Consider the following 57671-nt stretch of genomic DNA (forward strand, 5'->3'; position numbering starts at 1 on the left):
TCGTTCCTCGAACGGTCCCGCGCCGAACCCTCCCTCTACGCCATACAAACGGCCAAACAGACATAACCCGGAGTGTCTGCGGAGTTAGCGGTCCGGCGCTGTGCATCGTGTTCCACGTGAAACGTCGCTCGCTGCTACCAGGAGTCCTCAGCCGCGGCCGAGCCGCGGCCGAGGCACACGCCAACAAGCCCTCCAAGACGCCCCAGTCGGTGGATAGATCTACGGCTTCATCCACAGGCAGCCAAGTCTCGCTGGTTCATCACCCCTCCGGCATGGCAGGCTCTTCTCATAGCGAGCCTGAAGTCGAGGAGTGTGAGTCCTTGCGGTCCGACGCCAACATCGCGGGACCGATGGCCGATCCGGTCCCCGGTCCCCGCACAGCAGAGTTTGCCGGGGGCCCGATTGCCGTGCCCCCGGGGTTCGGAGACGGTGTTTCACGTGAAACATTGCCTCCCATGGATGACACCCCGATCGGCCGCGCCGCGCAGTTGGCCGTCGAGGCACTGGGACGCGCCGGGGAAGGACTTCCCCGGCCGGCCCAGACCCGGGTGATGGTGGTCGCCAATCAGAAGGGCGGGGTCGGCAAGACCACGACCACGGTGAATCTGGCGGCCTCCCTGGCGCTGCACGGCGCCCGGGTGCTCGTGGTCGACCTGGACCCGCAGGGCAACGCCTCCACGGCGCTGGGCATCGACCACCACGCCGAGGTCCCCTCGATCTACGACGTCCTGGTGGAGAGCAAGCCCCTGTCCGACGTCGTGATGCCGGTCCCCGATGTGGAGGGCCTGTTCTGCGCGCCCGCCACCATCGACCTGGCGGGCGCCGAGATCGAACTGGTCTCCCTGGTCGCCCGCGAGAGCCGGCTCCAGCGGGCGATCGAGGCGTACGAGCAGCCGCTGGACTACGTCCTGATCGACTGCCCGCCCTCGCTCGGCCTGCTGACCGTCAACGCGTTGGTGGCCGGGGCCGAGGTCGTCATCCCGATCCAGTGCGAGTACTACGCGCTGGAGGGGCTGGGCCAGCTCCTGAAGAACGTGGAACTGGTCCGCGCGCACCTCAACCCGAAGCTGCATGTGTCGACGATCCTGCTGACCATGTACGACGGACGGACGCGCCTCGCCTCCCAGGTCGCGGAGGAGGTGCGCACGCACTTCGGCAAGGAGGTGCTGCGGACCAGCATCCCGCGGTCCGTCCGGATCTCCGAGGCGCCCAGCTACGGCCAGACCGTACTGACCTATGACCCGGGCTCCAGCGGCGCGCTGTCGTATCTGGAAGCCGCCCGGGAGATGGCCCTGCGCGGAGTCGAGGCGTCAGTCGCCGTCGAGTACGACCCGCAGGGTGACTACACCCAGCACGATGAGCAGAACCCGCACAGCATGTCGGAGGGGATCCAGTGAGTGATCGACGCAGAGGGCTCGGCCGTGGTCTCGGCGCGCTGATCCCGGCCGCGCCGCAGTCGACGGGCGGCGCCCAGGGCGCCGCACCGGTACTGACGCAGGAACGCGGCGTCGCCGCGGCCAAGGTGGCCGGACTGGTGGACCGCAGAGTCCCCGAGGCCGCGCCGCCGCCCGTGGTGGACATCCCTGTTTCACGTGAAACAGAGCCGGACCTCTCCGACGCGAAGAACCCCGTACCGGGTGCCTACTTCGCGGAGCTGGACCTGGACTTCATCACGCCGAACCCGCGCCAGCCGCGTGAGGTCTTCGACGAGGACGCCCTCAACGAACTGATCACCTCCATCAAGGAGGTCGGTCTGCTCCAGCCGGTCGTCGTGCGTGAGATCGGCAAGGACCGCTTCGAGCTGATCATGGGCGAGCGCCGCTGGCGGGCGTGCCGCGAGGCCGGCCTGGAGCGGATTCCGGCGATCGTCCGGGCGACCGACGACGAGAAGCTCCTCCTGGACGCCCTCCTGGAGAACCTGCACCGGGCCCAGCTCAACCCCCTGGAGGAGGCGGCGGCGTACGACCAGTTGCTCCGCGACTTCTCCTGCACCCACGAGCAGTTGGCGGACCGGATCGGGCGCTCCCGCTCGCAGGTCTCCAACACGCTCCGGCTGCTGAAGCTGTCCGCCCCGGTGCAGCGCCGGGTCGCGGCCGGGGTGATCTCCTTCGGCCACGCGCGGGCGCTGCTCTCGCTGGACGACCCCGAGGAGCAGGACAAGCTGGCCCACCGGATCGTCGCCGAAGGGCTGTCGGTGCGCGCGATCGAAGAGATCGTGACGCTGATGAACAGCGACCCGAAGCCCACCAGGAAGAGTGCGGCGCCCCGGGCCGGGCGTCGGGTCTCCCCGGCGCTCACCCACCTCGCCTCCCGACTCTCCGACCGCTTCGACACCCGGGTGAAGGTCGACCTGGGGCAGAAGCGCGGAAAGATCGTCGTGGAATTCGCGTCGATAGAGGATCTGGAGCGCATCCTCGGGGCGATGGCCCCGGGCGAGGGCAATGTGCTGGAGAACCGGCTCGAAGAGGAAACCGAGGACGAAGACGGCGAGTGACGCGGGCGCACCCCGGCGTTCGCGCCGGGGTGTACGTGGGCAGTTCGGTTCACGGCAGAGATGGGGTTCAGGCCACATGGGACGTCGGCTGGCACCACTGACACTCGACAATCTCCCGGACCTCCCCAAGCCCTGCCGCAGTTGCGTCTTCTGGGAACTGGACCCGGTCAGTGGCGAAGCGGCCGTCCAGGCGGGCAAGCCCGAGCTGGAGAAGGAGGCGTGGATCTCCGCCGTTCTGCTGGAGTGGGGTTCCTGCGGACGGGTCGTCTACGTCGACGAGGTGCCCGCGGGCTTCGTGCTCTACGCGCCCGCCGCGTATGTGCCGCGCTCCCTGGCCTTCCCGACCAGCCCGGTGTCGGCGGACGCCGTCCAGCTCATGACCGCGCGCATCCTGCCCGGCTTCCAGGGGCAGGGCCTCGGCCGGGTCCTGGTGCAGACCGTCGCCAAGGACGTCATCCGGCGGGGCTTCAAGGCGATCGAGGCGTTCGGCGACGCGAAGTGGACCGCCCCCTCGTGCGTCCTGCCCGCGGACCATCTGCTCGCGGTCGGCTTCAAGACGGTCCGCCCCCACCCGCGCTATCCCCGGCTGCGGCTGGAGCTGCGCTCCACGATCTCCTGGAAGGAGGACGTCGAGATGGCCATCGACCGCCTCCTGGGCGCCGTCCAGAAGGAGCCTGCCCTCCGGCCCCTGTGAGCCGCTGTCACTCCTCACGGCCGCGCCGGGCATCCGGCCCGGACATGCGAGAGGGCCGACCCCCGGATCGGGGGTCGGCCCTCTCGTGTTCCACGTGGAACAGCGTCCGCCGGTGAAGACGTCCGCCGGTGAAAGCGTCAGCCGGTGAGCGTCAGCCGATGAAGTCGGACAGGTCGCGCACGATGGCGGCCTTCGGCTTGGCGCCGACGATGGTCTTCACGACCTCGCCGCCCTTGTAGACGTTGAGCGTCGGGATGGACATCACGCCGTACTTCGCCGCGGTGACCGGGTTCTCGTCGATGTTCAGCTTGACGATGGTGATGTTCTCCGCGTGCTCCTCCGCGATGGCCTCCAGCGAGGGGGCGATCTGGCGGCACGGGCCGCACCACTCCGCCCAGAAGTCCACCAGCACGGGCTTGTCGCTGGCGAGCACCTCCTCGGCGAACGTCTCGTCGGTCACGTGCTTGGTGTTGCCGGCCACGGCGGTCTCCTCAGGTCGTGATGTGTGCGTGTCGGGGTGAGGGATGGAAGCGGGTCAGACGGCGGCCTTGTCGGCCGACGCGTCGGCCGTCTCGGCCTTCTCGGCGTCGGCGAGGGCGGCCAGGTAGCGCTCGGCGTCCAGCGCGGCGGAACAGCCGGTGCCGGCCGCGGTGATCGCCTGACGGTAGGTGTGGTCCACGACGTCTCCCGCGGCGAAGACACCGGGGACGTTGGTCCGGGTGCTCGGCGCCTGGACGGTGAGGTAGCCCTCGCCGTCGACGTCGAGGACGCCCTTGAACAGCTCGCTGCGCGGGTCGTGGCCGATCGCGATGAACAGCCCGGTGACGGGCAGCTCCGAGGTCTCGCCGGTCTTCGTGTTGCGCAGGGTCAGACCGGAGAGCTTGCCGTCGCCGTGGATCTCGGCGACCTCGCTGTCCCAGACGAAGGAGATCTTCGGGTCGGCGAAGGCGCGGTCCTGCATCGCCTTGGACGCCCGCAGGCTGTCCCGGCGGTGCACGATCTTCACGGACTTGGCGAAGCGGGAGAGGAAGGTCGCCTCCTCCATCGCGGTGTCGCCGCCGCCGATCACGGCGATGTCCTGCTCGCGGAAGAAGAAGCCGTCACAGGTGGCACACCAGGAGACGCCGCGGCCGGAGAGCTGGTCCTCGTTGGGGAGGTTCAGCTTGCGGTGCTGCGAGCCGGTGGTGACGATGACGGTCTTGGCGCGGTGCACGGTGCCCGCCGAGTCCGTGACGGTCTTGATGTCGCCGCCGAGGTCGACCGCGACCACGTCGTCCGGGACCAGCTCGGCGCCGAAGCGCTCGGCCTGGGCGCGCATGTTGTCCATGAGGTCCGGGCCCACGATGCCGTCGCGGAAGCCGGGGAAGTTCTCCACCTCGGTGGTGTTCATCAACGCGCCGCCGGCGGTGACCGACCCCTCGAAGACCAGCGGGTTGAGGGATGCGCGCGCCGTGTAGAGCGCCGCGGTGTACCCCGCGGGCCCCGAGCCGATGATGATCACGTTACGGACGTCGCTCACGGGTGTCTTCCTCGTCTCTGCGGACAACTGCGGGGGCCCTGGCTGGACTCTCGTCCTGCCTAACGGATCCTACGGGTCCAGCATTCCCCGGACGGCGCGGCGCACGCCGTACGCCACGCCCCCCGGACGAACGGCTCAGCGCTGGTAGGTGCTCCGGAAGAGAACCGCGCCGGGACTGGTCGCCGTACAGGCGGCGCTGACCACGAACGCGTCGACCGCCGAGGCGTCACTCGGGTGCGGCAGCACCACAAGGTAGGAGTCCGTCCCGTGGAAGGACTCGCGCTCGGCGGCCAGCGCCGGGCCGGTGCGCTGGGTGGCCTTGAGCACACACGGGGGGACGGTGGGCACCGCCTTGTCCGGGCTCATGGTGGCGCCCTCGCTGCTGACGCCGGGACCGCTGAGCATCGGGGAGTCGGACTCCCCGGCCGCGTGGTTCGGCGCCGCCTCATCGAGCAGCTCCCGCACCTGGACCGCGATCGGGTCGGCGGCGGTGTCCGCCTTCTTGCTGCTGGCGGTCGCGTCGCTCTGCGAGGTGGTGTCGTCGCCGACGTGATAGATCGTGACGCCCAGGCCGACGACGACCACGGCGGAGGCGGCGACGAGCAGTCCGCGCCGCCACCGCCGACCGGTGCGGCCGGGACCGGCGGACCCGGAGGCATGTCCGTCGGGACCGGTCGATGTTCCACGTGGAACATGCGTCGGTGTCGGTGCCGGTTTCGGTGACGGCCGCGATGTTCCACGTGGAACATCGGGCGTGGTGGCGTCGAGGAGCGCTTCGGCGGCGAGCGCCGCGTCGATCCGTCCGGCGATGTCAGCGGGCATCCGCTGCGGTCCCGGCAGGGTGCCGAGCAGTCCCCTGATCTCCTCCAGGGAGTCCCGGACGTCGGCGCACAGCGAACAGCCCGCGATGTGCTCGGTGACCTCCGTGGCGCGCTCGGGGCGGAGCAGCCCCTCGGCCAGGTCGGAGATCTCGGCGACCTCGGGATGCGCGTCGTGGTCCGCTGTCGATGTCACCGCTGTTCACCTCCGCCCTGTTCCGGTCCCGTCTCTGGGACGGATGTCCCCTCCGCCCGGTTCCTTCCCCCGCCGCGATCGGCGCTATCCACGCCCTGCGCGCGCAGATGGGTGACGAGGGGAAGCAGTTTCGCCCGGCCTCTGGCGCACCGGCTCTTGACCGTACCGGTGGGCACATCGAGCACCGCGGCGGCTTCGGCGACCGAGTAGCCCTGCATGTCGACCAAGACCAGTGCGGCGCGCTGGTCGGGCGGCAGCGTGGTGAGGGCGGCTATCAGCTCGCGGTGGAGTTCCCCGCGCTCGGCCGGGACCTCGGCCGACTCGTGGGGTTCGAGCAACGCCTCGAAGTTCTCCTCGTCGGCCACCGGGGCCGTCCTGCGGGAGGCGGCCTTACGGGCCCGGTCGAGGCAGGCGTTGACCGTGATGCGGTGCAGCCAGGTGGTGACGGCCGACTGGCCGCGGAAGGTATGGGCGGCCCGGAAGGCGGACACCAGCGCGTCCTGGACGGCGTCAGCGGCTTCCTCGCGGTCCCCCAGGGTGCGCAGGGCCACCGCCCACAGCCGGTCCCGGTGGCGGCGCACCAGCTCGCCGAAGGTGTCGGGATCGCCCGCGACATGACGGGCCAGGAGATCGGCGTCGGCGACATCGCCGAGCGGGTTTGCCTCCAAGGCCGTTCTCCCCCGTCCCCTGCCCCTGTGGGTGTCGCCGTGGGTGTCCCCGCGGCCGTCGCCGCGGGGTCAGCCCGTCTCCGGGATCAGCCCGTCACGCTGATCTCGGAGATCCTGCCACGGAAGTGACCGGTCTCGGCAGGCGCCAGACGCGTCATCCACACCAGCACGTAGCGCGAGGTGAGATCGGCGCTCGGCTTGAACGTCACCGAACTGCCCGAGCCCTGGGCCACCTTGGTGAAGGCGTCGAAGGTGGTCGGCATCGCGGAGGTGCCCTTGGGCGCGGCCAGGAGCTGCGCGGTGACGTCGCCCACGAAGTCGACCTTCACCGTGCTCACGTGCTTGGCGCTGCCCAGGTCGACGATGACGCCGACACCCGGCTTGAGATTGCCCAGATCGGCGCCCAGGTAGTAGTTCGTCTCCCAGTACGTGGAGGGGTCGCCGTCGAACGCCTTGGGGAGATCCTTCGGATTCTCGCTGCCGTCGCCGAGCGGGTCGAAGTCCTTGAGCCCGGCGATCTTGATCGGGACCGGGGCCTTGCGTGTCGGGTCCTGGCTCGCCTTCTGGCCGGTCGTCGGGTGACTGGTCGGCCGGTCCTCACGCGACTTGAGGGTGTCCGCGAGCTGCCAGCTCCCCAGGCCGATCGCCACGATCACCAGTGCCGAGACCGCCCATTTCAGTGCCCGGCCGGTACGGCCGGGCAGAGCGGGCGGCGGAGCGGGGGCCGCGACCGCGGGCGGCTGCGGCGTACCCGGTGGCGCGGGCGGCTGGCGGAAGGCGGCGACCGGGTAGACCGGCGGTGCCTGCTCCGGCGGCCGGATGCGCGGGATGCCCGCGACGGCCTTGGCCAGCTCCTCGGGAGTGGTGCAGGGCGGGTCCTGCCGGGAGGCGGTCGCGCCGTCGTTGACGAGCGCGCGCATGGCCAGCTCGGACAGCCCGCGGTGGACGCCCGCGCGGACCTGGTCGGGTGCGACCAGGCCGACGCCCTTGGGCAGCCCCGCCAGACCGTGCGCGTCCTCCTCGTACGGCCAGCGCTGCGTGAGCGAGGCGTAGAGCAGCGCGCCGATCGCCTCGGTGTCCTGCCGCTGCGGACGCTCGGAGTTGAGCCCGCGCAGTGCGGCGGCGACCGCGAGGCCGCGGATGCGGTACTGCCCGGAGACCGTACGCAGCACGGCGCCGGGGTCGAGACGCAGGTGCGCCAGGCCCTCGCGGTGGGCGGCGGCCATGCCCTGGGAGACCTGGCTGACCATCTGGTACGCCTCGTGCGGCTCCATCGCGCCCGCGGCGAGCAGCTCGGCCAGCGAGGAGGCGTCGGGCAGCCACTCGTGGATGACGTACACCAGGTCGTTCTCCTCGACGGCGTCGAGGACCTGGACGAAGCGCGGGTCGCCGAGGAGCGCGGCCGACCGGGCGGCGGCCAGTACCTGGCGGGCCCGCCGGTGGTCGGCGGGCAGGATGTGGATGCCGACCGCCCTGCGCAGCTTCTCGTCGACCGCGCGCCAACTGCTGAAGCCGTCGATCCGGGTGACGCACTCGGCGAGCTGGTAGCGCCGGGCGAGCTTGTGACCGCTGTGCAGCTCGGGCTGCGCGCTGCGGACGGGCCTGGGCGCCGTGGTGGCGCTGCCGCCGCCCTTGGCGGGGCCGGCGGGCCGCCGGCCGTCGGCGGGCGCTGTGGAGGCGGCTGTGGGGCTTCCTGGGGCGGCCTCGGTCGCCGGGCGGTCCCCGTCCCCGGTCTTCTCGTCGGGGGCGAGCGTGGCGGTGCCCCCGGAGCCGGACGACGAGGGTGCGGGGGACGGTGCGGACGGGGCCTTCACGGAGGCGACCGGCGTGCCCTTGGCGGGCGTCCCCTTGGCCGGGGCGCCCTTCGCCGAAGTGCCCATCGAGGAGGTGCCCTTGGCGGGTGTCCCCTTGGCCGACGTGCCCTTGGCCGGTGTCCCCTTCGCCGGGGTGCCCTTGGCGGGAGTGCCCGTCCCGACGGGCGCGGTCGCGGAAGCCGCCTTGGCGCCGTTCGTCGAAGCGGACGCCTTGGGGCTTCGGCCGTCCTTGACGGTCTGCTTGGCGGCCCTCTTGGCCGGGGCCTTGGCCGCCGACGTCGTCGCGGGCTTGGCCGCGGTCGGTGCGGCGGCGTTGGCGGAGGAGGTGCCCGAGGAGGTGCCCGAGGAGGTGCCCGAGGGCGCGGGGGAGGTCGTGGTGGAGGCTCGGGCGGCGGTGGGGGTCTCCTCCGGTGACGGGGGCACCGCGGGCAGCACGGCGGTCGTCAGTTTCGTCGTCGCCGTGGGCGAGGACGCGGGGGCCGTCACGGGCACGGGCGCGGTCAGTTCGGCGGTCGCGGCCACCGCGGTGTCGACCACCACGGTCTCGCTGGTCGCGCTGTCGCCGTCGACCGCGGCCGACATCGAGGTTTCGGCGGTGGTCTGCGTGCCGTCCGACCCGTCCTGGGATCGTGTGCCGGAGTCGGCGCTGCTGCTGGTCTGGTCGTCCGTCGTCGTCCCGTCGGATGTGGCGCCGTCCTGCTGGGCGGCGAGCGGGGGCTCGCCACCCTCATTGGCCACTCCGACGGCGGCCGTGCTCCGATCCGCCACCGTCGTTCCTGCCTCCCCATCCATTGCGCGATCCCACATCGAGCCGATGACAATTGTGCCCACAGTCCGGCTCTATGCACGACACACAGCGAACCGTGATGGTTGCCCGCCGCTTCGCGACGGGTTCGTTCAGCGCCCGAGCCGTCCTCGCACCATGCCGATCATGGCGGTCATCTCCTCGATCCTCATCCGCTTGGCCGCGAAGAGGAAGATTCCGAGCAGCAGGCCGCCGCCCACCACGAGTGCGGCGAGCGAGCCCACGGCGCCGCTGCCCAGCGCCCCGAGCACGGCGTAGACGGCCAGCCCCGCGATCAGCGCGGCGGGCACGCAGGCGCCGGTCAGCCGGGCGTAGGTGCGTACCACCCGCTTGCCGTCCAGGTCGCCGTCGAGCCGCGAGCGCAGCCGCTTGGCGGCCACCCCGACGCCCACGGCGTACGCGAGGCCGTACGCGGCGGCCATGCCGACCACGGCCCAGCGGGCGGGCAGCACCACGAAGCAGATGGCCGCCGCCGCCGCGTTGACCGCGGCCACGATGACCGTGTTGTAGAAGGGCGTGCGCGTGTCCTCGAAGGCGTAGAACCCGCGGAGGATCACGTACTGCACGGAGAAGGGGATCAGTCCGGCGCCGAAGGCCATCAGGATGAATCCGATGTTGCGCGCGGAACCGGTGCCGGTGCTCGCGTAGAGCAGGCTGCACATCGGGACGCCCAGGGCCAGGAAGGCGAAGGCGGCGGGCACGATGGCCACCGCCGAGGTGCGCAGACCGTAGGAGATGTCGTCGCGCACCGCGGAGACGTCGTTGTCCGCCGCGGCCCGCGAGATCCTCGGCAGCACCGCGGCCATCACCGAGACGGTGATGATCGCCTGGGGCATCTGCCAGATCAGCAGCGCGTTGTTGTACGCCGTGATGCCGGTGCCCTGGTTGCCGCTCTTGTCGGCGTTGGCGCCCGCCCAGGTGGCGAGCTGGGTGACGACGATCAGGCCCGCCTGGTTCGCCAGCACGAAGAAGAACGTCCACTTGGCGAGCTTGGCGGCCTTGCCGAGGCCGTGGCCGCGCCAGTCGAAGCGCGGCCGGAACTTGAAGCCCGCGTCCCGCAGGTACGGCAGCATCGCCAGCGACTGCACGGTCAGACCGAGCAGCGTGCCGATGCCGAGCAGCCGCGCGCCCTCGGGAGTGATGGTCGTCGCGTCCATCCGGGTGGTGCTGTAGGCGCCGTACACCCAGATGAACATGCCGAAGCTGAAGATCACCACGATGTTGTTGAGGACCGGCGTCCACATCATCGCGCCGAATTTGCCGCGCGCGTTGAGCACCTGGCCCATCACCACGTGCACGCCCATGAAGAAGATGGTCGGCAGGCAGTAGCGGGCGAAGGTGATGGCGATGTCGTACGTGTCGGGGTTGTCGGCGATCTTCGCGGACATCAGCCGGATCAGCAGCGGGGCCGCGATCACGGTGACGGCCACGATGCCGCCGAGCACCACCATCACGACCGTCAGCAGCCGGTTCGCGTACGCCGTACCGCCGTCGTCGTCGTCCTTCATCGCGCGGACGAGCTGCGGGACGAAGACGGAGTTCAGACCGCCGCCGATGGTGAGGATGTAGATCATCGTCGGCAGCGTGTTGGCGACGGCGTACGAGTCGCCGAGGGTCGCCACGCCGATCGCGGCGGCGATCACCAGGGTGCGGACGAAGCCGGTGAGGCGGGACACCAGGGTGCCCGCCGCCATCAGCGCGCTGGACTTGAGGATGTTGCCCGCGCGCGTGTTGGAGGTGGCCTCCGCCGCGCGCGGCGGCCTGGCGGCCATCGGCGGCGCGGCCGGGATGATCGGGATCTGCCCGGTGGCGTCCAGCGCGGACACCGGCTCGCCGATGTACGAGGGCGTGTACGCGTACTGCACGGGCTGCTGTTGCTGGTTCGGGTACGGCAGATTCGCGTAGCCGTACCGCGGGTCGGCGTACCGCTGGTCCTGGTAGGCGGCCTGCCCGTACGCCGGATTCTCGTACGCGGGCTCGGCGTACCCCGTCTCGGCGTTGTCCGCGGGCGCGGGCGCCTGCCCGTACGCCGCCGGGTAACCGGGCGGCTGCTGCTGGTGCTGCGGCGGATAGCCATAACCCTGCTGCGGCTGCTGCTGCGGGTACGCGTACCCCTGCTGGGGGTGCTGCGGCTGCTGGTACTGGGCGGGGCCCGGCTGCTGGTACGGCTGCTGCTGTTGCCTGGGGTCCTGCGGCGGCGCGTACCCCTGCTGCGGCTGCGGGGCCTGCTGCTGGGGCTGCTGGGCCTGGGGTGCCTGCGGGGCCTGGGGCTGTTGCGGCTGCTGCGCAGGCGCGCCGCCGCCGCGCTGGTCGCGGAAGAGGTGATCGAACGCGTCGTACCCCGGGTCCTGCCGGCCCTGACCGCCCTGCTGCCCCTGGGGCGACCCGCCGACCAGGTCGTCCACGCCGACGTACTGGGTCGCGGAGTTGTCGCCGTACGGCATCTGGGGGTACGCCGAAGGCTGCTGCTGCGGATACTCCTGCCCGTACGGTGGCGGCGGGTGCGCGGCGCGGTCGTACAGCGCCTCGCCCACCGGGTCCTGCGCGGTGGGGTCCTGCTGCTGGTACGGGTCGTAGGCGTAGGTGTTCTGCAGATACGGGTCAGGGGGTGAGGGACGCTGCTCGGGCGATGGAGGCATCTGGCCCGCAGAGTCGCGATCACCGTCATACGGCGCGTTCATCAGTGCCCCACCTTATTGTCCGCCGGCTATCCCTCCACCTTCTCACCCGTCGGGGACAGCTCAACGCTTTCCCGACCGGTGTCCTCGGTGTCAGTGCCAGGGTCACCCGGCTGCCCCGGATCACCGTCCTCCTGCCCGCCGCCGTTGTCCCCGTCCTCACCGTCCCCGCCGTCTCCGCCGCTGTCCGCGGCTGCCTGCCGCTTCCGCTGACGGTAGATGCGAACGCCCGCGAGCACCAGAAGGAGCAGACCGGCGGCGATGATCAGCATCACCAGATCGGTGACCTTGGTGATCTTGACGTCGAACTCGACGGCGTTGCTGTTGCGGTAGAGCACGCCCTGCGCGGTGAAGAGTGCCGCGGTGACCCTGACCTTGCCGTTCGCGCTCGCCGACGTCTGGAACTTCAGGGTACGGGTGTGGCCGCCGTCGATCGCGATCGGCTGCTGCGGGTCCTTGATCTCCAGCCGGATGTCGGTGTTCGACGTGAGACGCAGCACAAGGTTGGTGATCGGCTGGTTCAGCTCGTTCTTCACCGTCACCGGAATGGTCCCGCTGCGGCCGGAGAGGGTGAGGGTGGTCTTGGGCAGGATGCGGACCGCGTTGATCAGGTCCTGGAGGTAGCCGCCGATCGAACTGCGGAACTCGGTCGCGTCGGCGGGGTCGCCGCGCCAGCCGGCCGACATGGCGCGCAGCACCGAGTTGCCGAAGGGCACCGTCACCTTGTCCTTGCGGGTGAGGATGGTGACGAAGTCGTTGAGATGGGTCTGTGTCTCGCTGAGCTGCTGGAAGGCGCCCACGGACAGCTCGTGCCTGCGCAGCGCCTTGGGGTACTTCTTCGCCGACGGCACCTTGCGGTTCGCGTCCGGGTCGGCCTTGGCCTTGGCGGCGGTGTCGAAGCCGACCGTGGCGGCCCACGGGCTCGTGCCGACCGTGCCGATCGCCTCGGCCATCGCCTGTGCCTGCGAGACCGTGGGCATGCGCTGCGGGGCGACCAGGATGGTGCGCTGCCTCTCCGGCGCCTGCATGGTGATCATCAGGGTCTGCGCGACGAAGTCCTGCACGGCGAGATCGGCGGGCTCCGCGCGCAGCATGTCGCCCGCGAACGCGGTGGACAGCGAGGCGTCGGCGACCACCGCGGTCACCCCGTGGCCGATCGGTCGGGCCGCGTTGGGCGTGTAGCTGAGCGCATCGCTCTCGCCGACGCTGTCGCTGCGGGCCACGATCCGCTTCGCGCCGCCGGTACGGGCCACCGAGACGATGGCGGGGTCGACGGCCCCGTCCACCGGCCAGGCCACGTCGGAGGTGGCCTGGACGCCGAGGACGGTGTCGAGGGTGCTCACGCCCAGTTCGGACGCGGTCTTGAGGTGGTTGAGGGTGCCGGGCACGCGCAGGCCGTTGTGCGCGACGGAGGCCAGGTCGGTGTCGGCGAACGGCAGCGCGATCACCTGGTCGCCCGCGACAGCGCTCTTGAGCGAGTTCAGCCACGCCTTGGCGACCGCGCCGCCGGTGCCCTCGGTGGTGTGGGTGACGTCGCCGCCGGGGCCGGCGACCCGGTACGGCTTGGTCATGAAGTCGATCGAGGCGAGCAGGTCGGGGTCGATGATCCAGGTCACCGGCAGCGACTTGGCCAGGTCGACCATCACCTGGAGCCGCCCGCCGGGGGACAGCTCCTTGGCGAGGTCGTCGTCGAGGAAGATCGGGCTCTGCTGGGAGTCGGTGTCGCCGCGGGCGGCCACGTGCGGCCGGTCGGTGAGCGGCCACAGGTAGGTGATCTGCGTGGCCTTCGCGGTGGTGGTGTTGGTGTCGTACCAGGGCAGGAAGGTGCGCTTGATGCCCAGGACGTGCTCGCCGGGCTCCGCGGACGTCTCGCCGTCCAGCGCCACGCCGAGCTGGTAGACGCCCGAGGCGTCGAAGCCCAGGGACTTCACCGGGACCTTGAGGGAGAAGGGCTGGCTCTGCCCGGCCGGGATCTTCGGGAGGTCGACCGTGTGGCCGTCGATCTCCGAGCCGTCCAGGTAGCTGGTGTAACCGGTACGGTCCTGGGCGCTCTTCATCGCGCTGAGGGACGTCAGGGGGCCGTCCGGGGCGACCCTGACGCCCATCCGGGCGCCGGTGATCGTCGTCTTGCCGTTGTTGGTCACCGTGCCGGACACGGTGACGGAGCCGTCCTTGGCGGGGACGCGGGGGTCGACCTTGTTCAGCGCCACCGCGGCGGTGCGCGAGCCGCTGCCGACGGCGGCCTGCGCGCCCGGCGCCTGGAGCGTCTGGACGACCTGGAGCAGCCCGGTGAGCAGCGTGCCCGCGGCGATCAGGGCGACCGCCCGCAGCAGACGCGGCGAGCGCGCCGACGGGGGTCTTCCGGGTGCCTGTGCCGCCTCGCCCACGCGTTCGCCCGTCCCTCGTGTCGGATGTCGACGGGCGGGCGACGGTGGTCGTCGGTCCGCGCCCATCTGATGTGCGTGCTGGCATGTTAACGATCGGCGCTGTGCCAAAGTGCTGCGGAGTCCGGGGAAGAGGCCCGATGCGGCCCAGTCGAGATCTGGCCGGGGTCCGGCCGATGCCCCGCCGGGGTCCGCCGAGGTCCGGAACCGGGCGGTATGCCCTCGGGACGCGCGCCATATGCGCCCGCGACGCGGTCCCGCGGGGAAACCCGGCAGCCGTGGGCTCCGCGGACCCGTACCCTTTTACGTTGTGCCGAATGCCAACAATGCCGCTCAGACCCCGCGGGCCCGCCACCAGGTCGCGCCCGTCGCCGAGGAACTCGGCCACCGATTCCGCGACGCCGGATTCCGGCTCGCCCTCGTCGGCGGCTCCGTCCGGGACACCCTGCTGGGCAGGCTCGGCAACGACCTCGACTTCACCACCGACGCCCGCCCCGAGCAGGTGCTGAAGATCCTGCGGTCGTGGGCGGACTCGGTGTGGGAGGTCGGCATCGCCTTCGGCACGGTCGGCGCGATGAAGGACAGCTTCCAGATCGAGGTGACGACGTACCGCTCCGAGGCGTACGACCGGACCTCGCGCAAGCCGGAGGTGTCCTACGGCGACACCATCGAGGACGACCTGGTCCGCCGGGACTTCACGGTGAACGCGATGGCGGTCGCGCTCCCCGAGGGCGACTTCGTCGATCCGTACGGCGGCCTGGACGATCTGGCGGCGCGGCGGCTGCGTACGCCCGGCACCCCGGAGTCGTCGTTCTCCGACGACCCGCTGCGGATGCTGCGGGTCGCCCGCTTCGCCGCGCAGCTCGACTTCGAGGTCGCGCCCGAGGTGGTCGCCGCGATGTCGGCGATGGCCGACCGGATCGGCATCGTCTCCGCCGAGCGGATCAGGGACGAGCTGAACAAGCTGATCCTGTCCGACCACCCGCGCAAGGGGCTGCGGCTGCTGGTCGACACCGGGCTGGCCGATCTGGTGCTGCCCGAGCTGTCCGCGCTGCGTCTGGAGCGCGACGAGCACTTCCGGCACAAGGACGTCTACGAGCACTCGCTGACCGTGCTGGAGCAGGCGATCGACCTGGAGACCGACGGGCCGGACCTCGTCCTGCGGCTGGCCGCGCTGCTCCACGACATCGGCAAGCCGAAGACGCGCCGCTTCGAGACCGACGGCCGGGTCTCCTTCCACCACCACGAGATGGTGGGCGCGAAGCTGACCAAGGCCCGGCTGACCCAGCTCAAGTACCCCAACGATCTGGTGAAGGACGTCTCCCGGCTGGTCGAGCTGCACCTGCGCTTCCACGGATACGGCAGCGGCGAGTGGACCGACTCGGCCGTACGCCGCTACGTCCGCGACGCGGGCCCGCAGCTCTCCCGGCTGCACAAGCTGACCCGTTCGGACTGCACGACCCGCAACAAGCGCAAGGCAGCCGCCCTGTCCCGCACCTACGACGCCCTGGAAGCGCGCATCGCCGAACTCCAGGAGCGCGAGGAGCTGGACGCGATCCGGCCCGACCTCGACGGCAACCAGATCATGTCGATCCTGGGCGTCCCCCCCGGCCCCCTGGTCGGCAAGGCGTACCAGTACATGCTGGAACTCCGGCTGGAGAACGGCCCGATGACCGAGGACGAGGCGATCGCCGCGCTCAAGACGTGGTGGTCCGAGCAGCAGTGAGAACGGCGGCGTGAAACGGCGGAGGGGCGATGTTCCACGTGGAACATCGCCCCTCCGCCGTCTCGCCGAACGCGATGTTCCACGTGGAACATCGGCGTCAGCTCAAAGGCATCGGCATGGCGCCATCAGCTCAAGGACGTCAGCTCAAGGACGTCAGCTCAAGGACGTCAGCCCACGCGCGTCAGGCAGAGCGCGTAGTCGCCGCCGCGCCCCGAGTGGTCGTACTCGGCGTCGCCGTTGGAGCAGGCGTCTCTGTAGTGCTTGCCGCCGTGCCGCTCCACGACGCGGTACGCGGCCGAGCCCGACGTGCAGTCGACGACCTTCAGGGTCGGGTCGGAGTCGGAGCCGCTCTTGCTGACGCAGTCACCGGCGGACGCCGAATTCGCGTCGTTGCCGCCCATCGCGACTCCCGCGACGATGAGGGCGAGCACCAGCAGCGGCGCCAGCATGACGTACGCGCCGCCGCGCAGGAAGATCGGCTTGCCCGGGTTCATGGGCGGTCCGAAGCCGCCGCTGGGCGCGGGCAGCTTGTTGAACTTGCCGCGCGGCCCGAGGTTGATCAGCACCGTGATCGGCGTGATGACGAACGAGGCGATGCTCCACCAGCCCTGCCACAGCGTCTTGGTGGTCATCTCCCGGTGCGTGGCTATCCCGCAGGTGCGGCAGTAGTTCGCCCGTCGCTTCAGGAAGCGCATGATGATCAGGAAGCCCTGGTGGCCGCGGACGGTGGCCTGCACGGCCGGGAAGCCCCCGCAGAAGGTGCACGCCGGGCCGCCGTCCGGCGCCGTCTGCGGCCCGGTCTGCGGGTAGCCGAACGGCTGCTGCCCCTGGCCCTGCGGCGGCCCGTACGGGTTCTGGCCCGGCTGGCCCTGCCCGTACGGATGCTGCCCGTACGGATTCTGGCCGTAGGGGTTCTGGCCGTACGGGTTCTGTCCCTGCTGCGGAGGCGCGGGCGGAGGCGGTGCTGTCTGCTGTGCGTACGGCTGGCCGTAGGGATTGCGGCCAGGAGGTGGCGGAGTAGCCACGGTTTCCCCCATGTGTGGTGTGCGTCCCGGCGCGACGCCGGGGTCAGGAGCGGAGTCGGGTCATCGTGGCGGCCACCCCGGCGTAGAGCAGGGCGAGGACGGTGATCAGCGCTGGGGAACGGCCGTCGGGCGGCAGCATCAGGGCGGAGACCGCCGCGGCGCCTACGAAGGCGACGTTGAAGGCGACATCGTAGAGGGAGAAGACGCGCCCGCGGTAGGAGTCCTGGACGTCGGTCTGCACCACGGTGTCGGTGGCGATCTTCGCGCCCTGCATGGTGAAGCCCAGTACGAAGGCCGCGACCATCATCGGTCCGACGGCGAACGGGAGCGCCAGCGGGAGCAGCAGCACGGCGGACGCGGCGGCGCACACGGTGATCCAGCCGCCGGTGCCGAAGCGGCCGGTGGCCCACGGGGTGAAGACCGCCGCGGTGAAGAATCCGGCCGCGGACAGGCCGACCGCCAGGCCGAGCAGGGCAAGACCGGCGTCGGTGTCCGAGGGGTCGGACCAGGTGTAGCGGCTGAGCATCAGCAAGGTGACGGTCAGGGCGCCGTAGCAGAAGCGCATCGCCGTCACCGCGCCCATCGCCCGTCGCGCCGCGGGCCGTTGGCGCAGATGCCGCCACCCGTCGGCCAGGCCCTGCGCGGTGCCCGCGAGCGCCGTGCGCAGCCGCTGCCGCACCTCGGAGGGATCGGGCCCGAGCCGGTCGCGGCCCAGCGTCAGCGCGGACAGCCCCGCCACCAGATAGACGCCCGCGCCGAGCAGCACGGTCGCCGCGTTGGCCCCGGCGCCCTCGGGCAGGAAGAGGTGCACGACGAAGGCGACGCCGCCGCCCGCGGTCGCCGCGAGCGTCCCGGCCGTCGGGGACAGGGAGTTGGCGATCACCAGCCGCTCGGCGTCCACGACCCGCGGCAGCGCGGCGGACAGCCCCGCGAGCACGAAGCGGTTGACGGCGGTGACCGACAGGGCGGAGAGATAGAACAGCCAGTCCGGCACGTGCAGCAGGATCAGCGCGGCCGTCCCGCAGGACAGCACCGCCCGCAGCAGATTGCAGGAGAGCAGCACCTGCCTGCGCCGCCAGCGGTCGAGCAGCACGCCGGTGAACGGGCCGAGCAGCGAGTACGGCAGCAGCAGTACGGCCATGGCGGAGGCGATGGCGCCGGGCGAGGTCTGTTTCTCGGGCGAGAAGACGACATAGGCGGCCAGCGCGACCTGGAAGACGCCGTCGGAGAATTGGGACAGCAGGCGCACCGCGAGCAGCCGCCGGAAGCCCGACAGCCGCAGCAGCACGCGAAGATCGCGCACAACAGCCATGGTCACAGCCTCACATGACGCGGAAGGCCCCGGGCACGCGACCCGGGGCCTTTCCTTGGTACTGCGGTGGTGCCGTCCTGCGGCGGTGCGGTCCCGCGGTGACGCTGTGGCACCGTGCCGCCGGACGCGGCGTTGTCCGGCTCAGCCGGTCAGCGCTCGACCTCGCCGCGGATGAACTTCTCCACGTTGTCGCGGGCCTCGTCGTCGAAGTACTGCACCGGCGGGGACTTCATGAAGTACGAGGACGCCGACAGGATCGGGCCGCCGATACCGCGGTCCTTGGCGATCTTCGCCGCGCGCAGCGCGTCGATGATGACACCGGCGGAGTTCGGGGAGTCCCAGACCTCCAGCTTGTACTCCAGGTTCAGCGGGACGTCGCCGAAGGCGCGGCCCTCGAGGCGGACGTACGCCCACTTGCGGTCGTCCAGCCACTGCACGTAGTCCGACGGGCCGATGTGGACGTTCTTGGCGCCCAGCTCACGGTCCACGATCTGCGAGGTGACGGCCTGCGTCTTGGAGATCTTCTTGGACTCCAGGCGCTCGCGCTCGAGCATGTTCTTGAAGTCCATGTTGCCGCCCACGTTGAGCTGCATGGTGCGCTCCAGCAGGACACCGCGGTCCTCGAAGAGCTTCGCCATCACGCGGTGCGTGATGGTGGCGCCCACCTGGGACTTGATGTCGTCACCGACGATCGGCACACCGGCCTCGGTGAACTTGTCCGCCCACTCCTTGGTGCCGGCGATGAAGACCGGGAGGGCGTTGACGAAGGCGACCTTCGCGTCGATGGCGCACTGCGCGTAGTACTTGGCCGCGACCTCGGAGCCGACGGGCAGGTAGCAGACGAGGACGTCGACCTGGCGGTCCTTGAGGACCTGGACGATGTCGACCGGGGCCTCGGTGGACTCCTCGATCGTCTCCCGGTAGTACTTGCCGAGACCGTCGTTGGTGTGGCCGCGCTGGACGGTCACACCGCTCTGCGGGACGTCGCAGATCTTGATCGTGTTGTTCTCGCTGGCCCCGATGGCGTCCGCGAGGTCGAGGCCGACCTTCTTCGCGTCGACATCGAAGGCGGCCACGAACTCGACGTCACGTACGTGGTAGTCGCCGAACTGCACGTGCATGAGACCAGGCACCTTGCTGTCCGGGTCGGCGTCCTTGTAGTACTCGACACCCTGCACCAGCGACGCGGCGCAGTTGCCTACGCCAACGATGGCTACGCGAACCGAACCCATACCGGTTGCTCCCTGTGTAATCGTCACGCGGTTCCCCGGTTTTCGGGTCGGCCGCCGTTCTCTTGGTTGTTGTCGTGTGTGTCCTGCTCGGAGTCCGGGCGCGTGGTGCTGCGTCCGGCCCGCTCGGTCTCGATCAGCTCATTGAGCCAGCGGACCTCGCGCTCCACCGATTCCATGCCGTGCCGCTGAAGCTCGAGCGTGTAGTCGTCGAGCCGTTCGCGGGTGCGCACGAGTGAGGCGCGCATCTTCTCCAGCCGTTCCTCGAGGCGGCTGCGCCGCCCCTCGAGGACCCGCATCCTGACGTCCTTCGACGTCTGCCCGAAGAAGGCGAAGCGAGCGGCGAAGTGCTCGTCCTCCCAGGCGTCCGGGCCGGAGTGGGCGAGCAGCTCCTCGAAGTGCTCCTTGCCCGCGGCCGTCAGCCGGTAGACGATCTTCGCCCGGCGGCCGGCGAGGGGTGTCGCGGGCGGATCGCTGTCCACCACCGACTCCTCGATCAGCCACCCCTGAGTGACCAGCGTCTTCAGGCAGGGATAAAGACTGCCGTAGCTGAAGGCGCGGAACACCCCGAGCGAGGTGTTGAGCCGCTTGCGCAGCTCGTAGCCGTGCATAGGGGACTCGCGCAGCAGACCGAGAACCGCGAATTCGAGGATTCCGGAGCGCTTGCTCAATCCCTCGTCCCCTCGTTCCGGCCGGTCGCCGCTGTCCCGTACTGTGTGCCGACCCGATGCCTCCGCACGATGCATCGGAGCGATGTGTCGGTGCGATGTATCGAGTCGATACATCGGGACGATAGAACGGTTCGACACATCATGCAAGGCGGTCCGCGGTGACCGCCGTCACAGCGGGTGTCACAACATGAAACCTGTGAGGCGTCAACCGTCCGTTATGTGATGAACGCTCGCATCGTGCGTCTTTTGACCGTGCGTACTCTGTTCGCCATGCAGAGCACCGGGAACCCTGGGACGTCGGCGTGCGTCTTGGTCCTGGGTGCAGTGCGGCCTGACACAGCCGCACTCAGGGGGACAGACCGGAATGTCATCGATGCCTGCAGGCGATCCCGCCTGTCGAGGAGTAGCTGTTCATGAGCGAGCACCGTCGCAAGCCGCCGCAGTCGCCCTCCGGCGGCCGTGCTGCCGCCAGGCGCGGGGGACAGCAGCCGACGCCCCCTGCGTCAGGCGGCCGACGCGCGGCCGGCGGCCCCCCCGCCGGGTCCCCTAGCGGTATGCCCAGTGGCGGTACGCCGCCCGGCGGTACCCCGGGCGCCGTACCCGGCCGTCCCCCCGGCCCTCCCGGCGGCGTGCCCAGCGGTTCCCCTTCCGGCACCGGCGGCCCCGGTGTCCCCTATGAAGGACGCGCCGCGGCCCGCCGCGCCGCCCAGGGACGCGGCGGTGGCGGCAACGGCAACGGCGGCGGTCGCCGCAGAGGCACCGGCGGCCCCGGTGAACCCGGCGGCCCCGCGGGCCGGGGAGGCCGCAGGCCCGCCAAGAAGCGCTTCATCGACTACCCGCGCTTCGGCAAGCAGGGCTGGCGGCACTGGGTGCCCTCCTGGCGCCAGGTCACCGCGCTGTGCATCGGCTTCGTCGGCACCCTGGTCGGCATCGCGGGCATCGCGTACGCCATGGTCGACATCCCCGACGAGAACAAGGCGGCCGTCGCCCAGAACAATGTCTACTACTGGGCCGACGGCACCCGCATGGTCGCCACCGGCGGTGACTTCAACCGGCAGAACATCACATACGACCAGATCCCCAAGGCCATGCGCTACGCGGTGATCTCGGCCGAGAACAAGACCTTCGAGACCGACTCCGGTGTCGACCCGATGGGCATCACCCGCGCGCTGTTCAACATGGCCAAGGGCGGCGAGACGCAGGGCGGCTCGACCATCACCCAGCAGTACGTGAAGAACTCGATGCTCGACCAGTCGCAGACGGTCAGCCGGAAGTTCAAAGAGCTGTTCATCTCCATAAAGGTCGGCGCGAAGGTCGGCAAGAACGACATCATCACCGGCTACCTGAACACCTCGTACTTCGGCCGCGGCGCCTACGGTCTCCAGGCCGCCGCGCAGACGTACTACGGCGTGGACGCGGTCAAGCTCGACCCCAGCCAGTGCGCCTTCCTGGCGGCGTTGCTCAAGGGCCCGACGTACTACGACCCGATAGGCGCCACCAACATCGACACGTCGGCCACCGCCGAGGCCAACACCAAGCGCTCCACGCAGCGCTGGGCCTGGATCCTCGACCAGGAGGTCAAGTACGGCCACATGACGGCGACCGAGCGCGCCAAGTACACCAAGTACCCGATGCCCCAGGGGTTGAAGGTGCAGGCGGGCATGAGCGGTCAGATCAGCTACCTGGTCGACACGGTGAACAACTACGTCACCACGCACTCCTCGCCGAAGATCACCCAGAAGGACCTTGACCTGGGCGGATACCAGATCTACACGACCTTCGACAAGGCCAAGGTCAACGCCCTGAAGAAGTCCGTCGAGGCGGTCCGCAAGGCGAACATCAAGCCCGGCGGCTCGCACAAGTACCTGGGCGACGACCCCGACTACAAGGGCACGGACGCGGACAGCAATGTGCAGTTCGGCGCCGCCTCCGTGGTGCCGGGCGACGGCAAGATCGTGGCCATCTACGGCGGCGAGGGCTACGAGCACAACGAGTTCAACAACAACGCCAACACCGCCGGTGTGCCGGTCGGCTCGACCTTCAAGCCGTTCGTGCTCTCCGCGGCCATGATGTACGGCACCAACCACAGCGACGGCAAGCCCATCACGCCGGACAGCAAGTACAACGCCAACGACCTGCTGGTGATCAAGGACCACGACGGCAATGTGGTCCTCGACAAGGAGAACAAGCCGTTCCGGCAGAAGAACGAGGACTCGATCAAGCACGGCTACGTCACGCTGACCAAGGCCATGCAGAACTCGATCAACACCCCGTTCGTCCAGCTCGGCGAGGACGTCGGCCTGCCCAAGGTCAAGGCGACGGCGGAGAGCGTGGGCCTGCTCGACGAGAGCATGGCCACCATGGTGCCGTCGTTCTCGATCGGTACGTCCACGCCCAGCGCGATCCGGATGGCCGACGCGTACGCCACCTTCGCCAAATCCGGCGTGCAGGTGGACCCGTACTCGGTCACCAAGGTGATCCACAACGGTGACCAGATCGACGGCTTCTCGCGGCCCAAGCCCAAGCAGGCGCTGCCGGACAACATCGCCAACAACGTCACCAAGGTCCTCCAGAACGTGGTCGAGAACGGCACCGGCACCAAGGCCAAGGCCCTGGGCCGTACCGCGGCGGGCAAGACCGGTACCACCGACAGCCCCGGCGGCACCCGGTCCGCGTGGTTCGTCGGCTACACCCAGCAGCTCTCCACGTCCGTGGTGATGTTCCGCCAGGACACCAAGGCCAAGAAGCTGCTGCCGATGTCCGGCACCGGCGGCAACTCCTCCATCCACGGTGGTGACCTGCCGGCCACCATCTGGACCGACTACATGAAGGCCGCCCTCGGCAACTCCGAGGACCCCGGCTTCCCGGACGCCAGCAAGATCGGCGAACCGCAGAACGAGCCCGGCGCCCCGTCGCCGACGCCGTCCATGACGACGCCGCCGCCGAGCCCGACCGACACCGCGACCACCCCGCCGCCCACCACGACGACGCCGCCGACCACCCCGCCGACGACGCCGCCCACCACGCCGCCCACCACGCCGAGCGGCCCGTGCCTGCCGTGGGACCAGACCTGCAACACGCCGACGCCGAGCGACACCCCGACCACGTCGGGCAGCACCGGAGGACCGGGCGGCGGCGGAGGCAACAGCGGCGGAACGTCCACCCGCAAACCCGGCGACGGAGGATGACGGACGGCGGCTGACGGGGGACACCAACCGTCGCTGACAGCAGACAGCGACGGTTGGTGTCCCCGGGGACTCTCGCTCACACAGACCGGTACGGCAGGATGTTCGCCATGACGAGCGTGCGCGACCGCGAAGAGGCCGACCGGCGAGAGCTCCCCGTGCGACCCTCCGACGAGGACCCGGTCGCCGCGGCCGGCAGTGAGTTCCTGGGCGGGCCCACCGGGCGGTGGGCCCGCTCCGGCGGTTACCGCTGGTGGAACCCGGTCCGCGTGATGGTGCTCGTCGTCATCGGGATGTTCGCCCTCGGCATGGCGCAGAAAGCGTCCTGCTACTCCGGCGGCTGGTTCCAGGGCGGCTCCCCGCAGTACATCCACGCCTGCTACTCCGACATCCCGCACCTGTACTCGCAGCGCGGCTTCGCCACCGACCTGGTCCCGTACTTCGACCGCATCCCGGACTCGGTCTCCGGCAGCGGCTTCCACTACCTCGAGTACCCGGTGCTCACCGGCCTGTTCATGGAGGTCGCCTCCTGGTTGACCCCGCACGGCGGCGACCTCCAGCACCGCGCGCAGATCTACTGGATCGTGAACTCCGCGATGCTGATGATCTGCGCGGTCGTCCTCGTCACGTGCGTGGCGCGCACCCAGCGGCGGCGCCCCTGGGACGGCCTGCTCATCGCCCTGTCCCCCGCGCTCGCGCTCACCGCGACCATCAACTGGGACCTGTTCGCCGTCGCCCTGACCGCCGTCGGCATGCTGCTGTGGGCCCGCAGCCGACCGCTGGCCGCGGGCATCCTGATCGGCCTGGCCACCGCGGCCAAGCTCTACCCCGTCCTGCTGCTGCTCGCGCTGTTCCTGCTGTGCCTGCGCGCCGGGCGGCTACGGGCCTTCGGCACGGCGCTCGGCGGCGCCGTCCTGTCCTGGCTGGTGGTCAACGGCCCGGTGATCCTGCTCGCCCGGCACGGCTGGTCGGAGTTCTACAGCTTCAGCCGCACCCGCGGCGTCGACTACGGCTCGCTGTGGCTGATCGTCATGCAGCGCACCGGCAACCCGCTGACCGGCGTGAGCGCGTACGTGGCCGCCCTGATGCTGCTGCTGTGCGCCGGGATCGCCGCCCTCGCGCTGTACGCCCCGCGCCGCCCGCGCTTCGCACAGCTCGCCTTCCTGCTGGTGGCGGCGCTGGTGATCAGCAACAAGGTCTACTCGCCGCAGTACGTGCTGTGGCTGCTCCCGCTCGCCGTGCTCGCCCGCCCGCGCTGGCGCGACCTGCTGATCTGGCAGGGCGCCGAGGTGCTGTACTTCATCGGCATCTGGATGCAGCTCGCGTACGTCACCGGCGGCACCAAGCACCACGGTCTGTCCGCCGACGGCTACCACCTCGCCATCGCCGTGCACCTGCTCGGCACGCTCTACCTGTGCGGCATGGTCATCCGCGACATCCTCCTGCCGCAGCACGACGTACTGCGGCAGGACGGCGACGACGACCCCTCGGGCGGAATCCTGGACGGCGCGGAGGACGTGTTCGTGCTCGGCGCCGTCCACCACGAGCCGCGGCACGCGGCGCCCTTCGCCGGACAGCGGGTCGAGTGGGGTACCACGATGCCGACGGACACCGCGCCCACGACGCCTTCGCCCACGGCAACTTCGCCCGCGGTGGACGAGAAGGACTAGACGACTGGAGAAGCCAGCCCAGCAGAGAAGGGCGCGACAGGCGTCCTACGACGGGTGGCGGTCCACGACCCGGTCGAACTGGGTCGTGGTGTGCCGCAGGTGCGCCACCAGCTCGTCGCCCACCGCGGGCGGCGCCACGTCACCCGGCAGGAACAGGATCGACACCTGCATGTGCGGCGGCTCCGCGAACCAGCGCTGCTTGCCCGCCCACACGAACGGCGACAGATTGCGGTTGACGGTCGCCAGGCCCGCCCGCGCGACCCCCTTGGCCCGCGGCATCAGACCGTGCAGCGCCTTCGGCGCCTCCAGGCCCACACCGTGCGAGGTGCCGCCCGCCACGACCACCAGATGGCCGTCGGCGGCCGACTTCTCCTGCCGGTAGCCGTATCGGTCGCCCTTGACGATCCGCGTGACGTCGAGCACCGCGCCGCGGTACTCCGTCGCGTCGTGGTCGCCGAGCCACATCAGGGTGCCGATCCGCGCCCGGAACCTGGTCTGCGGGAACTGCTGCCTGAGCTGCGCCAGTTCGGCCGCCTTGAGGTGGCTGACGAACATCGTGTGCAGCGGCAGCCGGGCCGCCCGCAGCCGCTCCATCCAGGCGAAGACCTCCTCGACCGCGTCCGTACCGTCGGTGCGGTCCAGCGGCAGGTGGATCGCGAAACCCTCCAGGCGTACGTCGTCTATCGCCGTGTGCAGCTTGACCAGGTCGTCCTCGGCCACGCCGTGCCGGCGCATGCTGCTCATCACCTCGATGACCACCCGCGCGCCGACCAGACCGCGCACACCCTCCACCGAGGACACCGAGCGGATCGCCCGGTCCGGCAGCGGCACCGGCTCCTCGCCCAGCCGGTACGGGGTCAGCACCAGCAGGTCGCCGCTGAAGTAGTCCTTGATCCGGGCGGCCTCGTACGTCGTGCCGACGGCGAGCATGTCGGCGCGCAGCCGGGTCGCCTCGTCGGCGAGGCGCTCATGGCCGAAGCCGTACCCGTTCCCCTTGCATACCGGCACGATGCCGGGGAACTGGTCCACCACGGACTGGTGGTGTGCACGCCAGCGTGCGGTGTCGACGTACAGGGTGAGGGCCATGGCCTGGTCGGGACCTTTCCTTGAGCGAGCCTTCGGCGGGCCGCGCGCGGGCCTTGTCGTGGCCCATGCGCGGGCCCGGGGTCAGCGACGCGACATGTAGATGTCGAGCGCCTTGTGGAGCAGCTTGTTGAGCGGGAAATCCCACTCGCCCAAGTATTCGGCAGCCTGCCCGCCCGTGCCCACCTTGAACTGAATCAGACCGAACAAATGGTCGTTCTCGTCCAGGGAATCGCTGATTCCGCGCAGATCGTAGACGCTGGCGCCCATCGCGTACGCGTCCCGCAGCATCCGCCACTGCATCGCGTTGGACGGGCGCACCTCACGCTTGTGGTTCGCCGAGGCGCCGTAGGAGTACCAGACGTGCCGGCCGACGGTCAGCATCGTCGCCGCGGCGACCGCCTCGCCCTCGTGCACCGCCAGGTAGAGCCGCATGCGGTTGGGGTCCTCGGCGTTCAGCGAGGTCCACATCCGCTGGAAGTACGACAGCGGGCGCGGCCTGAAGTGGTCGCGCTCGGCCGTCACCTCGTAGAGCTTCTGCCAGGTCGGCAGGTCGTCGTAGCCGGCCTGGACCACCTCGACACCGGCCTTCTCGGCCTTCTTGATGTTGCGCCGCCAGAGCTGGTTGAAGCCCTTGAGGATGTCGTCCAGCGAACGGTTCTCCAGCGGGACCTGGTACACGTAGCGCGGCTGTACGTCGCCGAAGCCCGCGCCGCCGTCCTCGCCCTGCTGCCAGCCCATCCGGCGCAGCTTGTCCGCGACCTCGAAGGCACGCGGTTCGATGAAGTCGGCCTCCACGTCGCGCAGCCGCTTGACGTCCTGGTCGGCGATGCCGGTCTTGATGGTGTTCGCCTCCCACCGGCGGATGATCACCGGCGGGCCCATCTTCACGGTGAAGGCGCCCTGCTGCTTGAGGTGGGCGAGCATCGGCTTCAGCCACTCGTCCAGGTTGGGCGCGTACCAGTTGATGACCGGGCCCTCGGGCAGATACGCCAGGTACCGCTTGACCTTCGGGATCTGCCGGTAGAGCACCAGACCGGCGCCGACGATCTGGCCGGTCCTGTCGTCGATCCAGCCGAGATTCTCCGACCGCCACTCCGACTTCACATCAGCCCATGCCGGGACCTGGCAGTGGCTTGCCGAGGGCAGGCTCTGGATGTACGCCAGATGCTGCTCGCGGCTGATGGTCCTCAGGGTCAGGCTCATGCGGGGCGCTCCCCAAACTCACGACGAACTCACGACTGCGGGCTGGAATGCTCACTACTTGCTTGTGGTGGGTTTCCGGTGCTGTTTTCTGGCCCGAAGCCTACTGCGCGGGGGAAGCGCCCTCGCTACTGCTCGCCGGTGCTGTCGGCGACTGCCGGCCGCCGCTACCAGAGCCCGCCGAACAGGCCGCCGTGCGCGACACCGATGTAGAAGCCGACCGCCGCCATGCCGAGGCCGATGACGAGAGCGAACCGCTCCGCCGTGGTCGCCGAGATGAACTGGCCGTAGCCGCCGGTGAGGATGCCGACCAGACCGGTCCAGGAACTGAGCAGATGCAGGCTGTTGAAGGCCGAGGAGATGATCGCGATCGCGCCGAGGACGACGGTCACCGCGACCAGCGTGTTCTCCAGCGGGTGCGGTCGGCCGTCGGTGTTGAAGGTGAGGTGGTGGGTCCGTTCCGCGTGCTGTGCCATGGGGCACCTCCGTGACGGAGTAGATGTGTCCAGATTGGGGGCAAAAGGGGGCGGATTTCAACCCGGGGGACCTGTGCGGGTAGTCTGTACGGTCTGCACCGGTGTCTGTGCGTGGGCCGGGCCTCGCCCGACTCGGCGGAACGCTCCTCGGACCGATCCGCCGCTCGACTGTCTGTCACTCGACTGTCAGTGCCCCGCGCTACCGTTGCGACGCAGATACAAACCCTCCTGCCACGGAAACGCCGTGGCCGCCTGAGTCCAAAGGAGGTGGGTTCCCCTATGCGTCACTACGAGCTCATGCTCATTCTCGACCCCGATCTTGAGGAGCGCGCTGTCTCCCCGCTGATCGAGTCCTTCCTCGCCGTCGTCCGCAATGGTGGCGGCAGCGTGGAGAAGGTCGACACCTGGGGCCGTCGTCGCCTCTCCTACGAGATCAACAAGAAGCCCGAGGGCATCTACTCGGTCGTCGACCTCAAGGCCACGCCTGAGGTCGTCAAGGAGCTCGACCGTCAGCTCAACCTGAACGAGTCGGTTCTGCGGACCAAGGTCCTCCGCCCCGAACTGCACTGAGCTCTCCGCTCAGCGCACCGGGGCAGTAACCGAGTAGTAGCCAGCAGTAGTCAGTAGCAGCAGCCAGAAGCAGTCAGCACACCGCCGAGAGGTCATCCCATGGCAGGCGAGACCGTCATCACGGTTGTCGGCAATCTTGTCGACGACCCCGAGCTGCGCTTCACCCCGTCGGGTGCGGCGGTCGCGAAGTTCCGAGTCGCGTCCACTCCGCGCACCTTCGACCGGCAGACCAACGAGTGGAAGGACGGCGAGAGCCTGTTCCTCACCTGCTCGGTCTGGCGGCAGGCGGCCGAGAACGTCGCCGAGTCGCTCCAGCGAGGCATGCGCGTCATCGTGCAGGGCCGGCTGAAGCAGCGGTCGTACGAGGACCGTGAGGGCGTCAAGCGGACGGTCTACGAACTGGACGTCGAAGAAGTCGGCGCCAGCCTGAAGAGCGCGACGGCCAAGGTCACCAAGACCAGCGGTGGCGGTCGTGGCGGTCAGCAGGGCGGCGGGTTCGGCGGAGGCGGCGGCCAGGGCGGCGGCGGCAACTGGGGCGGAAGCTCCGGTGGCGGCCAGCCCCAGGGCGGCGGCGGTGCTCCCGCCGACGACCCGTGGGCGACCAGCGCGCCGGCCGGCGGCGGCCAGGGCGGCGGTGGCGGTAACTGGGGCGGCGGCTCCGGTGCCGCTTCTTCCGGCGGCGGCTACTCGGACGAGCCGCCCTTCTAGGGCGGGCATCCTCACTTCTTGATCGCAAGATCGCATTAGGAGAATCACCATGGCGAAGCCGCCCCCGCGCAAGCCGAAGAAGAAGGTCTGCGCGTTCTGCAAGGACAAGACCGTGTACGTGGACTACAAGGACACGAACATGCTGCGGAAGTTCATTTCCGACCGCGGCAAGATCCGTGCCCGCCGCGTCACCGGCAACTGCACGCAGCACCAGCGTGACGTCGCCACGGCCGTGAAGAACAGCCGTGAGATGGCGCTGCTGCCCTACACGTCGACCGCTCGATAAGGAAAGGGTGACCTGAAGCATGTCGAAGATCATCCTTACCAACGAGGTCAGCGGCCTGGGTGCCGCGGGCGACATCGTCGACGTCAAGCCGGGCTACGCCCGCAACTACCTGATCCCGCGTGGCTTCGCCATCGCGTGGACCAAGGGTGGCGAGAAGGACGTCGAGCAGATCCGCCGCGCCCGCCGCATCCGCGAGATCCACTCGCTGGACGACGCGAACGCGGTCAAGGCGCAGCTCCAGGGCGTCAAGGTCCAGCTCAGCACCCGCGCCGGTGACACCGGCCGGCTGTTCGGCTCGATCACCCCGGCCGACATCGCCGCGGCGATCAAGACCGCCGGTGGTCCGGCCGTCGACAAGCGTCGTCTCGAGGTCGGTTCGCCGATCAAGACGCTGGGCGCGCACAAGGTGACGGTGCGGCTGCACCCCGAGGTCGAGGCCGTCCTCGACCTGGAGGTCGTGGCCGCGTAATCGCGACCGCTGTGTTCCACGTGGAACAGGGAGGGCCGGGCACCCCGATTGCGGGGGTGCCCGGCCCTTCGTCGTTGCGGGGTTCCGGGTGCGGCGGGCGCTGTGAGGTCTGGCCGCTCGCTGTGAGGTGTGTCGGCGGGCGGCTCGGGCTCTCGGCGAGTGCCTTGGGCTCCTCGGCGGGCGGCTCGGGCTCTCGGCGAGTGCCTTGGGCTCCTCAGCGGGCGGCTCGGGGGGCGGCTCGCGGTCTCAGCGGGCGGCGCCCGTGACGATCCAGCGGCCGGAGCGGGCCCGGAGCCACAGGGCGGCGAGCCGGGTCAGCATCATCAGGGTCATCGCCCACCAGAGCGCGGTCAGCCCCCAGCCCAGGGCGGGCACGGCCAGCGCGGCGGGCGCGAAGACGGCCAGCGTCCCCAGCATCGACCAGGCGAGATACGGCCCGTCGCCCGCGCCCATCAGCACGCCGTCCAGGACGAAGACGATGCCGCAGACCGGCTGCGCCAGCGCGACCACCAGCAGCGCGGACGCCAGCGCGTCCCGTACGGCCGGGTCCGAGGTGAACATCGGCCCGATCAGCGGCCGGGCCAGCGTCACCAGCAGCCCCAGGACGACCCCGCAGGCCACTCCCCACTCGATCATGCGGCGGCAGGCGGCGCGGGCGCCCTCGGGGTCGTCCGCGCCCAGGTAGCGGCCGATGATCGCCTGTCCCGCGATGGCGATGGCGTCCAGGGCGAAGGCGAGCAGGGACCAGACGGTGAGGGTGATCTGGTGGGCGGCGATCTCGGCGTCGCCGAGCCCCGCGGCGACGGCGGTGGCGATGAGCAGGACGGCCCGCAGGCTGAGGGTGCGGACGAGGAGGGGGACGCCGGCTCGGGCGCAGGCGCGTATGCCTGCGGGGTCGGGGCGCAACAGGGTCCACAGGGCGGAGCGTGCACCCGTACGGGCGTCCGTCGCGGGGTCGTGTGGCGCGGTGTCGTGTCGCGGCGCGGGGTGCCGCGTCGTGTCGTCCCGCGTCGGGAGGTGCCGCGCTGTGTCGTCCCGCGCCGTGTCGTCCCGCGTCGGGAGGTGCGGCTTGGCGAGGTGCCGCTTGGCGCCGCGGATCACCACCCACACATAGACGGCCGCCATGCCGTTCTGGGCGATGACCGTGCCCCACGCGGAGCCCGCGATGCCGAGTCCCGCGCCGTATACCAGGCCCGCGTTGAGCCCCGCGTTGGCGGCGAATCCGCCGACCGCCACGTACAGCGGGGTGCGGGTGTCCTGGAGGCCGCGCAGGACGCCGGTCGCCGCCAGCACCATCAGCATCGCGGGGATGCCGAGCGAGCTGATCCGCAGATACGTGGTCGCGTACGGTGCGGCGGTCGGCGACGCGCCGAACAGGTCGACCACGGCCGGGGCCGCCGGGAGGACGACGGCGATCACCAGCGCGCCCAGCAGCAGCGCGAGCCAGATGCCGTCCACGCCCTGGCGGATCGCGGCGGGCAGGTCGCCCGCGCCGACCCGGCGGGCGACGGCGGCGGTGGTCGCGTACGCCAGGAAGACGAAGATGTTGACGGCGGTGGTGAGGAGCGCGGCGGCGACGCCGAGGCCCGCGAGCTGGGCGGTGCCGAGATGGCCGACAACCGCGCTGTCGGCCATGACGAAGAGGGGTTCGGCGACCAGCGCGCCGAAGGCGGGGACCGCGAGGGCGAGGATCTCCCGGTCGTGGCGGCCCCGGGCGGGCGTGCGGGGGGACGAGGCCGGATCCTTCTCCACTGCGGGCTTGGCGAGCGGATTCACATGCACAGGGTAATCGTCCACAAGTAAGAGGTAAAGGCCGCCCTCGACTATTACGGGTGACTGCGTAGAGTGATCTCCTCCGCGTTGTTTGTGGCGATCTTGGGCCGACCGTGAATTTTTTTCTCCTGCACAGGCTATGGATGGAGAAAGGCCAGGTCAGAGCCGTTCCCTTGAGTAGATTGTCAGCTTGTCCACAGCGTCGTCCCAAGGGCTGTACACAGGTTGGGGCCACTTCTCCACAGGTATGCCGCCGCCGTCCACACCCCCTGTGGATAACCGGGTTGGTCAGGGCCGCCGAGAGCCCTACCGTGGACCGTCCCCCGACGCGCCGCGAGCGGCCCCGGGTGACTCAAATGTCGGCGCCGTGCCGTAAGAAAGAGCCGTGCTCCACGAACGCGTGGCACGTAACGGGGTGCGGTCGAACGCGGTCGAACGGTCCGCAGGGACGGGAGGAGGTGGCGCGGATGAGCCAGCCCGAACCCGCGGACGAGCACTGGGGGGAAGCACCCCCGGAAGCCGGTCCGAGCGACCGGCCCCCCGTCACCCGCTTCCGCAAGAAGAACGGCAACGACGACAGCGACAGCAACCGCTGGTCCGAGGGCGGCGGCGGCTTCGAGCGCGTCCCCCCGCAGGACCTCGACGCCGAACAGTCCGTCCTCGGCGGCATGCTGCTCTCCAAGGACGCCATCGCCGACGTCGTCGAAGTCCTCAAGGGCGCCGACTTCTACCGCCCCGCCCACGAGACGATCTACGCGGCGATCCTCGACCTCTACGCCCGCGGCGAGCCCGCCGACCCCATCACCACCGCGGCCGAACTCACCAAGCGCGGCGAGATCGCCCGCGTCGGCGGCGCCCCCTACCTCCACACCCTCGTCAACGCCGTCCCCACGGCGGCCAACGCCGAGTACTACGCCGAGATCGTCCACGAACGCGCCGTCCTGCGCCGCCTCGTCGAAGCCGGCACCCGCATCACCCAGATGGGATACGCCGCCGACGGCGACGTCGACGAGATCGTCAACAACGCCCAGGCCGAGATCTACGCCGTCACCGAACAGCGCACCTCCGAGGACTACCTCCCCCTCGGCGACATCATGGAGGGCGCCCTCGACGAGATCGAGGCCATCGGCTCCCGCAGCGGCCAGATGTCCGGCGTCCCCACCGGCTTCACCGACCTCGACTCCCTCACCAACGGCCTCCACCCCGGCCAGATGATCGTCATCGCCGCCCGCCCGGCGATGGGCAAGGCCCTGGCGCTCGACACCCCCCTGCCCACCCCGACCGGCTGGACGACGATGGGCGCGGTCCAGGTCGGCGACCACCTCCTCGCCGCCGACGGCACACCGACCCGAGTGGTCGCCGCCACCGACGTCATGGTCGGGCGTCCTTGCTACGAGGTCACGTTCTCCGACGGTACGAAGGTCCTGGCTGACGCGGACCATCAGTGGCTCACCTGGGACCGGAACACTCGCGAGGCATTCGACCACGCGAGGCCAGAGGCCACCTCCTACCCGGACAACTGGCCGTCCTGGTCTCCCTCACGGTCATCCGCCGGCACCGAACCCGGCAGGACCGCGGGCGCCGTCCAGCAGCAGTGGAATCGTCCCGAACCCGAGAGCAAGGCCGTCAGGCCGCGCAGCACCAGGGAGATCGCCGCAACGGTCCGTGCGCTGCACGAGAACAATCACGCGATCCCGGCCACGAGGGCTCTCGTCGGCCCTGAAGTCGATCTGCCCGTCGATCCGTACGTGCTCGGCTACCTCCTCGGGGACGGCGATACCGCCGGAAGCGGGCGTGTCGCCTGCGATCCACAGGACCGCGACTGGCTGATCAAGGAGTTTGACGCGGCCGGGTATGACGCTCGTCGGCACAGCAGCACCGGCCACTTCGGTGTGCGTGGGCTGAGGGACGCGTGGAGCCAGCTCGGTCTGTCCGCTGGCAAGCACATCCCGGCCGGGTACCTGCGCGCGTCCTTCGACCAGCGTCTGGCGCTGGCGCAGGGCATGGTGGATGCGGACGGGACCGTCGATGGCGACGGGGCCTATCGGTTCACGAACACCCATCGCGAACTGGTCGACGGATTCTGTGAGCTTGTCGTCTCCCTCGGTTGCGTCCCGCGGGTTCACCACCGCACCGGGCGTACCAGGGCCGACGTGATCGGCGCGGACTCCTGGGACGTCATCGTTCCGACGAATCTTCCTCTTGCCCGGATTCCGCGTAAGGCGAGTTCCGTTCGAGGGCAGTGGAAACGCGAGCAGGTCACGCGGTACATCACTTCCGTCACCCCGGTCACGAGCGTCCCGGTCCGCTGCGTGCAGGTGGACAACCCGGACCACCTGTACCTGGCCACCCGCTCCATGGTGCCCACCCACAACAGCACGCTCGCGCTGGACTTCGCCCGGACGTGTTCCATCGCCAACAAGATGCCCAGCGTCATCTTCTCGCTCGAAATGGGGCGCAACGAGATCGCGATGCGGCTGCTGTCCGCCGAGGCGCGGGTGGCGCTGCATCACATGCGGTCGGGGACCATGACGGACGACGACTGGACGAAGGTGGCCCGGCGGATGTCGGACGTCACCGAGGCGCCGCTCTACATCGACGACTCGCCGAACCTGTCGATGATGGAGATCCGCGCCAAGTGCCGTCGCCTCAAGCAGCGCAACGACCTGCGCCTGGTCGTCATCGACTACCTCCAGCTCATGCAGTCGGGCGGCTCGCGCCGCCCCGAGAGCCGTCAGCAGGAGGTCTCGGACATGTCCCGTAACCTCAAGCTCCTCGCCAAGGAGCTCGAAGTCCCGGTCATCGCGCTCTCCCAGCTCAACCGTGGCCCCGAACAGCGCACCGACAAGAAGCCCATGGTCTCCGACCTGCGCGAATCCGGCTCCATCGAACAGGACGCCGACATGGTGATCCTCCTCCACCGCGAAGACGCCTACGAAAAGGAGTCCCCCCGCGCGGGCGAGGCCGACCTGATCGTCGCCAAGCACCGCAACGGCCCCACCGCCACCATCACGGTCGCCTTCCAGGGCCACTACTCCCGCTTCGTGGACATGGCCCAGACCTGACCGGGGACGCTGTAGGGTCTCAGATTTCGTGTCCAAATCTCAGTATGGATGTCCGGACTGAGGCCGGTAGGACGCAAATCTGAGACTGGCAGCTCAGGGCCGTCACCCGTTCGGATGAACAGCACGCAGCGCTGCCCGTCTGAGACGAGCGTGCTGGCACCGTGGGTCTATGGGCAAGGGTCCATGGGCCGGGGGTGTGCGCGATGGACAGTGCTACTGCAACTGTGAGTGTTCGCTGCCGAGATGGCGAAGTGATTGATGATCAGGAATGGGCTGCGGTCTCGATTGACCTGCTGCAGTCCGCAGTGCCGTGGCGGACGTTCCGCTGGTACAAGGGGCAGAAGCATTACTCCGGCACCTACTGGTCCGCGACCATGCAGGACCACGTGATCTACGAGTCGCGCTTGGAGCTGAGCCGTTTACTCCTTGCAGACTTCGCCCCCTCGGTGAATCGCATCATCGCCCAGCCGTTTCTGTTGACGGTCACGGTGCGAGGGAAGGCGCGAAGGCACATACCGGACTACCTGTTGATCACTGATCAGGGCCCGGTGGTGGTAGACGTCAAGCCGCTGCGTCGGTTGTCCAGGCCCGAGGTTGTCTTCACTTTCGACTGGACGCGAGAGCTGGTGGAGGCTCGGGGGTGGACGTACGAGGTGTCGAGTGAGCCGCCGGTTGTGGAGCTGGAGAACATTCGGTTCCTGGCCGGCTACCGCAGGGACTGGCTGGTCAGCCAGGAGCTCCTGGGATGAGATCCGCAATGCCGAAATGGACGGTGTCGCAACGGCCCAGGCGATGTCGTCCCTTCTTCCGTACCCGGAGCCGTTGGTGCGAGCGGCAATCCATCACCTTCTCTGGACCGGCTACTTCACTGTCGACCTCGGTAGACCCCTCAGCTCTTCGAGGGTGCTGAGGAGGGCCGCATGAGCAGGGCTGGAGCCCGAGTGGGAGTCGGCAGCCGCCTTCGCTATGACGGGGAGACCGTCGAGGTAATCGAGATGGCTGCAACGACGGCGGGCAACGAGGTGGTGTTGAAGGACGGCCGAGGCCGACTTCTGCGTCTGTCCCTGAAGGAGCTGTTGTTCTCCGACCGTGCCGCTGTCATTCCTGACGAGCCCGGGGCATCGGCGGACGATGTCGACGTGATCGCCTCGGTGGTTCTCGGGCAGCTCGATACAGCGGAGAGAAGCAGGGTTCTGGACCGAGCCGAGCACGTCCGTGAGGTTCTGACGGGCTTTCGCTCGGGCTTCTCCGAGCTCGCTCGTGAGGGTGAGCCGCGCCCGGAGTACGTGTCCACGCTGTCGATGGAGACACGGCAGGAGGCGAAGGCGACTGAACTGGGTATCGCCGCACGCACGGTGAGGCGATGGGTCGCTGATTTCCGTGAGCACGGCGAAGCCGGCCTGGTAGCGAAGAGCGGACCTTCCCGGAAGTCCCATGGCAGGGCCGATGACCGTTGGGTGGAGACCGCCCTTGAGGTGATGGTCGAGCACACCGAGGAGTCGAAGCCGTCGCGGACCATGGTGATCGAGCGGACCCGGGCCCGGGTCATTGCGAGGTACGGTCCGGAGGTCGTTCCGCAGCCGAGTCGAGCAGCAGCTTTCCGGGTGCTGGCGGAGTTGGAGCGGCGGCATCCACTGTTCCGGCTGAGCACGAAGCGCAACCGCGATATCGCGGGCCGGCCGGACGGGGTCTACGGCAAGCTGCGTCCGACCCGGCCGGGCGAGTACCTGGTGATGGACTCCACCCGGCTGGACGTCTTCGCCTTCGATCCGTTGACGCTGCGATGGGTTCAGGCCGAGCTCAGTGTCGGTATGGACTGGTACACCCGGTGCATCACCGGGATCACGCTCACGCCGGTGTCGACGAAGGCAGTGGATGTCAGCGCGGTGCTCTACCAGTCCTTCCGGCCTCGGCCGGCTGGGCAGGACTGGCCCAGCCACGCGGTCTGGCCCGAGCACGGCATTCCCCGCACGGTCCTGGTGGACGTTGAGAAGGCTGAGGGCCCGGGGCTCGCCTCCCCGCCGCTGGTGCCGGAGACCCTGGTGGTGGACCACGGCAAGGTCTACGTGTCGGAGCATCTGACGAGCGTCTGCCCCCGGATGGGGATCTCGATCCAACCGGCGCGGCTGCGGACGGGACGGGACAAGGGACCCGTCGAGCGGTTTTTCCGGACCATCCGCGAGGACCTGCTGCAGGCGCTGCCCGGCTACAAGGGGCCCGACATCCACTCCCGGGGAGAGAAGCCGGAGGACGAAGCGTTCTTCTTCCTGGACGAGTTGGAGACGATCATCCGTGAGTGGACCGCGACGGCCTACCACTCGCGACCCCACTCCAGCCTCCTCGATCCGGGTCTGCCCGGGATGAGGATGTCTCCGGCGAAGACGTTCGAGCACGGCATGGCCAGGGCCGGCTACATCGAGGTCCCCCGGGACCCGGACCTTGCCTTTGAGTTCCTTGAGACCAAGTGGCGCACGATTCAGCACTACGGCGTTGAGATCGACCGCCGCCGCTACAACGGTCCCGGGCTCAACGCCTGCCGCAAGCTCAAGAGCCCTTACGACGGCCCGGGCAAGAACAGCTGGCCGTTCCAGGTCGACCCGGACGACGTCACCCGGATCTACTTCCGGGATCCCGACACCAGGCGATGGCACACACTGCTGTGGGAGCATGCGCCGTCCATGCAGATGCCGTTGAGCAAGGAGGCCCTGGACTTCGCCAGGAAGCTGGCGGCCTCCAAGTACCGCTACCCAGATGACCGGCTCGCGGTCGCCGACCTGCTGGAACGCTGGAACCTCGGACTTGGTACGACCGTGCCCGAGCGACGCATGGCCCTGCGACTCTCCCGTGAGCAGGCGGCCATCGAATTGCCGGAGACCGAAGCCGAGACCGTCATTTCGCTTCCCTCGGTACGCAAGGCCCTCGGGGTGGCTCCGGAGATGCCGAGAGGCGAACTGCCGGAGTCTGCGGAGGGTGGGGACGACGACGAGGCTGACCTGGAGGACCTCACCGACGAGGACGACTTCTACGAGGACGCGTTGGAGGACGTGTGACCGACACGGCAGGCATGCCCAGCCCGGCGAACCTGGCCCTATCGCGCAAGGAGGACTTCAAGGCGTTCGCCGAGGCCCCGCGCCGCATCCGGCCCGAGCATCTGACCATGGCACAGGTCGCGGCGCTGAGCCTGGCCGCGAAGGCTGAGTACGACCTGCTGAGACGTGAGTGGCATGCCAATCTCGGGCCCATCAGGACGCCGCAACTGTCCGAACTCCACGAGGACTTGTGGGACATCGTCGACAGCAACCTGCAGGATGGCGACAAGGCCAAGGGCGCCGTCGCACTCGATGCCTTCCCGGGCCTCGGCAAGACCACCTCAGTGCTGGCGTTCCTCCAGGAATTCCACCGCAGGGAGATCGCCGAGCGGGGACAGCTGACCGCCCAAGGACACGAACGCCTGCCCGTCTGTCGCGTCGGCCTGACCGGCAACACCGGCATGAAGGACCTCAACCGCTCCATGCTGGAGTTTTTCGGGCACCCCGGTCGCAACCGTGGAACCACCGCTCAACTTGGTCATCGGGCCCTGGACTGCATGCTCTCCTGCGAAGTCCGCCTGCTGGCTCTCGACGATCTGCACTTCCTGAAGTGGCAGAGGACGAACGGCATTGAAGTCAGCAACCACCTCAAGTGGATCGCCAACGAGTTCCCGGTGACCTTGCTGATGATCGGCGTCGGACTGGCCGACAAGGGACTGTTCAGCGAGGGCGAAACCAGAGGCGACGCCGCCATGGCTCAGACCGGCCGCCGCACCACTCGTCTGGGGATGCGGCCGTTCACCATCGAGACCGAGGAGAACCGCCGGGAATGGCGGCAGATGCTGCTGGCCTTGGAGCAACGCGTGGTCCTGGCCGGCAAGCACCCCGGCATGCTCGCCGACGATCTGTCCGACTACCTCTTCGCCCGCAGCACCGGCCACATCGGCTCATTGATGACGCTGATCAATCGAGGTTGCCAGCGAGCCGTCCGCAACGGGCAGGAATCGCTCAGCCGAGACCTGCTGGACGGCGTGAAGAACGATGAGGCATCCGAGCAGGCACGCAAGGAACTCGAAGCCGCTCTAGAAACAAGGAAGTTGACCAGTCGGCCCCGGGTCACCCGCAAGAAGGCTGCGTGACAGCCGCCCGCAGAACGCTCCCCGTCCGACTGGCCCCCTTACCCGGCGAAGCCCTCGACTCATGGCTCGAAGCCCTGGCACTGCGCCTGAGCACCCCCCTGGGCGATGTCCGGTCGCACCTCGGGTTCCCGGTGAGGAACAGGTCCGGGAACCACCTGCGGGACATCCCGCCCGACTGGACAATCGCGCTGCGAGAACAGGAAACCGCGGCCCTCGCCCATAGCAGTGGGCTTTCGTCCACCGCGATCACGGCCATGACACTGGCCCACTACGACCAACGGGCCCTTCTCATCGACCTGGAGCACCGGCACGTCAACCGCCGGGTGTTCTGGGGCAGGGCACGAGGCTCGCGGTTCTGCCCCGACTGCCTGGCGGACTCCGGCGGCCGCTGGCAGCTCACCTGGCGTCTGGGCTGGGCCTTCGCCTGTCTCCTCCACCAACGCCTTCTGGCCGACTGCTGCCCAAGGTGCGACCGTGTACAGCGCGAGCGGCCTCGCTCTGGCTGGACAGTCCCTCAGCCAGGCATCTGCGGCAATCCCCCCACCGCCCCGGACCGGGACCCCTCCGGCGGTTGCGGCTTCGACCTGACCCTGACCCGGACCCTTCCGCTGCCTGCAGACCATCCGGCACTGAGGGCCCAAGACCTCCTTCTGCAGGTCATCGAGTCCGGGACGGCCGCCTTCGGTTCCTACGTCAGCAACCCGCAGCCGGCACACAGCGCTCTCGCGGACATCCGAGCCATCGGCGGCCGTGTGCTGGCAGACCTCCCGGGCGGCACCATCGCGGACATGGTGCCGCCCGATCTCGCCGAGGGGCATCTCGTGCCGAATGCCGGTTCGCGCCTGGCATCCCGGGCCATCGAACGGCCCGGCTTCATGGCTCCTCCGCGGGCCGTGAGCACAGCTGTTGCGGTGACCATCGCGCTCCGAGTCCTCGAACACCGCGATGTCCATGAGGCCGGGGCCGAGATGCGGGGCCTGCTGGAGACGATGCGCGAGGAACTCGGGCAGGTCAGCGCCACCAGCATTGACGATTGGGGGCGCGGCCTGAGCCCCATCCTGAACGCCGTCCACCTGGCGGCTCTTGGCCCTTCGCTCCGGCCCAGCGACCAACTTCGCTTCCGCGCGGTGACCGCCATGCCGAGCAGGCCGAACCTCACCGATGCCGAAGCGACGCGGCGGGCCCGGAAGATCCCCGGTATGTTCTGGCCGTCCCTGGCAGTACGACTTGCGCCGCCCGACGGTGTCTACCCCCGAGTTCTCGCCCCCGTTCTGGCCAGCGCACTGCTGGTCATCGGAAACAAGATCAAACTCGACGCCGCCGCCCAACGCCTCGGCGCGGTCACCGAGGGCATCGATGTCTCTCGCATCCTGCAACTGCTGGACAATCAGCCGCACTGGCCGGCCACGATGACTGCCCTGATTCGGTTGGCCGACTACCTGGACACCCACGACGTCCCCATCGACTACCGGCGTCGCCGCCGCTTGAACTACACCGGCCTGATGCCGCATGAGCACTGGGTGGCCGTCTGCCGGCGCACCGGCACATCACCGGGCCATGGTCGGCGCGAGCTGGTCATCCGGTCGCAGTTGTTCCAACGCATCAGCGGCCATCCCATCGAAGCCGCACCTGGATACCCCAGCGGAAGCGAAGCACACTTCAGAGCGGATGCCGCCCGCACTGCTGCCCTGCACACCCCCGAGCTGGCGGCAGAACTCGACCAAGTGGCATACGAGTTCCTCGCCGACCAGGGCATCCGCGATGAGCCGGTGACCTGGCAGCCACCCGTGTCCCTGCTCGACGGACTCGACCTTCCCGGCCCCGACCCTGCGCGCATCGACCTTCCCCACCTGCACCGCATCGTCCGTCAGCAGAAGAACCCGGTCCAGTACGCGGCGGAATTCCTCGGCACGAGCATCGAGGCGATCCGCCTCATCCTGGACGAGCACCCCGCGCCAGCCGCACTGCTGTCATCATCCGCAGCCAGGGCGACCGGCGGCATCCGCCACAAGGCCCGCCAGGACCTACCCAGAGAGGCTTTCGCCCGCCTCTACCTTGACGAGCACCAGTCCCTGAACGAGATCGCCGTCCTCACCGGATTCGGTCGCGGCGTGCTGACCAGGCTCGCCCACGAGTACGACATCCCCCTGCGAGACGGCCCCCAGGACTACAAACGCCGAGGAGAGGTCGAACGCGACTGGTTGATCGAGCAGTACGTCAACCAGCGTCGGACTCTGCCCAACCTCGCCCGCGAGAAGGGCATGAGCACCGCGAACATGGCCCGCTGGGCCAAAATCCACGACATTCCGCGGCGATCACCTGGGGGAGCCAGCCACAACCAGACTCTTCGCGCTGCTGACGAAGTCCACCAGGCACCGCGAATCCTCCGCCCGGCATTCCTCGGTCAAGGTGACCGTGAACGCCTGAACCGATTCGCAGCCGCTTCCGCCTACCCCAGCATCGGCGCGGCGGCAGCTGACCTCGGACTCAACACGTTCGCCCTCGTCGCACAGATCAACCGGATCGAACGAGAACTCGGCGAACCGCTGTTGGTCAGAGCCGAACGCGGCCGGCCCATGGTGCTGACCCCCTTCGGGAGGAGAGTGCTCCGAGCCATTCGCACCCTTCGGGATAGTGCAACGTGATGAAGACCGCCGCAGAGCGCACCGTCCGCAGGAGGGGCCAGGTTCGATAGATTGGTAGTCGACACGAGAGAAGAGTTCACATGGACTCCCGCATACCCCGCCTGCGGCGCAAGCTGGCCAAGGTTCCGTTTGCTCCGCAGCGAAGCCACTCGTTCGGTGAGGAAAAGCACCAGTTCCGGCTTGCTCCGCCCCTGTCCGCAATCCAGGTGATGCGTTTCGAGGCCGAGGCCCAGATCGAGCTCCCCGTCGCCTATCGCGCGTTCCTCACCGAACTCGGCGGCAGCGGGGCTTCACCCTTCTACGGCCTGTTGCCCTTGAAAAAGTGCGAGCTGTTCACCATGAACCCCCAAGGGGAGCACGGCAGCCCGCGGGCCTTCACAGAAACCAACCGAAGGAGGGCAGAGGGCGACCTCTTCCTGAACATCATCGAAGCCGGGTGCAGCGACCTCGTGCTCCTCGGCATCACCGGACCGCTCACCGGGCGAATCCTCACTGGGAACAGCGACGGTTTTTGGGGACCCGACGTCTCCTCGGCGAGTGATTTCCTGGCCTGGTACGAGCGCTGGCTCGACCAGATGGCAAGCGGATGCGACAACCGGGCACTGGAACTCACCTCCCCCGCTGCGCGACACCAATCAAGCCGCCTCGCCGTGCGAAGTTCTGCCGCCAGGAGTGACTGACCACGTGACGACCAGGATCCGCTGCTACTGGGGCGCGGAAGACGTCTGGTTCTATTCGAGGTCGACTCCGAAGGCTGGGTGACCCGGCAGGTCGAACTCCAGGGGCCTGACTTGACACCGATCGCAGCCGCCTCCCTCGATGAACGGCAGCAGGCCCGCGACGCAGGCCGCCTCGATGAGTACCAGCAGGTTCGGGATCACAGCCGAGCTGCCCGTCTCAGAATGGGAAGACTACGATCCCGAACAGCTCACCGCCGAAGAGTTCGAGGAAGTCTGGGGTCCGGCCCGGCGTCAGATCGCATCCCGGCCCCGCTGACCCCCGGCATGACCCGTACCCTGGCTGGCAAGATGCGCTCGTGAACTGAGTTGCTAGCGGGCGCCGTTTCCTTTACCGAGACACAACTTGGTCCATGAAGGTCTCATAGGTAGTTCGGTTGTGCTTACGTGCTGCTACCACCTGAGAGCGGAAATTACGCAGCGCCGTGTCGACCGCCTGCCGGTTGCGAAGAGACGCTGTCACCAGCGGGTCTCTTAGCTGGCCTGGGGCAAAGGCAAGCAGGGACTCCACGATCGGCTCCCACACTTTGGCCGCCTCGGACATAGCTAGGTTCTTCTTGAACCGCATCACGTAGGCATCGCTGACGGCCTCTCCAGCGAGAGTTTCCCGCGTGATTCCGATAGCCTCTGCAGCGATCATGATCGACCCACGCAGACTGAACCACTCAAAGAGCTCGCTCTCGTCCTCGGTCCGCGCACTCTCGGTGATTCGGCCGAGTCGTCCCTTCTCCGTCTCGATGGCACGGAGCAGACTCGCTACGAACACGATGTGCTCGGCTGTGACGCGTTCGGGGAAGACTCTGCTGTAAAGGGCGTCCTGCTCCCAGATCTTGCTCTTCTCGTGATACGCAACGCCGGACTCCCCGTGGAACGCGGCAAGAGCTTGTGCTGCGACCTCGGCGGAGAGCTGGTTTTCTCCCGGACGTCGGATCACATCTTCGGCGCCGCCTCGCCGTCCCCCGTTGTAGCCGACAACCCCCAACTGTTGAAACTCGCGGACAAGGCGCCTTTGTACGCTGTCGTTGCTGCGAAAGTCTGACGCCTGGGTGGGATTTTGACGATTATTGAAGCGAACGATGCTTCCAACGGTCTCGGGGTCGTTGCAGCGGATGAACCGGGTGAGGACATGACTATCCTGACCGATGTCCTCCGCAGGGACCGAGCCGATCGCTCCGGTCGTCTGGGCACCATTGACGATGCCGAGTCCGGTGATCTTGACGACACCTTCGATGAAGCTGAAGTCGTGAACTAGTGCAGTGATGCCGTTGTTGTAGGCCCAAAGGTTTGATGGCTCGGTGAGTACGGTTTCCTGGATACCATTGTTGATGTTGCTCTGTGACCGGCGGCTTCCCAGGTAGTCGCGAACGTTCGACGAAAACAGCGAGGCACCATGCTGCTCGAATTGCTCATGCAGCCAGCGGACTGGCACGCTCGTGCACAAGGCTGTCCACTTGTCGCCACGTTCCTCGAACGCCCCTGGAACTTCGATCGTGAAGGTGTCCGCCACGAGGATCGGCGTCTGTGAGTTCTCGTAGCGCTCGGAAAGCCGCTCGCGGCCAAGTTCTTCGCAAGAAACATCGATCTCACTGTGCGGATAGCCCTGGCGCAACTGGGCGTACGCAGCATCGCGAGCTGCTTGGAGTTCTCCGAGGACCTGTTCAGACTCGGGGAGGTTGTGGACGTACCAGATCGCCACATCGCCGATGACGTCGTCTGTCAGCGCATCGTGAAGTTCGCGCCAGGCGACGCGTAGGGCGTCCGGCACGCCGCTGGGCTCACTCTTGCTGAACAACCAATTGACCGCCTGGTGAAGGCTGGCGGCCTTCCTCCCTGGTGCCTGCAACTTCGTGTTGTTCGCGGACTCATAGCCCTGGGCGAGAACAACACGGCCGGTGCCGCGATCGATGTAGAGCAGATCGCACGACTTGTCGTTGGGGTGGTCTGTCAGCGAGGTGGCCGCAACCGTACCGATGTCCTCAATATCGAACATGAGTTGCAGCGCAAACAGGAGGCGCTTGTTGGAGCCGTACTGATCGAGGTCAGCGCGCTTCTGCAGGGCAACTTCAAGGCCATCCGTCACACCGTCAGAGTACTGGCTCATCGCAAGCTCGACTGACGCTGCCCACCGCTGCCCGAACGCGATCTTGAGCAGTAAGCCGACAACGTCCCTGTGGCGTGGGTCAAGCCAAACGCATAGGTCGTGCCTGCCGCACGTCAGGTACTCATCCCGGCCGGCGGCTGCAGCCGATACCGTCGCCGCTGAACCGACCACAAGGGGGAACCGATGCGTAGCAAATGGCTATGGGCCGCGCTGGGCGCAGCCGTAGTTGTCAGCCAACTCGCCGTAAACGCACGGCCGCGCGCCGCCGGCGAGTCAGACGAGGCGGTCATCCGCAGATTTCGCGACGACCCGGGCAGCTTCGGTACCCACTCGAACAGCGGCTCCGGCGGGTACCGGGCGTGCGGCCACGATGCGTGCAGCAAGAAAGCGAAGGATTCCATCACGAGTCACGACTGCTGTGGCCGGTGCCGGATGGCGAACTACCGAGACTGCGCGGGCAAAGCGATGCGCGACTACTACGGGCCGGGCAGTTTCTACCATGACTTCCACGACGGGATCATGCAGCCTGGGGTATGTACCACCTGCGGTGAACCGCAGGAAGCGCACTGACTCGAAGCGATCCGATTCCAGCGCATTACGTATTCACTGACGTCCGCTTAGTCGCAGGTCAGCGGCCCGGGGCGGCTCCGCCGCGCGCCGTGGGGTAGACACATGAGCGGGCCGAACTCCCCGGGCCTTGATCAACACCGCATCGCGGGGGCGACGCAGAAGGCGGAGGTCAGCTGGTCAGCTACCTGCGGTTTTACCGACGTCGGCTGGTACTTATGCGCCAGCGGATCGCGCTCGGTGAGCTTGCCGAGGATTTAGACACGGTCCTGAGACTGAACTGCTAGACACGGCGTAAGACTTCACGAGAAGCCGCAGGTCACAGCCTCAGCCTAGGCCACGAGCCGCGAGATCCTACAGACGCTGTGGGATCCCAGGTCCCGTGTCCTTTTCCCACCGGCGATGTCCACCGCGTGGCCAATAGGACAGGGGGATGGGATTCATGCCCCGTGAGCGAGCAGTTCCCCTCTTTGTGTACGGGACCGCCCCGTTCAGCGTCTGCGTGCGTGGCTGGGGCTGGACCCCGGCGTTACGCGGCCAGCGGGGCCACCTCCGGAAACGCGGGGTTGGTGGTCCGATGGGTACAGCGGTGGCCGCGCCGGTACGGCAGAGTGTCCGGCGTGGTGACGAGTCCGTGGTGGAGGACCTGGAGTGGCCGTCGGTGCCGCTCGGGCTGCTGCGGGAGGCTCGGCCGTGGCGGATGTTCCGCTGGTACAAGGGGCAGCAGCACTATTCGGGCACGTACTGGTCGGCGACGGTGGGCGACCACGTGATCTACGAGTCGCGGCTGGAGCTGGGGCGGCTGCTGTTCGCCGACTTCGCCCCAGAGATGCGGCACATCATCGCCCAGCCGTTCATGCTCAAGGCCGACGTGGATGGCAAGGTTCGCAAGCACATCCCGGACTATCTGCTGGTGACGGACGACGGGCCGGTGGTCGTGGACGTCAAGCCGCGTCACCGGCTTGAGAAGCCGGAGATCGCGTTCAGCGCACGTCTGGCTCCGTTGGTGTTCCGGCTGGCAGCCACCCCGCGCAGTTCGTTGGCTCAAAAGCGCAGAGAATGGCCACGTGACCATATTTCGCTGCGCCAACTGCCGACAGCCTCTAACGAACGAGTTGGTAGCAGGAGAGCCAGTCAGGGGCCCCGAGCGGCATCCGAGCCACGAGGTGGTCCCACCCCGGATGGCCCCAGGAAACTTCAAGGTCAACTTCGATGCCAGCCTCTTGATCCTTCACCCGGACGACGCTCCGGGGACTGCGGTTCATACCGATCCGCGGCGTCTCGCTGGTTGCTGCGGACTCGCCGGCCAGGACGGACCTAACCTCATGTGTATTGGCTGCGGTGTTGAAGTCGCCACCAAGGAGTCCGACTGCTGGACCGACAATCTTGTGGCGCTTATCGCCGCTGCAGTGACCGGTGAGCCCGAGGTGTTGTAGGCCTGGAACGCTCGACGGCCTCCCGAGGCATGGCGGCTGTGGATGATGGTGCGGTGACGAACATCAAGGACGACCACATAATGGTCCACTTCCGGCTGGAGACAGATGAGGACGGCTGGCCGCCGGTGAGTGTGGAGAGCCTTTGGGCGGTAGACCTCGGCGACGGCACAGTGCGCTTGGAGTCACCGCTGCATGGAGGGCCACAGCCGCAGCATGACCGCCTTCTGGGCGGCGAGTCTTCCTCCCACTCCGCCGGGCAGGTTAGGTAAATGACACGGAACTGGGATTCCAGCGGATGACATGGCGTGGGATGCCCGAGAACTGACCAGGTCAGAGGCGCGGCAGATGACACCAGCCGTGGGAACCTACAACGCTGTAGGGTCTCAGATTTCGTGTCGGAATCTCACGGTCGATGTCGGATGGAAGTCGGATCCGACATCGACCGTGAGACACCGCAGTTCAGCGGAGCGCGGTGCCTGCAGGGGTGCCGGGTGTTCGTAGAGTCGCTCGGCCGACCGAAGAAGTGGAGGAAGCATGCGGGTCGCCATTGACGGGGCACAGATCGGAAGCCAGGCGGACCTGCACCGGGTTCTTGCCGGGCCTCTGGACTTCGGTCCGTACTACGGGCACAACCTGAGCGCCCTGTGGGACCGTCTGAGCAGGGATGTTGAGCGCCCAGTCGAGATTGTCTGGGAGAACGCCGCAGTCAGTCGTGACCGCATGGGCGATGAAGCGTTCGAGGCAATCGCGTCCGTCCTGGTTCGAGCTGCCGCGGAAGACGAGTCGAACGCGCCGGACGAGAGGCTGACCGTGCGTTTCACCTGATGTGGAGTCCGGCGGCCGGCGCCGCCTGCGACTTCCGACGTGGAGCTGAGACGCTGAGCGTCCGACACAGCGTGAGACGGCGGACGGGGCCGTAGGTCATGCCCTATCGAGGGTGATCGCCCGGTTCGGCACGGAGGTGGTGCCGCGGCCGAGCCGGGCAACCGCGTTCCGGATCCTCCAAGAGCTGAAGGGCCGCCATCCGCTGTTCCGGCTGAGCACGAAGCGGAATCGGGACATCGCCGGCCGACCGGAGGACCGTACGGGAAGCTGCGGCCCACGCGGCCGGGCGAGTACGTGCTGATGGACACCACGCGGCTGGACGTGTTCGCGCTCGACCCGGTGACACTGCGGTGGATCCAGGCGGAGTTGACCGTTGCGATGGATTGGTACACCCGCTGCATCATCGGTTTGCGGGTGACTCCGGTGTCGACGAAGGCCATCGACGCGGCCTGACCGTCCGTGAGGCCGTTCGTGGGCGGCGGGTGCCGGGGGTGGGGTTGATTATGGGGTGGGCGGGGTGTGGTGGTAGAGGGCTACCAGGACGCCGTGGACGGGCTGGGATTCGGTGTTTTCGGGGGTCTCGTCGACGAGTTGGGTGAGGGTGTCGCCGAGGTGTTTCGCCTGGGCGGGGCTGAGGCGGAGGTGGCGGAGGGTCAGGTGGGGGGCGACGGGTGAGCGGTCCAGTTCGTGGGCGACGGCGGCGAACATCGCGGCGGTGCCTGCCGCTTGGGGTTCGGCGACGAGCATGCGGCGGGCCGTGCGCTGGTAGGAGTGCTCGGTGCCGCCGCGGACCTGGCGGGTCTCGGCGATGTGGACGAGCCCGGCCTCGCGGAGCACTTTGAGGTGGTGGGCCACGTTGCCCTTCTTCGCGTCGAGTTGGGCCGCGAGCCCGCTGACGGTGGCGGGCCGCTGGCCCAGGGCGAAGAGCAGCCGCTGGCGCAAGGGGTGGGAGAGCGCCGCGAACTGCTCGGGCGCGCTGATCTCCAGGACGTCCTCGGGAGGCGGCGGGTAGGTCGGCTGATCGGACATACCGAAAGTGTCTAAAGTCTTTGACGCTTTCGCAAGGACGGTGCTCTACTCCCAGCCATGACGATTCCGACGAACCTTCACCCGGCCCCTGTCATCGACGAGACGGTCCGGCTGCTCACCGAGCACTACGTCTTCCCCGAGGCGGCCGAGCAGCTCGCCGGCCTGCTGCGACGGCGTCTCGCCGAGGGCGCGTACGGCGTCGACGACGCCGAGGAGCTGGCCCGGCTGGTCACCGCGGACCTCCAGTCCGTCAACGGCGACCGGCACTTGAGGCTGAAGCACTACGCCGACCCGGTCTCCCCGGAGCAGGGGGCGGCCGGCCTGGCCGCCATGCGCCGGGACTTCGACACCTCGCTGGGCGGTGTGCCCCGGCTGGAGCTGCTCGACGGCGGCGTCGCCGTACTGACGCTTGGGCCGATGCTGTTCCCGCTGGAGTGGGCCGCGGAACCGCTGGGCGCCGCGCTCACCCTGGCCTCCCGCGCCCAGGCGCTGATCGTGGACCTTCGCGCCAACCGGGGCGGCGACCCGGACACGGTCGCCTTCGTGTGCAGCTACCTGCTGGACGAGCGCACCCACCTCAACACCATGTACTGGCGCGGCGATGAGCGCGGCGGCGACCGCAACGGCGAGCGCGGCGAGCAGTCCTGGAGCCTGCCCCACGTCCCCGGCGCCCGCTTCGGCGGCAGCGGGCCGGTGTACGTGCTGTCCAGCGAGAGCACCTTCTCCGCCGCCGAGGAGCTGGCCTACGACCTGCAACAGCTCGGCCGCGCCGTCGTCGTCGGCGAGCGCACCCGCGGCGGCGCGCACCCGTGCAACGGCTGGACCGTACACCCGCACCTGGAGGCCACCATCCCCGTGGGCCGCGCGGTCAACCCCGTCTCCGGCACGAATTGGGAGGGCACCGGTGTGCGGCCGGACGTCCCCTGCGCCGCCGCCGACGCCCTGGACCGCGCGCACGCGCTGGCCCTCGCGCGACTGGCGGGCTGAGCCCTGCCGGGCGGTCAGGCCGGTTGGAAGAACGCGAGCATTCTCCGGCCGGCGTCGGGCGACGTCAGGATGTCGTGGACGCGGGCCGACTCGCGGGCGGCGGCGCCGGTACGGGCGAACATCTCGTGTTCGTACTCCGCGACGGCGCGGGGGATGTCCTCCGGGTGCGCGGCCAGGGCGAGGCCGAGGAGGGCGCCGTCGAGGAGGGCCATGTTGGCGCCCTCGCCGACCGGTGGCATCAGGTGGGCGGCGTCGCCGATGAGCGTGACGTCCGGTGTCGACGGCCAGGTCAGGCCGACCGGGAGGGTGGTGATCGCCCGTGGCACGACGGTGTCGTCGCAGGCCGCGATCAGGGCGGTGAACCGTGGGTGCCAGCCGGGGAGCAGGTCGATCAGGCGCGCCCGGGCGGCGGCGGGATCGTCGAAGGGGATCTTGCTGGTGGCGAACCAGTCCTCGTCGGTGTTGTAGAAACTCAGGCCGATACGGACGCGGCCGTCGCCGTTGCGCTGTGCGGCCAGCGACAGTCCGCCGCCGAGCACCCAGTAGTTGCCGCGCCCGACCATGGCCGCGAGGTCGGGGTGCGTGCGGTCGATGTCGGGGATGCCGAGCTCGACGATGTTCTGGCCGATGTGCGCCGGGCGGGCGTCGGTGAGCAGGGGGCGGACCCGGGACTGCGCGCCGTCCGCGCCGACCAGCAGGTCGTACGTCGTACTGCCGCCGTCGGCGAAGCGCAGCAGGCCGTCGGCGGCGGAGGTGAACGCGTGGCCCCAGCGCACCGTGTCCTCGGGGAGGGAGTCCAGCAGCAGGTCGCGCAGGTCGGCGCGGTCGACCTCGGGGCGGTCGAGCGGGGCGTCCTCGGGGGTGTCCTCCTGGAGCAGCAGGGTGCCGTCCGGTTCGAGCAGGCGCATGTCCTGGCCTTCGCCGCGGGCTATCGCGTGGAATCGGTCGATGAGCCCGGCCTCGCGCAGTGCCCGCTGCCCGGAGTGGATGTCGAGCATGCCGCCCTGACCGCGCGCGGCGCGTGACGCCTCGCGTTCGTACACGACGGCGTCGATGCCGTTGACGTGCAGCACGCGGGCGAGGGCCAGGCCGCCGAGGCCGGCCCCGACGATGGCGACGGCCGCGGCCGCGGCCGGGGTCGCAGTCAGGGTCGGGCTCGGGGTGGTGGTCGTTGGCATGGGTGTCCCCTTCGGTTCGATACACCGTACGAGTCGATACACTGTATCGTGACAATGCGATGTACCGTATGCGGCATGTTGGTGTGGGAGCGGCCCGAGCCGCCGAATCGACCCGTACCGGCCCCCCTGGACCGGGAGCGGATCGTCCGCGCGGCGATCGAGCTGGCCGACGCGGACGGCCTGGACGCGGTGTCGCTGCGCAAGGTCGCCACCGCGCTGGGCGTCGGACCGATGCGGCTGTACGGCTACATCGAGAGCAAGGACGAACTGCTCGACCTGATGGTCGACGCGATCCACGCCGAGATCCGGCCGGTCGGGGACACCTGGCGGGAGGTCCTGCGCTCGCTCGCCGAGACCACCCGGCAGGCCGCCCACGACCACGAGTGGCTCGCCGACCTGCTCGGCGGCCGGCCGCAGCTCGGCCCGCACGCGCTGGCCAGGGGCGAGGCCGTCGTCGCCGCGCTGGACGGGGTCCACGTGGACGCCGTCATGCCCGTGGTCACCGCGGTCGACGCCTACGTGACCGGCGCCGTCCGCCGCGAGATCGCCGCCCGCCGCGCGGAGCGGACCACCGGCCTGGACGAGAAGCGCTGGCAGGCCGCACTGGGCCCCTACCTGGAACGCACCTTCGCCACCGGCCGCTTCCCCGCCCTGTCCACCGTGATCCACGACGCCGCCCACCTCGACGCCGACCACACCTTCCGCCTCGGCCTCGACTTCCTCCTCGACGGCATCGAGGCCCACATCTCGCGCTAGGGCTGGCGCGGGCGCCGCGTCTTGAGCGCGGTCTCGAAGCTGCGGACGCAGGCGTGGTCGCCCTCGACCGCGCTGCTCACCCGGGAGGCCCCGGCCCCGGCGCCCCCGCGGGAGGGCACCGGAGCCGGAACCGAACCGGCTAGGTGGCCGTCCAGACGAACGTCACCGGCGCGGACGCCGCAGCCGAGGACGTACGGGCGGTGACCGTCACCGTGTACGTACCCCGCTCAGTGGCCGCGCCCGTGAACCGCCCCGCCGAGCTGAGCGAGATCCCCGGCGGGAGACCGGTCGCCGAGAAGGCCGTGCCGCTCGGGGCCTTCTGGTCCAGCGCCCAGTCCACCGCCGTGTGCAGCGGGCTGCTCATGCCGTGCGGATTGGGCACGGCGTACGAGGCGTCGCCGCCCCCCACCCGCGCCGCCGCGGCGTTCACCTGCGTCGGCACGCTGAGCGTGCCGCTCAGCGGGAGATTCCGCGACGAGTCCCCCACCAGGATCTGGTAGCTGCCCGCCGCCGTCGTCCACCCGTTGGTGCCGGTGTTCCAGTACGCCAGGTCGTGCGTGGACACCGTGAAGGTCAGCGTCTGCGACTGGCCCGGATTGAGCGTGACCCGCTGATAGCCGCGGAGCTGGTGGACCGGCTCGCCGGTGGAGGCCGGGTCGCCCACGTAGAGCTGCGCGACCTCGGTACCCGCCCGCGTCCCGGTGTTGGTCACCGTCGCGCGCACGGTGGCGTTCCCGCCGGACAGCGCGCCGACCTGGAGCCCGGAGAAGGAGAAGGTGGTGTACGACAGGCCGAAGCCGAACGGATACAGCGGCTCGATGTTCTGCGCGTCGTACCACTTGTAGCCGACCTTCAGCCCCTCGCTGTACTGCACCGTGCCGTTGGTCCCCGGCCACTGCGCCGGGGTGTGCGCGGGCACGTCCGCGAGCGACTTCGGGAAGGTGACGGGCAGCTTGCCCGACGGGTTGACGTCACCGAAGATCAGCGCCGCCATCGCCGTGCCGATCTGCTGGCCCGGATAGAAGCCCTCGAAGACGCCCGCGACCTGGTTCAGCCACGGCATGTTGATCGCCGAGCTGTTGTTGAGCACCACGATGGTGTGCGGATTGGCCGCCGCCACCTGGGCGATCATGTCGTTCTGGTTGGTCTGGGCGTTGCCGACCGGCGGCAGGTCGAGCGTGGTGGTGTCGTGCTCCTCGTTGCCGTAGTTGTCGCTGGCGAAGACGATCGCGACATCGGAGGAGCGGGCCAGCGTGACCGCCGACGCGAGATTCGACGCGTCGTTGTACTGCACGGTGGTGCCGGTGCCCGCGACCCGGTTCTGGATGCCGGTGATCGGCCAGACCGTGCCGGAACTGGTCACCGTCGCACTGCCGCCGCCGATGGACTGCACGCCCGCGCCGCCGTCCCAGCCGATCACCGCGATCGAGTGGGTGGTGGCGGTGGACAGCGGCAGGATGCCGTTGTTCTTGAGCAGTACGGTGCCCTCCTCCGCGCCCTGGAGCGCGGTCGCCACATGCGCCGGGGTGGTGACGACGGCGTCCCGCGAACCGCTGGGCGCCTTGTCGAAGAGACCGAAGGCGAAGAACTGCGTCAGCAGCCTGCTCACCATCGTGTCCAGCGTGGCCTGGCTGACGGTCCCGTTGGCGACCGCCTGCGCGAGGAAGTCCGCGTAGAAGTAGCCGTTCGGCATCTCCACCGTCAGACCGGCGTTGGCGGACTCGACCGTGGAGTGCGCGCCGCCCCAGTCGCTGGTGATGAAGCCGCCGAAGCCCGCCTGCTGGTAGAGCCCGACGTTCATCAGCGCCGGATTCTGGCAGGCCGGTACGGAGTTGACGACGCTGTACGCGCACATCGCCGCCGCCGGCGAGCCCTGCTGCACCGCCGCCTGGAACGCGGGCAGATACAGCTCCTGCATGGTCCGGTTGTCGACGACGACCGTCCCCGCCGGATTCTCGATGTTGTAGACGGCCACGTGCTTCATCTCGGCCATCACACCCTGGCTCTGGATGCCCCGGATGTCGGCCGCCGCCAGCCGCCCGTTGAGGTACGGGTCCTCGCTGAACGTCTCGAAGGCCCGGCCCCAGCGCGGGTCGCGCACGATGTTCAGCGTCGGGCCGAGCGCCACCTGCACACCCTTGCCCGCGAACTCCGCGCCGATCGCCGCGCCGTACTGCTGCTCCAGCGCGTCGTCCCACGTCGCCGCGGACGCGTTCGCCGACGGCATCTGCGTGACGCCGCCGAGGCCGTCACCGACACCGTGCGGCCCGTCCTGGAGGCCGATGTTCGGGATGCACAGCGACGGTACGCCGGTGATGTTGCCGATGTACGGCGTCGCGTTGTTGTTGCCGTGCAGGATCGAGACCTTCTGCGCGGTGGTCATCTGCGCCATGACCTGCTGGACGCGGGTGGCCACCGGAGCCGTGGAACCGACCCACGGGCAGTTGCCGTTGCCCCCGCTCGGCGGCGGGGAGGTCGTACTGCCACCGGGCGTCAGGATCGTGAACTCCCACAGCGAGTAGCCGTACTGCGTCGCCCGCTGCGTGCCGTACATCCGCACATAGCGGCCGGTCGCGTTGAACGACAGATTCTCGGTGCCACCGGCCCCGGTCGTCGTGGAATACGCGTTGTTCCACGTGGAACCATCGGTCGAGACCTGGATCTGATACGCCTTCGCGTACGCCGTCTCCCACGTCAACTGCGCGCCGCACAGTGTCTGCGACGAGCCGAGGTCGACCTGGACCCACTGCGGGTCGGAGGCCGCGCTGGACCAGCGGGTGCCCGCGTTGCCGTCGAAGGCGGCGGAGGCGGGGGTCCCGGCGTTCTCGGTCGAGGACGCGGTGGCGGGCCTGCCGAGCGCGGCGGTCGTGGTGCCGCAGGTCGCCGGGGGCGTACCGCCGCCGGAACCGCCGTAGACCTGGAACTCCCAGAGCGAGTAACCCCATTGGGTGGCGCGCTGGGTGCCGTACATCCGCACGTAGCGGCCGGTGCCGGTGACGCTGAGCGTCTGGATGCCGCCGGTGCCGGTGGTGGTGGAGTAGACGTCGGTCCAGGCGGTCGCGTTGTCCGAGACCTGGATCTTGAAGGCTTTGCCGTACGCCGTCTCCCAGTTGAGGACGACCTGCGTGATCGGCTGCGACGAGCCCAGGTCGACCTGGAGCCACTGCGGATCGGACGCGGCGCTGGACCAGCGGGTACCGGTGTCACCGTCCACGGCGGCGCTCGCGGCGAACGCGTCCTGGACGGATGACGCGGTCGCCGGCTTGCCCTGGGAGAGCAGGGTCGGCGTCGCCGCGTGCGAGGAGGTGGGCGCCAGGGACAGATACGCCGAGGCGATCAGCACCAGCGCCATCAGCAGGACGCCCTGCGGTGACCGTGCGAGAGGGAACCGGAAACGTTTACGGTGCGCGGAGAGCCCTCGTGGGGTGACCCTCATGTGTGCTCCTACGTGTCTACGTGTCGGATGACGGCTCGCGGAAGCCCGCGAGCACGGGCGCGAGAGGGTGAGAAACCGACAACGAGGGCACGTACCGCCGTCCTTGCGGAGATCCGCGCGCGGCGAGCGCGCGGCCACGCACGTGACAGGCACGTGACAAGCACGTGACAAGCACGCGGCCGGCGTGCGGCGAGGTGCGCCGCGTACGCGCGAGCCTCCGGTTGGGGGGGGGTGGACGTCGGTGGTGCCCTGCTGCGGTGTGCGGCACCGACCCCGGTCTCGCGGCCACGATCGGCGTTCGTGCGCGGTGCGGCTGTGCGGAGGTGCGGTCGTGCGCGTGCGGTTGGTACGGCGATGCGGTCGTACGCGTGCGGCTGTGCGGCGGCCCGAGGGCGCTGTCCCGCCGCCTCGCCGGACGGCTGTGAGAGCGCTCTCTGGCCGACGTGATGTCTACGCCTGGCGAAAACCGCTGTCAAGGTTCCGCGCAGCCGTGACCGGACGGCGCCGCTTTCTTCAAGCGGGCCCAACGCGGGCCGGGGGCAACGGGGTTGCGAAGTACCGCCGTGGCGGGCACGGCCGGGCGCGGCGGCGAGTGGGATCGTAAGGGGATGGACGACAACGACGACGTCGGTGGTGGCGTGAGCGGAGACGGCCGGGACGGCGACGGGAGCGGGGCGGCCGGCGGCGACGAGGGCGGGGCGGCCGGCGGCGACGAGGGCGGGACCGGCGGCGTCGGCCGGTTCAAGGTCGAGCTGGAGGGCGTACCGGAAACGCTGCTGTGGAATCTGTACAACCGGGCCGCCGAGGCCCGGCGGCCGGGGGCGCGGCTGCTGGACGACCCGCTCGCGGTGGAGCTGGTCGACCGTATCGACTACCCCTTCGAGCGGTTCAGCGGCTCGGGCATGGCGCAATGGCACGCGCTGCGGGTGCGGTGCCTGGACGACGAGGTACGGCGGTTCGTCGCCGAACACCCCGACGGCACGGTGGTGGCGCTCGGCGAGGGCCTCGAAACGCAGTTCTGGCGGGTGGACAACGGCCGGGTGCGCTGGCTGACGGTGGATCTGCCGGAGACGGTCGAGGTCCGAGACGTTCTGCTTCCGGACGATCCGCCACGGCGCCGTTCGCTGGCGCGCTCGGCGCTGGACCTGGGCTGGATGGACGAGGTCGACGACTCCGAGGCCGTACTGGTCACCGCCCAGGGCCTGTTGATGTATCTGCCGCCGTCCGACGTGAAACGCCTGATCGCCGCCTGCGCGGAACGTTTCCCCGGCGGCTGGATGCTCTTCGACGCCCTCCCCCGGGGGATGGTCGCCCGCAGCCAGGCCCAGGCCGACGACCGGGCCCGGGCGGACGCCCAGGCGCGGGCCGAGGCGCGCAGGGACGCGGACGCGGGCGGGACAGGGCCGGAGGCGGGGATGGACGTGGGGACGGAGGCGGGGACGGAGGCGGGGACGGACGCGGGGACGGAGGCGGGCGGGAGCGCGGCGCGCCCCGGCTATCGCGCGCCGCGCTGGCTGTGGGGCATGGACGGCAAGGAGTACCGCAAGGTCGCGACCGCCTCGCCGCGCATCGCCGAGGTCCGCAGCCTGCGCCTGCCGCGCGGTCGCGGCCCGTACGCCATCGCGCCCGTCTCGCATCTGATCCCGCTGCTGCGCGGGATGCGGATGTCAATTGTGTCGCTCCGCTTCGGCACCGCCGATTACCGTAACGGCGACCGTCCGTAGGGGGGAGTCCAGGTCGGCCGGGGCACGGATCCGGCCACCAGGGCCGCCCCGGACCCCCGTACCGAGACAAGAGGCGCGCGCCGAGTGACGACCGATTCCCAGCACCCACCGCAGTCCCCCGACCGGCCCCGGCCCGCGGCCCCCGCCCCGTACGCGCTGCCGACGCCCGGCCCCGCGCCCGCCGCGCCGGACGGCGAACTGCTGCCCGCCACCCGCCGCGCCCTGCTGCGCCGGATCGCGGTCGGCCAGGCCGAGGGCCGTACGCCGTCGATCGTCGGCGCGGTCGTACGGGACGGGCGGATGGTCTGGTTCGGCTCGTGCAGCATGATCGAGGGGCACGCGCCGGACGCCGACACGCAGTACCGGATCGGCTCGATCACGAAGACGTTCACGGCGGTGCTGGTGATGCGGCTGCGCGACGAGGGGCTGCTGGAGCTGACCGATCCGCTGGCGTGGCACCTGCCGGACCTGCCGGAGGACGTGGCCGGTCTGACGATCGGCCAACTCGTCACCCACACCTCCGGCCTGGCCTCCGAGACGCCGGGCCCCTGGTGGGAGCGGACCCCCGGCGACCTGCGGCCGGAACTGGCCGACATCCTCGGCCCGGCCCCCGTCAAACACCCGGCCGGACGGCGCTACCACTACTCCAACCCCGGATTCGCGCTGCTCGGCGCCCTGGTGGAGGCCAAACGCGGCGTGCCGTGGGCCGAGGCCCTGAAGGCCGAAGTGCTCGACCCGCTGGGCATGCCGCGTACGACGGCGCTGCCGCAGGCCCCGGCCGCCGGGGGCTTCGCCGTCCACCCGTGGGCCGACGTGATGCGGCCCGAGGTCGTACAGGACACCGGACTGATGGCGCCCGCGGGCCAACTGTGGTCGACGGCCCAGGACCTGGCGCGCTGGGCGGGCTTCCTCGCGGCCGGGCACCCGGACGTGCTGCCCGCGGCGACACTGGCCGAGATGCGCGCGCCCGCCGCGCCGCCGCCGGACGCGGCCGACCCCGACTCGGGGTACGGCCTCGGGCTCCAGCTCACCCGGCACGGCGACCGCCCGCTCGCCGGTCATACGGGCTCGATGCCGGGCTTCCTGGCCACCGTGTGGGTGAGCGTCGCGGACGGCGTGGGCGCGCTCGCGATGGCCAACTCCACCTCGGGGCCCGCGATCGGCACCATCGCCGCCGACCTGCTGGCGATCACCGCCGACGCCGAGCCCGGCCTGCCCGCGCCCTGGCGGCCCGCCGACGCGCTCGACCCGGCGCTGCTCGACCTGGCGGGCCCCTGGTACTGGGGCACGTCCGGCTACAGCCTGCGCGTCCACGCCTCCGGCGACCTCGCGCTCGCGCCGCTGACCGGCCAGGGCCGCGGCGCGCGCTTCCGCGCGGAATCCGACGGCACCTGGACCGGCCTGGAGGGGTACTACGCGGGCGAGACGCTGCGGCCGGTGCGGCGCGCTGACGGCTCGGTCGGCCATCTCGACCTGGGGTCCTTCGTGTTCACACGCGTGCCGTACGACCCTTCGGCGCCGCTGCCGGGCGGCTCTGGCCCTGGCCCCGGTCCTGGTTCCG

The 57671-nt window shown here is 69.4% G+C and carries 43 protein-coding genes and 2 pseudogenes (2 of these 45 cut by a window edge); 25 read left to right on the forward strand and 20 right to left on the reverse strand.

Translation table 11 applies throughout. The annotated features are described in order from the left end of the window. The first annotated feature begins 272 nt into the window (after window positions 1–272). From ACIQCJ_RS00275 to ACIQCJ_RS00285, 3 genes are all read left to right on the forward strand, one after another. Entirely contained in the window at window positions 273–1397 is a 1125-nt protein-coding gene (locus ACIQCJ_RS00275; protein WP_355336666.1) for a ParA family protein, read from the forward strand. Continuing rightward, complete coding sequence (locus ACIQCJ_RS00280) at window positions 1394–2494, forward strand: ParB/RepB/Spo0J family partition protein (protein WP_355336665.1); 1101 nt, start codon at window positions 1394–1396, stop codon at window positions 2492–2494. The genes ACIQCJ_RS00275 and ACIQCJ_RS00280 overlap by 4 nt, the downstream gene beginning before the upstream one ends. 76 nt (window positions 2495–2570) lie before the next feature. After that, entirely contained in the window at window positions 2571–3188 is a 618-nt protein-coding gene (locus ACIQCJ_RS00285) for a GNAT family N-acetyltransferase (protein ID WP_355336664.1), read from the forward strand. A gap of 151 nt (window positions 3189–3339) precedes the next feature. Here the strand turns inward: ACIQCJ_RS00285 and trxA are convergent, their stop codons facing one another. The 7 genes from trxA to ACIQCJ_RS00320 all read right to left on the reverse strand — a co-directional run bounded on the left by trxA (window position 3340) and on the right by ACIQCJ_RS00320 (window position 14073). Continuing rightward, a complete protein-coding gene (gene trxA / locus ACIQCJ_RS00290) occupies window positions 3340–3669 on the reverse strand; it encodes a thioredoxin (protein WP_355336663.1) in 330 nt (109 codons plus the stop codon). Between the two features lie 54 nt (window positions 3670–3723). Next, window positions 3724–4707: a thioredoxin-disulfide reductase gene (trxB, locus tag ACIQCJ_RS00295; protein WP_355336662.1), complete on the reverse strand. Its 984-nt coding sequence runs from the start codon at window positions 4705–4707 to the stop codon at window positions 3724–3726. A gap of 135 nt (window positions 4708–4842) precedes the next feature. Next, window positions 4843–5721 carry a hypothetical protein gene (locus tag ACIQCJ_RS00300; protein ID WP_402710235.1) on the reverse strand — a complete coding sequence of 293 codons (879 nt, stop codon included), beginning with the start codon at window positions 5719–5721 and terminating at the stop codon, window positions 4843–4845. Next, a complete protein-coding gene (gene sigM / locus ACIQCJ_RS00305; protein WP_355336660.1) occupies window positions 5718–6389 on the reverse strand; it encodes an RNA polymerase sigma factor SigM in 672 nt (223 codons plus the stop codon). Before sigM ends, ACIQCJ_RS00300 begins: the two co-directional genes overlap by 4 nt. A gap of 86 nt (window positions 6390–6475) precedes the next feature. Beyond that, the gene (locus ACIQCJ_RS00310) at window positions 6476–8269 is read right to left on the reverse strand and encodes a protein kinase family protein (protein ID WP_402710826.1); all 1794 of its coding nucleotides are present in this window, start codon (window positions 8267–8269) and stop codon (window positions 6476–6478) included. A gap of 831 nt (window positions 8270–9100) precedes the next feature. Continuing rightward, window positions 9101–11647 carry a murein biosynthesis integral membrane protein MurJ gene (gene murJ / locus ACIQCJ_RS00315; protein ID WP_402710236.1) on the reverse strand — a complete coding sequence of 849 codons (2547 nt, stop codon included), beginning with the start codon at window positions 11645–11647 and terminating at the stop codon, window positions 9101–9103. A gap of 68 nt (window positions 11648–11715) precedes the next feature. Beyond that, window positions 11716–14073 (reverse strand): DUF6049 family protein, encoded by a 2358-nt coding sequence (locus tag ACIQCJ_RS00320; RefSeq protein ID WP_391158845.1) that lies wholly within the window; start codon window positions 14071–14073, stop codon window positions 11716–11718. A 307-nt stretch (window positions 14074–14380) separates the two neighbouring features. On the opposite strand from ACIQCJ_RS00320, the gene ACIQCJ_RS00325 reads away from it, so the two are divergent. Continuing rightward, window positions 14381–15796: a CCA tRNA nucleotidyltransferase gene (locus ACIQCJ_RS00325; RefSeq protein WP_402710237.1), complete on the forward strand. Its 1416-nt coding sequence runs from the start codon at window positions 14381–14383 to the stop codon at window positions 15794–15796. A gap of 167 nt (window positions 15797–15963) precedes the next feature. Here the strand turns inward: ACIQCJ_RS00325 and ACIQCJ_RS00330 are convergent, their stop codons facing one another. The 4 genes from ACIQCJ_RS00330 to ACIQCJ_RS00345 all read right to left on the reverse strand — a co-directional run bounded on the left by ACIQCJ_RS00330 (window position 15964) and on the right by ACIQCJ_RS00345 (window position 20033). After that, a complete protein-coding gene (locus ACIQCJ_RS00330; protein WP_402710238.1) occupies window positions 15964–16821 on the reverse strand; it encodes a hypothetical protein in 858 nt (285 codons plus the stop codon). A gap of 43 nt (window positions 16822–16864) precedes the next feature. Further along, window positions 16865–18133 (reverse strand): MFS transporter, encoded by a 1269-nt coding sequence (locus ACIQCJ_RS00335; protein ID WP_391042029.1) that lies wholly within the window; start codon window positions 18131–18133, stop codon window positions 16865–16867. 149 nt (window positions 18134–18282) lie between these two features. Next, on the reverse strand, window positions 18283–19365 hold the full coding sequence (locus tag ACIQCJ_RS00340; protein WP_391042031.1) for an inositol-3-phosphate synthase: 1083 nt from the start codon (window positions 19363–19365) through the stop codon (window positions 18283–18285). Between the two features lie 23 nt (window positions 19366–19388). Continuing rightward, window positions 19389–20033, reverse strand: a complete 645-nt coding sequence (locus ACIQCJ_RS00345) for a PadR family transcriptional regulator (RefSeq protein ID WP_355336653.1) — start codon at window positions 20031–20033, stop codon at window positions 19389–19391. A gap of 413 nt (window positions 20034–20446) precedes the next feature. Between ACIQCJ_RS00345 and ACIQCJ_RS00350 the strand changes: the two genes are divergently transcribed. Together ACIQCJ_RS00350 and ACIQCJ_RS00355 are read left to right on the forward strand one after the other, a co-directional pair. Next, the gene (locus ACIQCJ_RS00350) at window positions 20447–23221 is read left to right on the forward strand and encodes a transglycosylase domain-containing protein (protein WP_402710239.1); all 2775 of its coding nucleotides are present in this window, start codon (window positions 20447–20449) and stop codon (window positions 23219–23221) included. 107 nt (window positions 23222–23328) lie between these two features. After that, window positions 23329–24888: a glycosyltransferase family 87 protein gene (locus ACIQCJ_RS00355; RefSeq protein WP_402710240.1), complete on the forward strand. Its 1560-nt coding sequence runs from the start codon at window positions 23329–23331 to the stop codon at window positions 24886–24888. 45 nt (window positions 24889–24933) lie between these two features. On the opposite strand, the gene ACIQCJ_RS00360 is transcribed toward ACIQCJ_RS00355, so the two are convergent. The 3 genes from ACIQCJ_RS00360 to ACIQCJ_RS00370 all read right to left on the reverse strand — a co-directional run bounded on the left by ACIQCJ_RS00360 (window position 24934) and on the right by ACIQCJ_RS00370 (window position 27650). Next, the gene (locus tag ACIQCJ_RS00360) at window positions 24934–25974 is read right to left on the reverse strand and encodes an alanine racemase (RefSeq protein WP_401851313.1); all 1041 of its coding nucleotides are present in this window, start codon (window positions 25972–25974) and stop codon (window positions 24934–24936) included. Between the two features lie 81 nt (window positions 25975–26055). Further along, window positions 26056–27177, reverse strand: coding sequence for a peptidoglycan bridge formation glycyltransferase FemA/FemB family protein (locus ACIQCJ_RS00365; protein ID WP_355336650.1), 1122 nt, complete (start codon window positions 27175–27177; stop codon window positions 26056–26058). A gap of 164 nt (window positions 27178–27341) precedes the next feature. Continuing rightward, entirely contained in the window at window positions 27342–27650 is a 309-nt protein-coding gene (locus ACIQCJ_RS00370; protein WP_355336649.1) for a hypothetical protein, read from the reverse strand. A 279-nt stretch (window positions 27651–27929) separates the two neighbouring features. On the opposite strand from ACIQCJ_RS00370, the gene rpsF reads away from it, so the two are divergent. The 4 genes from rpsF (at window position 27930) to rplI (ending at window position 29683) form a co-directional block, all read left to right on the forward strand. Then, a complete protein-coding gene (gene rpsF, locus ACIQCJ_RS00375; protein WP_093711983.1) occupies window positions 27930–28220 on the forward strand; it encodes a 30S ribosomal protein S6 in 291 nt (96 codons plus the stop codon). A gap of 99 nt (window positions 28221–28319) precedes the next feature. Further along, window positions 28320–28928, forward strand: coding sequence for a single-stranded DNA-binding protein (locus ACIQCJ_RS00380; RefSeq protein ID WP_355336648.1), 609 nt, complete (start codon window positions 28320–28322; stop codon window positions 28926–28928). 49 nt (window positions 28929–28977) lie between these two features. Then, window positions 28978–29214 (forward strand): 30S ribosomal protein S18, encoded by a 237-nt coding sequence (gene rpsR, locus ACIQCJ_RS00385; RefSeq protein ID WP_031512678.1) that lies wholly within the window; start codon window positions 28978–28980, stop codon window positions 29212–29214. A gap of 19 nt (window positions 29215–29233) precedes the next feature. Then, window positions 29234–29683 (forward strand): 50S ribosomal protein L9, encoded by a 450-nt coding sequence (gene rplI / locus ACIQCJ_RS00390; protein ID WP_355336647.1) that lies wholly within the window; start codon window positions 29234–29236, stop codon window positions 29681–29683. A gap of 246 nt (window positions 29684–29929) precedes the next feature. On the opposite strand, the gene ACIQCJ_RS00395 is transcribed toward rplI, so the two are convergent. Beyond that, window positions 29930–31435, reverse strand: coding sequence for an MATE family efflux transporter (locus ACIQCJ_RS00395; protein WP_402710827.1), 1506 nt, complete (start codon window positions 31433–31435; stop codon window positions 29930–29932). Between the two features lie 689 nt (window positions 31436–32124). Here ACIQCJ_RS00395 and dnaB point away from each other — a divergent pair. From dnaB to ACIQCJ_RS00430, 7 genes and pseudogenes are all read left to right on the forward strand, one after another. Continuing rightward, window positions 32125–34521, forward strand: coding sequence for a replicative DNA helicase (gene dnaB / locus ACIQCJ_RS00400; RefSeq protein WP_402710828.1), 2397 nt, complete (start codon window positions 32125–32127; stop codon window positions 34519–34521). Between the two features lie 251 nt (window positions 34522–34772). Beyond that, a complete protein-coding gene (locus ACIQCJ_RS00405; RefSeq protein ID WP_402710241.1) occupies window positions 34773–35270 on the forward strand; it encodes a TnsA-like heteromeric transposase endonuclease subunit in 498 nt (165 codons plus the stop codon). Window positions 35271–35441: 171 nt separating this feature from the next. Then, a complete protein-coding gene (locus ACIQCJ_RS00410; RefSeq protein WP_402710242.1) occupies window positions 35442–37571 on the forward strand; it encodes a helix-turn-helix domain-containing protein in 2130 nt (709 codons plus the stop codon). After that, window positions 37568–38689, forward strand: coding sequence for an ATP-binding protein (locus tag ACIQCJ_RS00415; RefSeq protein WP_402710243.1), 1122 nt, complete (start codon window positions 37568–37570; stop codon window positions 38687–38689). The genes ACIQCJ_RS00410 and ACIQCJ_RS00415 overlap by 4 nt, the downstream gene beginning before the upstream one ends. Further along, on the forward strand, window positions 38686–41334 hold the full coding sequence (locus ACIQCJ_RS00420; RefSeq protein WP_402710244.1) for a TniQ family protein: 2649 nt from the start codon (window positions 38686–38688) through the stop codon (window positions 41332–41334). Before ACIQCJ_RS00415 ends, ACIQCJ_RS00420 begins: the two co-directional genes overlap by 4 nt. Before the next feature lie 80 nt (window positions 41335–41414). Then, complete coding sequence (locus ACIQCJ_RS00425; protein ID WP_402710245.1) at window positions 41415–42014, forward strand: SMI1/KNR4 family protein; 600 nt, start codon at window positions 41415–41417, stop codon at window positions 42012–42014. Between the two features lie 4 nt (window positions 42015–42018). Then, window positions 42019–42330, forward strand: a pseudogene (locus ACIQCJ_RS00430) (hypothetical protein). Between the two features lie 72 nt (window positions 42331–42402). Here the strand turns inward: ACIQCJ_RS00430 and ACIQCJ_RS00435 are convergent. Then, window positions 42403–44151 carry an AIPR family protein gene (locus ACIQCJ_RS00435; RefSeq protein WP_402710246.1) on the reverse strand — a complete coding sequence of 583 codons (1749 nt, stop codon included), beginning with the start codon at window positions 44149–44151 and terminating at the stop codon, window positions 42403–42405. 204 nt (window positions 44152–44355) lie between these two features. On the opposite strand from ACIQCJ_RS00435, the gene ACIQCJ_RS00440 reads away from it, so the two are divergent. The 4 genes and pseudogenes from ACIQCJ_RS00440 to ACIQCJ_RS00455 form a co-directional block, all read left to right on the forward strand. After that, window positions 44356–44742 carry a hypothetical protein gene (locus ACIQCJ_RS00440; RefSeq protein ID WP_402710247.1) on the forward strand — a complete coding sequence of 129 codons (387 nt, stop codon included), beginning with the start codon at window positions 44356–44358 and terminating at the stop codon, window positions 44740–44742. Window positions 44743–45373: 631 nt separating this feature from the next. Beyond that, entirely contained in the window at window positions 45374–46060 is a 687-nt protein-coding gene (locus ACIQCJ_RS00445) for a TnsA-like heteromeric transposase endonuclease subunit (RefSeq protein ID WP_402710248.1), read from the forward strand. Between the two features lie 649 nt (window positions 46061–46709). After that, entirely contained in the window at window positions 46710–47000 is a 291-nt protein-coding gene (locus ACIQCJ_RS00450; RefSeq protein ID WP_401305442.1) for a barstar family protein, read from the forward strand. A 106-nt stretch (window positions 47001–47106) separates the two neighbouring features. Then, window positions 47107–47450: pseudogene (locus ACIQCJ_RS00455) on the forward strand (transposase); the annotation flags it as partial. A 51-nt stretch (window positions 47451–47501) separates the two neighbouring features. Here ACIQCJ_RS00455 and ACIQCJ_RS00460 read toward each other — a convergent pair. After that, complete coding sequence (locus ACIQCJ_RS00460) at window positions 47502–48029, reverse strand: ArsR family transcriptional regulator (RefSeq protein WP_391042058.1); 528 nt, start codon at window positions 48027–48029, stop codon at window positions 47502–47504. Between the two features lie 57 nt (window positions 48030–48086). Here ACIQCJ_RS00460 and ACIQCJ_RS00465 point away from each other — a divergent pair, with 57 nt between their 5' ends. Beyond that, a complete protein-coding gene (locus ACIQCJ_RS00465) occupies window positions 48087–49016 on the forward strand; it encodes a S41 family peptidase (RefSeq protein ID WP_402710249.1) in 930 nt (309 codons plus the stop codon). Between the two features lie 14 nt (window positions 49017–49030). Here the strand turns inward: ACIQCJ_RS00465 and ACIQCJ_RS00470 are convergent, their stop codons facing one another. Further along, entirely contained in the window at window positions 49031–50194 is a 1164-nt protein-coding gene (locus ACIQCJ_RS00470) for an FAD-dependent oxidoreductase (RefSeq protein ID WP_402710250.1), read from the reverse strand. 75 nt (window positions 50195–50269) lie between these two features. Here ACIQCJ_RS00470 and ACIQCJ_RS00475 point away from each other — a divergent pair, with 75 nt between their 5' ends. Continuing rightward, entirely contained in the window at window positions 50270–50950 is a 681-nt protein-coding gene (locus ACIQCJ_RS00475) for a TetR/AcrR family transcriptional regulator C-terminal domain-containing protein (protein WP_391042063.1), read from the forward strand. 139 nt (window positions 50951–51089) lie between these two features. Here ACIQCJ_RS00475 and ACIQCJ_RS00480 read toward each other — a convergent pair whose 3' ends face one another. Next, entirely contained in the window at window positions 51090–54302 is a 3213-nt protein-coding gene (locus ACIQCJ_RS00480; protein WP_402710251.1) for a discoidin domain-containing protein, read from the reverse strand. Between the two features lie 692 nt (window positions 54303–54994). On the opposite strand from ACIQCJ_RS00480, the gene ACIQCJ_RS00485 reads away from it, so the two are divergent. Both ACIQCJ_RS00485 and ACIQCJ_RS00490 read left to right on the forward strand, forming a co-directional pair. Beyond that, on the forward strand, window positions 54995–56110 hold the full coding sequence (locus ACIQCJ_RS00485) for a class I SAM-dependent methyltransferase (RefSeq protein ID WP_402710252.1): 1116 nt from the start codon (window positions 54995–54997) through the stop codon (window positions 56108–56110). Window positions 56111–56308: 198 nt separating this feature from the next. Beyond that, window positions 56309–57671, forward strand: the 5' portion of a protein-coding gene (locus ACIQCJ_RS00490) for a serine hydrolase domain-containing protein (protein WP_402710829.1). It continues 44 nt past the right edge of the window; 1363 of the gene's 1407 nt are visible here — the first part of the coding sequence; its start codon is at window positions 56309–56311; its stop codon lies beyond the right edge, outside the window. Beyond that, a protein-coding gene (locus ACIQCJ_RS00495) for an MFS transporter (protein ID WP_402710253.1) crosses the window boundary here: on the reverse strand, window positions 57600–57671 show its end. It continues 1650 nt past the right edge of the window; 72 of the gene's 1722 nt are visible here — the last part of the coding sequence; its start codon lies off the right edge, out of view; the stop codon is at window positions 57600–57602. The genes ACIQCJ_RS00490 and ACIQCJ_RS00495 overlap by 116 nt on opposite strands.

This window comes from Streptomyces sp. NPDC093221 (genome assembly GCF_044753885.1).
Taxonomy (GTDB): Bacteria; Actinomycetota; Actinomycetes; order Streptomycetales; family Streptomycetaceae; genus Actinacidiphila.

Coding starts and splice junctions, on each gene's coding strand:
- ACIQCJ_RS00285 (WP_355336664.1), top strand. CDS start 2,571: ATGGGACGTCGGCTGGCACCACTGACACTCGACAATCTCCCGGACCTC.
- ACIQCJ_RS00425 (WP_402710245.1), top strand. CDS start 41,415: ATGGACTCCCGCATACCCCGCCTGCGGCGCAAGCTGGCCAAGGTTCCG.
- ACIQCJ_RS00350 (WP_402710239.1), top strand. CDS start 20,447: ATGAGCGAGCACCGTCGCAAGCCGCCGCAGTCGCCCTCCGGCGGCCGT.
- ACIQCJ_RS00355 (WP_402710240.1), top strand. CDS start 23,329: ATGACGAGCGTGCGCGACCGCGAAGAGGCCGACCGGCGAGAGCTCCCC.
- rplI (WP_355336647.1), top strand. CDS start 29,234: ATGTCGAAGATCATCCTTACCAACGAGGTCAGCGGCCTGGGTGCCGCG.
- ACIQCJ_RS00450 (WP_401305442.1), top strand. CDS start 46,710: ATGCGGGTCGCCATTGACGGGGCACAGATCGGAAGCCAGGCGGACCTG.
- ACIQCJ_RS00335 (WP_391042029.1), bottom strand. CDS start 18,133: ATGGCTGTTGTGCGCGATCTTCGCGTGCTGCTGCGGCTGTCGGGCTTC.
- ACIQCJ_RS00440 (WP_402710247.1), top strand. CDS start 44,356: ATGCGTAGCAAATGGCTATGGGCCGCGCTGGGCGCAGCCGTAGTTGTC.
- ACIQCJ_RS00460 (WP_391042058.1), bottom strand. CDS start 48,029: ATGTCCGATCAGCCGACCTACCCGCCGCCTCCCGAGGACGTCCTGGAG.
- ACIQCJ_RS00480 (WP_402710251.1), bottom strand. CDS start 54,302: ATGGCGCTGGTGCTGATCGCCTCGGCGTATCTGTCCCTGGCGCCCACC.
- murJ (WP_402710236.1), bottom strand. CDS start 11,647: ATGCCTCCATCGCCCGAGCAGCGTCCCTCACCCCCTGACCCGTATCTG.
- ACIQCJ_RS00470 (WP_402710250.1), bottom strand. CDS start 50,194: ATGCCAACGACCACCACCCCGAGCCCGACCCTGACTGCGACCCCGGCC.
- ACIQCJ_RS00485 (WP_402710252.1), top strand. CDS start 54,995: ATGGACGACAACGACGACGTCGGTGGTGGCGTGAGCGGAGACGGCCGG.
- ACIQCJ_RS00365 (WP_355336650.1), bottom strand. CDS start 27,177: ATGAGCCTGACCCTGAGGACCATCAGCCGCGAGCAGCATCTGGCGTAC.
- ACIQCJ_RS00410 (WP_402710242.1), top strand. CDS start 35,442: ATGAGCAGGGCTGGAGCCCGAGTGGGAGTCGGCAGCCGCCTTCGCTAT.
- ACIQCJ_RS00275 (WP_355336666.1), top strand. CDS start 273: ATGGCAGGCTCTTCTCATAGCGAGCCTGAAGTCGAGGAGTGTGAGTCC.
- rpsR (WP_031512678.1), top strand. CDS start 28,978: ATGGCGAAGCCGCCCCCGCGCAAGCCGAAGAAGAAGGTCTGCGCGTTC.
- ACIQCJ_RS00465 (WP_402710249.1), top strand. CDS start 48,087: ATGACGATTCCGACGAACCTTCACCCGGCCCCTGTCATCGACGAGACG.
- ACIQCJ_RS00380 (WP_355336648.1), top strand. CDS start 28,320: ATGGCAGGCGAGACCGTCATCACGGTTGTCGGCAATCTTGTCGACGAC.
- ACIQCJ_RS00475 (WP_391042063.1), top strand. CDS start 50,270: ATGTTGGTGTGGGAGCGGCCCGAGCCGCCGAATCGACCCGTACCGGCC.
- ACIQCJ_RS00370 (WP_355336649.1), bottom strand. CDS start 27,650: ATGGCACAGCACGCGGAACGGACCCACCACCTCACCTTCAACACCGAC.
- rpsF (WP_093711983.1), top strand. CDS start 27,930: ATGCGTCACTACGAGCTCATGCTCATTCTCGACCCCGATCTTGAGGAG.
- ACIQCJ_RS00310 (WP_402710826.1), bottom strand. CDS start 8,269: ATGGGCACTTCGGCGAAGGGCGCCCCGGCCAAGGGGACGCCCGCCAAG.
- ACIQCJ_RS00340 (WP_391042031.1), bottom strand. CDS start 19,365: ATGGGTTCGGTTCGCGTAGCCATCGTTGGCGTAGGCAACTGCGCCGCG.
- ACIQCJ_RS00360 (WP_401851313.1), bottom strand. CDS start 25,974: ATGGCCCTCACCCTGTACGTCGACACCGCACGCTGGCGTGCACACCAC.
- dnaB (WP_402710828.1), top strand. CDS start 32,125: ATGCTGCTCTCCAAGGACGCCATCGCCGACGTCGTCGAAGTCCTCAAG.